Raw genomic sequence first — 54,951 nt, forward strand, 5'->3', positions numbered from 1 at the left:
GACCAAGGCGCAACCAAAGGAAAATCAGAAAGCGCAGGCAATGACCAAAGAAGGAGTCCGATCAGGCAGCATGTCCAGCTTCGTGATCCGCCCAGCGGACCGCAGATCACCCTCGATCAGAGCCAGCTGATCGAGCAGAGCAGCAGGCCCGAGAGCCTCGGCGAGCGGAACCTCCGTGCGCATCGACACCTTGCGGTCGCTCTTGGCCCGCCGGATCTGCCGCAGCGCGTCCCCCGCCAGGTCCAGCAGGGACGCGTCGCCGCCGGGGGAGACGCGCTGGAGTTCGTACACCGTGGGCCACGGGGCGCGGTGGACGGAGCCGTACCGCCACCACGACCACACCTCCTCCGTCACGTACGGCAGGAACGGCGCGAACAGGCGCAGCTGCACGGACAGCGCGGTGGCGAGGGCGGCGCGGGCGGACTCGGCGGCGGGGCCGGTGGCGTACGCGCGTTCCTTGGCGAGTTCGATGTAGTCGTCGCAGAACGTCCAGAAGAACGCCTCGGCGGCCTGGAGCGCTCCGGTGTGGTCGTACGCGTCGAAGGCCTCGGTGGCGCGGGCCACGACCGGGGTGAGCGCGGCGAGCATGGCGGTGTCGAGCGGCGCTGAGACGGGCTGGCGCAGGGCGTCGGCGGCGCCGAGGCCGAGGGCGAACTTGGAGGCGTTGAGCAGCTTGGTGGCCAGGCGGCGACCGACCTTGATCTGGGCGGGGTCGTACGCCAGGTCGGTGCCGGGGCGGCCGTTGGCCGCCCAGTAGCGGACGGCGTCGGCGCCGTGTTCGCGCAGCAGGCCCATGGGGGTGACGACGTTGCCCTTGGTCTTCGACATCTTCTTGCGGTCGGGGTCGAGGATCCAGCCGGACAGGACGGTCTGCTTCCAGGGCAGCACGCCCTGCTCCTGGTGGGCGCGCACGACGGACGCGAACAGCCAGGTGCGGATGATGTCGTGGCCCTGCGGGCGCAGGTCCATGGGGAAGACGCGGCGGAACAGGTCGGGGTCGCGTTCCCAGCCGCTGACGATCTGCGGGGTGAGCGACGACGTGGCCCAGGTGTCCATGATGTCGGGGTCGGCCGCGAAGCCGCCGGGGACGCCGCGCCGTGACTCGTCGTAGCCGGCGGGGCACGCCGACGTCGGGTCGATCGGCAGCAGCGACTCGTCCGGTGTGAGAGGATTCGCGTAGTCCGGCTCGCCAGCGTCGTCGAGCCGGTACCACACCGGGATGGGCACGCCGAAGAACCGCTGGCGGCTGATCAGCCAGTCCCCGGTGAGCCCGCCGACCCAGTGCTCGTACCGGTGCCGCATGTGCTCCGGGTGCCAGGTCAGCTCGCGGCCGCGGGCCAGCAGCTCCTCGCGCAGGGCGGCGTCGCGCCCGCCGTTGCGGATGTACCACTGCCGGCTGGTGACGATCTCCAGCGGCTGGTCGCCCTTCTCGTAGAACTTCACCGGGTGGGTGATGGGCCGGGGCTCGCCGATCAGGTCGGCGGACTCGCCGAGCAGCCGCACGACCTCCCGCCGGGCCGCGTTGACGGTCAGGCCGGCCAGGCCCCGGTACGCGGCGACGGGCACGCCGGAAGGGGCGTCCGGCAGGAACCGGCCGTCGCGGCCGACGACGACGCGCGTGTCCAGCTGCAGCTCCCGCCACCAGGTGACGTCGGTCAGGTCGCCGAACGTGCACACCATCGCGATGCCGGTGCCCTTGTCGGGGGTGGCGAGCGGGTGGGCGTACACGGGGACCTCGACGTCGAACAGCGGGGTGCGCACGCTGGTCAGGCCCGCGAACCGGGTGTCCGACGGGTGATGGACCAGCGCGACGCAGGCCGGCAGCAGCTCGGGCCGGGTGGTCTCGACGAACACCGGGCCGGCCGGGCCGTGGAAGCGCAGCCGGTGGTAGGCGCCGGGGCGTTCCCGGTCCTCCAGCTCGGCCTGCGCGACGGCGGTGCGGAAGCCGACGTCCCACAGCGACGGCGCCTCCGCCGTGTACGCCTCGCCGCGGGCCAGGTTGCGCAGGAACGCCCGCTGCGACGCGGCCCGCGCCGCCTCGCCGATCGTCGTGTACGTCATCGACCAGTCGACGCTGAGCCCGAGGAACCGCCACAGCTCCTCGAACGCCTGCTCGTCGGTCGCGGTGAGCTGCGCGCACAGCTCGACGAAGTTGCGCCGCGAGATCGGCAGCGGCGGCGACGGCGGGGCCGCGGGCGGGGTGAACGCCGGGTCGTACGGCAGCGACGGGTCGCAGACGACGCCGTACACGTTCTGCACCCGGCGCTCGGTCGGCAGCCCGTTGTCGTCCCAGCCCATCGGATAGAACACGGTGCGCCCGCGCATGCGCTGGAACCGGGCGACGGTGTCGGTGTGGGTGTAGCTGAAGACGTGCCCCATGTGCAGGGAGCCGGATACGGTCGGCGGAGGTGTGTCGATCGCGTACACGTCCTGCCGCTCCTTCGAGCGGTCGAACGCGTACGTGCCCTCCTCCTGCCAGCGGCGCGCCCAGGTGTCCTCGAGGCCGTCCAGCGACGGCCGCTCGGGCAGCGCGCTCCTTCCCGTATCAGTCATGCTGCGATGCTACGGGCGCGCTTCGTGCGCGAGCAGCCAGGTTTTGACGTCGAGACCCCACCGGTACCCGCCGAGCGTGCCGTCGGTGCGCAGCACCCGGTGGCACGGCACGAACAGGGCGGCCGCGTTGCGCGCGCACGCCGCCGCCGCGGCCCGCACGGCCAGGGGCCGCCCGGCCAGCGCCGCGAACCCGGTGTAGGTGACCGGCTCGCCGGCCTTGATGTCGCGCATGACCGCCCACGCGTGCCCCATGAAGGGCCCGCCGGTGCGCTGCTCGACCGGCACGGCGTCGATCGCGGCGAGGTCGCCGCCGAGATAGTCGCGCACCGCGGTGGTCACGGCGCCGAGGTCGCGCACGGCCCGCGGTTCGGCCCGCAACCCCGGGTGTACGAGCGGCAGGAGCATCCCGACATCAGCCGTGAACCCGGCTGCCCGCACCGCCCCGTCGCCACTGACGACGATCGTGAGCGGTCCGGCGGGCGTGGTCATCGTCGCGTGGTTCATGAGGCCCTCCAGAGCCGGATCAGTGCGTAGGAACGCCAGGGGCGCCAGCGTTCGGCGTGGGCGCCGAGGTCGCCGGTGACGCCGAGGACGGCGGCGCCGCGGCGCAAGGCGAGGTCGGTGGGCAGGAACGCGTCGGGGTCGCCGAGCGCCCGCATGACGACGTAGCCGGCGGTCCAGGCGCCCACGCCGGGCAACGCGGTGAGCTGCTCGCGGGCGGCGGCCGGGTCGGCGCCGGGCTCGAGGTCGACGACCCCGTCGGCGACGGCCCGGGCGAGCGATCGCAGCGACTCCCGCCGCGCGGCGGGCATCCCGAACGCGCGGTCGGGCAGCGCGAGCAGCTCACCGGGGGAGAGGAAGGCGCGCAGCGGTTCGGCGGGCTGTGCCGGGGGTGCGGTGGCCGCCGTCAGCAGGCGGTGCAGCGTCGTGCGGGCCGCGGCGACGCTGACCTGCTGGCCGACGATGGCCCGGACCGCCGTCTCGAAGCCGTCGACGGCGCGCGGCACCCGTACCCCCGGCTCGGCGGCGACCGCCGCGGACAGTGCGGGGTCCGCGGCCAGCACGCCGTCGACGGCGACGGGGTCGGCGTCGAGGTCGAGGAGCCGGCGGCAGCGCGCGACCGCCGGCGCCAGGTCGCGCACGTCGGCCAGGTCGAGGGTGGCGGCGACCCACCGGTCGCCGGGGGTCAGCGCGACGGTCGCGGCGCCGTGCGGCAGCCGCAGCCCGCGCCGGTACGTGCGGCCGTCGCACTCCTCGACGCCCGGGACGGCCCGCAGCGCCAGGAACTCCAGCAGCGCGGCGGCGTGCAGCGGCGGCCGGTACGCGAGCCGCAGCGCGATCGACCCGGCCTGGGCGGGCCGGGCGGCGGGGCGGCGTTCGCGAAGCTGGGAGGGCGTGCACCCGTACACCTCGCGCAGCGTGTCGTTGAACTGCCGCACGCTGCCGAACCCGGCGGCGAACGCGATCTCGGCCAGCCCCAGCTCCGTCGACTCGACGAGCGTGCGGGCGGTCTGGGCGCGCTGCGCCCGGGCGAGCGCGAGCGGCCCGGCGCCCAGCTCCGCGGTGAGCAGCCGGTTCAGGTGCCGCTCGGTGTAGCCGAGCCGGTGGGCGAGCCCGGGCACGCCGTCACGGTCGACGACCCCGTCCCCGATGAGCCGCATGGCCCGCCCGACGACGTCCGCGCGCACGTCCCACTCGGGCGAACCGGGGGCCGCGTCGGGGCGGCACCGGCGGCAGGCGCGGAATCCGGCGCGCTGCGCCGCGGCCGCGCTGGGGTAGAACGCGACGTTGCGGCGGCGCGGCGTGACGGCCGGGCACGACGGCTTGCAGTAGATGCCGGTGGAGCTGACGGCCGTGTAGAACCAGCCGTCGAACCGCTGGTCACGGCTGTCGACCGCCCGGTAGCACCGCTCGAACTCCAGCTCCATGCCCCCGATCCTGCCCCGTGTCGGTGCCTCTTGGCTCGCGGGAATCGGACGTGACCGTCGGGGCGGCCGCCGGGCCGGCGGCGGGGTCTGTAGCCGCCGGAGCGGGTCGCTGGTGCGGTGCGGACCGCGGGTGGGGTGCCGGACCGGGCAGCAGGCGGCCGAGCAGCAGGGGCAGCCCGATCACCGGCAGGATCCACAGCGGCGCCGTCAGCCGCTGCTCCTGGCTGAGGAACGGGTGCGCGGCCAGCGTCACCACCCCGGTGAGCGCCACGAACGTGACCGGCCACGCGATCAGCGGCCGCCGCCGGAACAGCCCGATCGCGGCCGCCACCATGATCGCCAGCAGCCACGGTGCTCGGGCCTGCGTCTGCAGCCACTGTGTCCAGTAGTTCAGGTTCAGCTCCGCCAGCCGCCGCCACGGGTCGGCGACGTCGGGCCGGTAGAAGTGCCGGGTGAACGTGTCCTGCAACGACTCCGCCGCCCCCGGCCAGCCCAGCGCCTGGTTGGCGACGACGAGGGCGGCGAGCATGCCCGCGCTGACGCCCAGCAGCACCGTCACGCCGCGGTGCCGGGCCGCCCGGTGCCGCCACAGCAGCACGACCGCCGCCGCGGCCAGCGCGGCCGCCCCGAGCAGCGCGCTGGAGGACTTCACCAGGAAGCCGGCCACCAGGGACCCCGCCAGCAGCGTGGCCCCCGCCGCGACCCGGCGCTGGATGAGCCACACCGCGCCCAGCAGCGACGCCATCGTCAGCGCGAACGCCGGGCCCTCGCCGAGCGGGTAGCTGCCCCACAGGCCGAGCGGTGTCACGTAGAACAGGATCTGGCCGAGCGCCGCGAACCGGGGCGCCAGGCCGACGGAGCGCAGCAGCACGTACGCAAGCCAGCCGCCGGCCGCCGTGCACAGCAGCGACGCGATCCACAGCCCCGACGACACCCCGAACGCCGCCACGAACGGCGCCGCCAGCAGCGGGTAGCCCGGCCGGGCGTCGAAGATCGCCTCGTAGCGGGGGCCGACCGGCCCGAGCCCACCGCGCCAGGTGTGCAGGCAGCGGGCGAGCTCGTCGCGGGGCGCCCGGTGCCGGAACCGCAGGGCGCTGCGCTCACGTTCGCGCTGTTTCTCCGCGGACTGGTCGACGCACCACGCCCGCACCGCCCGCTCGGTGGCCTCCTCGCGGGTGTGGCCGAGGACCTGCAACGCGCTGCGGCCGTACCGGTAGCTGTCGTTGGTCATCAGGGCGGCGGGCGCGGCGAGCGCCTGCAGCACGAGGAAACCCAGCACGAGGAGCAGGGGCAGCGGAACCCTCCGGCGCGGCGCCACGGGCCGAACGTACCCGCCCGCCGCGACAGCGCGGCCTCACCGCGCCGGGCCGGTCAGGGCGTCCAGGCGGGGTCGCGGCCGCTGAGGCCGATGACCCGGTCGAGCGGCGACGCGTCGGGGGGCACCGGGACCCGCGGCCCGTACATGCCCGGGGTGCCGCCGGCCTCGTCGTCGGGGAACATGCTCTCGCTGACGGCCAGCGCCGCCGGGTCCGCCGAGTACGGCGCGCCGACCGCCCGGGCCAGGTCCCAGCCGTGGATGAGCAACTCGTTGAGGGCGACGGCACCCATCACCTGGGCCGGCAGGGTCACCCCGCCCGCCTGCGTCTCGCCCTCCCACGCGGCCGGGTCGCGCCACGCCGCCACCAGCTCGTCGAGGTGCCGGGGCAGCACCTCGCGCCACGCCGGGTCGAGGTGCTCGGCGGACGGCTCCGGCGCCTGGGCGGTGACCCCGCCGGTCTCCTTGCGCGCCGACAGCCGGAACGCGTACGCCAGCCCGACGAGGTGGTCGAGGAGCTGCGCCACGGGCATGCCCGCGCAGGGGGTGGGTCCGGTGAGCTGCTCGTCGCGCACCCGGGCGGCGACGGCCTTGACCGCCTCGGCGGTCGGGCCGAGGTCGGGCCGTGCGGTGGTGTCCGTCATGGGCCGGGACGTTACCCAGCCCCACCGACCTTTTCGGTCTCCCGCCCGGCCGGGTCCGCGGCCGGCTCCGCCGTGGTGCGGGTGGCGAGCCGGTGGACGAGGATCGGCACGCCCAGCACCACGGTGAACCACAGCGGCGCCATCAGGCGGAGGTCCTGGTTGAGGATGGGGTGGGCGAGGATCGTCGCCGGCCCGGTCGCGGCCACGCCGGTCACCATCCAGCCCAGCGTGCGGTCGTGCCGGAACAGCGCCCACAGGCCGGCGGCGGCCAGCACCAGCAGGTACGGCGCGCGCGCCTGCTCCTGCGCCCACACGGTCCAGTAGTTGACGTTCAGGTCGACCAGCGGCGCCCACACGTCGGTGACGTCCGGCTCGACGAAGTGCGCCGTCCACTTGTCCTGCAACGACTCGTTCATGCCCGGCAGTCGCAGCGCGACCGACACGGCGACGGCGGCGGCCGCGCACGCGGCGTTCACCGCGATCATCAGGTACGTGCCGCGGTGCCGCGCGTCGCGGCGCAGCAGCGCGATGACGCCCGCGGCGGCCAGCGCGCCCGCGGTCAGCAGGAAGCTCGAGTACCGCGTGGCGAAGCCCAGCGCCATCGACGCCACCAGCACCGTCGCGCCCAGCGCCAGGCGGCGCCGCACCATCCACCACGAACCCAGCAGCGTGCCCATCACCAGCGCGAACGTCGGTCCCTCGCTGAGCGGGTAATTGCCGACCAGCCCGAACGGCGTCACGTAGTAGGCGACCTGCCCCAGCAGCGCGTACCGCCACGGCAGCCCGGCGGCGCGCAGCAGCAGGAACGCGAGGAGCCCGCCGAGCAGCGTGCACAGCGCCGAGGTCAGATAGAGCCCCTGCGCCACCCCGAACAGGGCGGTCAGCGGCGCGGCCAGCAGCGGGTACCCGGGTCGCATGTCGAAGATCGCCTCGTACCGGGGCGACGTGGGTGGCAGGTTGCCCTCCGCCTTCGCCTCGTCGAGGCACTTCTGCGCGGTGTCCGGCGGCACCGTCTCGTCGAACTGTCGCAGGTCGACGCTCCAGACCCGCTCCTCCAGCCCGGCCCGGCCCGCGCAGAACGCCTGCAGCGACTTCTCCTGCGCCTCGGCCCGGCTGTCGCCGAGGATCTGCAGCGTGATCCGGCCGTAGCGGTAGCTGTCGTTGGTCATGAACGTGCCGGTGCCCGCCACCAGCTGCAGCAGGAAGAACGCCAGCGCCACCAGTGCCGGCCACATCATCCACCGCCGCGCCGGCTCCCGCGTGTCCGCCATGTCCCCGCCAGCCCCCTCGTGACGCTTTGTCGGCCCGGCGCCAGCATCCTCGGCGGCGGCCCGGGGCGCAAATGTCTCCGGCGGCGCGGGGTGGCGGAACGGGGCCGCGTAAACTGGCGCGCCGTGAGCCTCACCATCGGGATCGTCGGACTGCCCAACGTCGGCAAGAGCACCCTGTTCAACGCGCTGACGAAGAACGACGTCCTCGCCGCGAACTACCCCTTCGCCACGATCGAGCCCAACGTCGGCGTCGTCGGCCTGCCCGACGAGCGCCTCGACAAGCTGGCCGCGATGTTCGGCTCCGAGAAGATCGTCCCCGCCCCGGTGTCGTTCGTCGACATCGCCGGCCTGGTCCGCGGCGCCTCGAAGGGCCAGGGCCGCGGCAACGCGTTCCTCGCCAACATCCGCGACGCCACCGCCATCTGCCAGGTCGTCCGCGCCTTCAGCGACCCGAACGTCCTGCACGTCGACGGCAAGATCAGCCCCTCCGACGACATCGAGACGATCAACACCGAACTGCTCCTCGCCGACCTGCAGACGGTCGAGAAGGCGCTGCCGCGCCTGCAGAAGGAAGCCAAACTGAAGAAGGAGCGCGCCGCGGTCGTCGCCGCCGCCGAGGCCGCCCTCGCCCTGCTCAACGAGGGCACCACCCTCTACGCGGGCGCCGCCAAGGCCGGCATCGACGTCGCCCTGCTGGCCGAGCTGCACCTGCTCACCACCAAGCCTTTCCTGTACGTCTTCAACGTCGACGAGGCCGAACTCGGCAACGCCGACTTCCTCGACGAACTCCGCGCCCTCGTCGCCCCCGCCGAGGCGATCTTCATGGACGCGAAAATCGAGAGCGAGCTCATCGAGCTGCCGGAGGACGAGGCCCGCGAACTGCTGGAATCGACCGGCCAGACCGAGCCGGGCCTCCAGCAGCTCATCCGCGTCGGCTTCAACACCCTCGGCCTCCAGACGTACCTCACGGCCGGCCCGAAGGAATCCCGCGCCTGGACCGTCCCGGTCGGCGCGACCGCCCCGGAAGCCGCGGGCGTCATCCACTCCGACTTCCAGCGCGGCTTCATCAAGGCCGAGATCGTCGGCTTCGACGACCTGATGGCGGCGGGCTCGATGGCGGCGGCGAAGGCGGCGGGCAAGGTCCGCATGGAGGGCAAGGACTACATCATGAAGGACGGCGACGTGGTGGAGTTCCGCTTCAACGTCTGAAACGGCGGCCGGGTGGCTCGCACACGGCAACGGACAGGGCGACCTTTCCGGACGTGCAGCGCGTGCCAGGATTCCCGGTGTGGAGCTCACCAACTTCCCGGTCGTGCGCGGGCCTGAGGGAGGGCCGTACGCGTGTCCGGTGTGTGGTTTCCTGACGCTCGGCGAGCGAGGCGGCTTCGAGATCTGCGACGTCTGTTTCTGGGAGGACGACGGGCAGGACGACCCGGATGCGGACGTCGTGCTTGCCGGCCCGAACCGTGGCCTGAGCCTGACCCAGGCCAGGCGCAACCATCTCGAGTACGGGGCCTGCGACGAGCGGAGCCGCGCGTTCGTCCGGCCACCGACCGACGATGAGATCCCCAAGCGCTGACCTCGCTACGGCGCCGGAATCCCTGACGGGGGCGACGCCGGACGGGGCGGCGGGGCGCCGAATCCGGGGAGCGGGCGTCCCCACCGGACGGGCATACTCCCAGCGCATGAAGGAGCCGTTCGCCCTGGGGCGTGCTGACGCCGCCCGATGGACCGTCCACCCGCCTCAGGATCCGTACGGCGACGGCTACGTGTACACGGTGGCCACAGAGTTGCACACCCCTGGCATGACGGCTGTGACGGTCGCCGAGGTCGACGGGTTGGTCGCCGGTTCCGGGTCGACGCTGGCCGGCTTCGTGGAGAGCCTTGCGGCTGACTGGACCGGCTGGGACGGCGTCCGCACGTGGCAGTCGATGGAGCGGCACCTCGTCGTCGATGCCCGGCACCGACGGCGCGGGTACGTGTCGCTCGGCGTGACGCTGCGGGAACCTGGCCAGGACGCGGATGACACCGCCTGGTCGGCGCGCGCGGTGTTCGTTGTTGAGGCCGGGGAGGAGATGACCCGGCTTGCCGCGGAGCTGAGCCACCTGCTCCGACCGTGACCTGCCGTGGCCGCGTGGCCCTCGACCGACGACGCTGTCCGCGGCGTCGTGGGTGACGGGCAGGCTGAGCAGGGCGGGACGCCACGCCGTCGCCGCGGCGGCGGGCCGGCGTCTGACCGGCCGCCGCGTGTCCCCCGGGCGGGCGCGGCCGTTGGGGACGCGTGACGACATCTGTGGAGAGCCGCCCGGCGGCGCGGCCCGTGACGGCGGCGCTGGCCGGGACGTTCATCGCCGGGTGCGCCGCGGTCGCGCTCGTCGCCGCGCTCGCGCCGGGGCTCATGAAGAGCGTGCGCGCCGGCTCGGCGTACACGTCGTACTGGCCGGGTTATGCCTCCTACTACCTGTGGGCGCTGCTGCCGTTCCTCGGCGGCCTCGCCCTCGCGGGCCTGGTCCTGGCGGTCCGGCCGCGGCTCGGCCGGCCGGCGGCCGCCGTGTCGGCGGTGCTGGCCGCGCAGGCCGCGGGCTTCGGCGCGGTGGCGGTGCGGGACTGGTTCAACATGGCCGGCGCCGGGCCCGGCCTGCGGCAGAGCAGCCTGGCGCTGGTGGTGGGCTTCGCCGCGGTGGTGGCGATCGCCGCCGCCGTGGCCGGCTGCGCCGCCGTCGCCGTGCTGTGGCGGGAACCGGCGGCGGGCTGGCGCGGCGCAGGGCCGCGCCGGCCGGCGTGGGTCGTCGCGGGCGTCGCGGTGGCCATGGCGCTGCCGCCGGTGCTGACCGCGGCCGTCGGCCAGTCGGACGTCACCACGCTCGGCCAGCTCGCCCTCACCTACGGCCTGCCGTGGGGCGGCGGGCTGGCGCTGGCGGGCTGGCTCGGCCGGCGCGGCCGGATCGCGGTGCTGGTCACGATCGGGCTGTCGGTCGCCCTGGTGGCGAGCCGGTTCGCCGTCGCGTACCTGCGGTACGTCTCCGGCGACTAGGTAGGTTCGCCCCATGGCAACGCACTGGACCCTCGGCTGCGACGCCGCCGACCCGCACCGGCTCGCAAACTTCTGGGCGGACGCCCTCGGCTACGTCCCCGAACCCGGCTACGACGACCCCGACGGCGCCTCCATCGTCGACCCGGACGGCCGCGGCCCGGCGATCAGCTTCCTGCGCGTGCCGGAGGGCAAGACCGCCAAGAACCGCATGCACATCGACGTCCGCGTCGGCGGCGACGGGCCCGACCGGGAAGACCGCATCCGCGCGCGGGCGGCGGGCCTGGTCGCCGCCGGGGCCACCGTCGTGCGGGACGAGTGGTACGGCGGCCAGTTCGGCCACGTCGTCATGCTCGACCCGGAGGGCAACGAGTTCTGCGTGGCGTGACGCCGACTACGTCATTCGTCAGCGGCAGCCGGGGCACCGTTGCGGCTTGCGCCCGCGGGTGACCTGGCGGTCGAAGCTGGCACCGCAGGCGGCGCAGGTGAGTGCCTCGACCACGGTCCGGCTGGGCGCCGCCCGCGGCGGGCGTGCGGGCCGCGGTGCGCCGGCACTCTCGTTCGTGAGCTTGGCCCGGTAGGCGGCGGCTCGTCTGTTCAGGTCGTCGACGGCTTCCGGCCGCGCGCAATCCGAGCCGTACAGGCTCAGTCCTCGTTCGGTCCACCAGAGGGCCTTCGCCCATTCCTTCGCCTTCTGCTGGCGAATGGCCATCTGCCGGTACGTGTCGAGGATCGGTACCTTGCCGAACTTGGTGAGCAGCGCGTCCCGGATGCCGTCCATCTCGGCATCGTGCTGGATGCACGTGTCGTCGTAATCCTGCAGTGCCGACGAGAAAGCGTCCCTGGAACGGTAGAGACGATCTTCCAGCTCGCAGAACATGAAGTGACGGTCGATCGGGTTGGGATCGTCCTTCAGGAGCCGCCGCAACGAGCCGATCGCCGGGACCGGGTCCGCCGGCAGTCGCTGCAGCCACGACAGGTCGTAGGAGTCGTCCTGCGCGTCGGTGAGGAGGGCTTCGGTGAGCCCCGTGCGCATGGCGCCGCGCATCGACGCGACGGGAGGCGGCACGACCGGGGCGAGGCCGAAGTCGGCCGGATCGTGTGACATCCAGACGCCGAGGAAGCCGGGGCCGTCGTTCCGGACGCCTCCGCCGACGATGACGCCACGGAGGGCGATGGACCGGCCCTCGCGGGCCTGCAGCGCGAGCAGGCCCGTGCGGTAGGCGGCCGCGTCCTCGCGCGACAGGTGCCCGACCTGCATTCCGTCGATCCAGACCGAGATCGCGTTGTCGTCGTGCGGGTTGTCCGTCTCGGCGACGAGAACCGCCTGGATGTCGTGGCGGACGCGTTCGGTCCGCCGCCCGCCCACCGCCCGCCAGAGCGCTTCCTGGTAATAGCTCTCGCCGACGACCTCGAGATCGTGACTGCCGTCGTAGAGAACGACGTCGAGAGTTGTGTTCGGGCTCCGCGGTTCCTGATCGGCCGGCGCCGGAGAAGCATCGGTTCGTCGGCGATTCAGCAGCCGTTGCAGAAATCCCATTCGGGCATGGTGGCAAGCACGGCATCGGCCGTGCCATGGGGCGGATGGACGGATCCGGCGGCGAACAGGCCGACCTGTGCGGCGGCCCGTTCAGGTCCGATCGGAACCCTCGTCGGGTACGGCGTTCGTCATATTCGCTGGACCTCGAGTCGGGATGAGGTTCTAGCGTTGCCGAGGTGACCACCACGACGACCCCCGCCGCCCCGCCCGCCGGTCTGTTCTCCCGCCCCTACGTCCTGGCCACCCTCGGCTCGTCGGGGCTGGTGTTCCTGGCCGCGTTCGAGGCGCTGGCGGTCACCACCATCATGCCGGTCATCACGGCGGAGCTGGACGGGCGGGCGCTGTACTCGCTGGCGTTCTCCGCGACCATGGCCGCCGGCGTGGTGGGGATGGTGGCGGCCGGGGCGTGGTCGGATCGGCGGGGGCCGGACCGGCCGTTGCTGGTGGCGGTGGCGGTGTTCGCGCTGGGGCTGGTGGCGGCCGGGGTGGCGCCGTCGATGGGGGTGTTCGTGGGGGCCCGGTTCCTGCAGGGGCTGGGCGGGGGTGGCATCACCGTCGCGCTGTACGTGGTGGTGGGGCGGGCGTACCCGGGTGTGCTGCACCCGCGGATCTTCGGGTTGTTCGCGGCGGCGTGGGTGGTGCCGTCGATGGTGGGGCCGTTCGCGGCGGGGGTGGTCGCGGACTCGGTGGGCTGGCGGTGGGTGTTCCTGGGGGTGCTCGTGCTGGTCGCCGGCGCGACCGCCCTCATTCTGCCCGTACTGGGCGGGGGCGGCGGGTCGGCCGAGCCGCGGGCGGGGGACGGGCGGCGGATCGTCGCGGCCGTGGTGGTGGCGGGGGCGGCGGTCGCGCTGAGCGTGTGGGGTGGGCGGTGGCCGTGGCTGGTGCCGCCGGTGGCGGTGGCGGTGATCGTGGTGGCGGTGCGGCCGTTGCTGCCGGTCGGGACCTTCCGGGCGCGGCGGGGGCTGCCCGCGGTGGTGCTGCTGTGCGCGGTCGCCGGGGCGACGTTCTTCAGCACCGAGGTGTACCTGCCGCTGCTGCTGCACGACGTGCACGGCCTGCCGACGTGGCTGTCCGGGGTGACGCTGACGGCGGGCGCGGTGTCGTGGGCGGCCGCGTCGCACGTGCAGGGGCGGCTGAGGGAGACCGGGCACGCGGCGGTGATCCGCACGGGTGCGGTGCTGCTGGCGGCGGGGGTGGCGGCGGAGCTGGCGGTGGCGGCGTTCACCCTGCACCCGGCGCTGGCGGCGGTGGGGTGGCTGTTCGCGGGCGGCGGCATGGGGCTGATGTACCCGCGGGTCAGCACGCTGGTGCTGGCGGTGTCGGCGCCGGGCGAGGAGGGTTTCAACGCGGCGGCGCGCAGCATCTCCGACGCGGTCGGGGCGAGCGTGGCGCTGGCGCTGGCCGGGTTGCTGTTCACCCGGCTGGGGACGGTGAGCACGTGGGCGTCGTTCACGGGCACGCTGACGTTCTGCACGGTGGTGGCGCTGAGCGTGATCGCCGTGGCGGGCCGGGTCGGGGACGAGAAAAGGTGAGCGGGGCTGTCGATCCGGTGGCCGGTCGTTCGTGTAGACGGTGACAAGAGCCCACCACGACGGGAGCCGATCATGAACCAGTACCTGCTCAGCGTGTACCAGCCCGACGGGGAGATCCCGGAGCAGGCCGTGCTCGACCGGGCGATGGCCGACCTGGGCCGCATCGCCCAGGAGGCGCAGGCCGCGGGGGCGTGGGTGTTCACCCACGGGCTGCACCCCGCCGACACCGCCACCGTCGTCACCGTGCGCGGCGGCGACGAGCTGATCACCGACGGCCCGTACCTGGAGGGCAAGGAGCACGTCGGCGGCTTCTGGGTGATCCGGGCCGAGGACCTCGACGGCGCGCTGGTGTGGGCGCGGAAGATCGGGGCGGCGCTGTCGCCGCTGCCCATCGAGATCCGGCCGATCGCGGGCTGACGTCGGTCCCGATGAACCTGGAGGACGTCTACCGCGCCGAGTACGGCCGAGCCGTGGCCGTGCTCAACCGGGCGCTGGGTGACCTGGACCTGGCCGAGGAGGCCGTCCAGGAGGCGTTCGCGGCGGCGGTCACCGCGTGGGAGCGCGCGGGGCCGCCGCCCAGCCCGGCGGGCTGGATCATCACGACCGCCCGGAACCGGGCCATCGACCGGCTGCGCCGCGAGGCGACCCGGGAGGCCCGGCACGCCGAGGCGGCGCTGCTGCACGCCCGCGACGCACCACCCGAGGAGGGCGCCGTGCCCGACGACCGGCTCCGGCTCATCTTCACCTGCTGCCACCCGGCGCTCGCCGTGCCCGCCCAGGTGGCGCTCACCCTGCGGCTGCTGGGCGGGCTGACCACACCCGAGATCGCCCGGGCGTTCCTCACCGGCGAGGCCACGATGGCGCAGCGGATCGTGCGGGCCAAGGCGAAGATCCGCCTCGCCGGCATCCCGTACCGGGTGCCGCACGAGGCCGACCTGCCCGCCCGGGTCCGCGCGGTGCTCACGGTCGTCTACCTGATCTTCAACGAGGGGTACGTGGCCGGCAGCGGCCCCGACCTGACCCGCGAGGACCTGTGCGCGGAGGCGATCCGGCTGGGCCGGCTGCTGGTCGAGCTGATGCCCGACGAGCCGGAGGCGCTGGGACTGCTGGCGCTCATGCTGCTGACGGCGTCGCGGCGGCCCGCGCGCACCGGCCCGGGCGGCGAGCTGGTGCCGCTGGCGGAGCAGGACCGCTCGCGGTGGGACGCCGCGCTGATCGCCGAGGGCCAGGACCTGGTGCGGCGCTGCCTGCGGCGGGGCCGGCCGGGCCCGTACCAGATCCAGGCCGCGATGGCCGCCGTGCACAGCGACGCGCCCGCGGCCGCGGCCACCGACTGGATCCAGGTGGTGCGGCTGTACGACCAGCTGATGACCGTCGCGCCGAGCCCGGTGGTGGAGCTGAACCGGGCGGTGGCGGTGGCCGAGGTGGCGGGGCCCGCGGCGGGGCTGGCGCTCGTCGACGCCCTCGACCTGGCCGACCGGCACCTCTTTCACGCGATCCGCGCGGACCTGCTGCGCCGCCTCGGACGCGCGGCGGAGGCGGCCGCGGCGTACGACGAGGCGATCGCGTGGGCCGGCAACGACGCGGAGCGCGCGTTCCTGGCGCGGCGGCGGGCCGGGCTAGCCGCCGAGTAGGGCGGCCAGCACCTTCTCGACGCGGCGCTGCCGGGTGGCGTCGGTCTTCGCGCCGGTGACGGACTCGGCGTGGGCCCGCTGCCGGCTGTACGACAGCCGCTCGAAGGCGGCCTTGGCGTCCGGGTGGTCGGCGAGCGCGGCGGCCAGGTCGGGCGGCACCTCGACGACGCGTTCGGCGGTGTCGAGTTCGAGCGTCACGTCGACCTCGTCGCCCGCGGCGAGGCCGGCGGCGGCCCGGTTGGCGGCGCTGACGCCCAGCCAGAACTCGCCGTCGTAGACCGCGACGGTGTTCCGGTAGGTGTGCCCGCCGACGGTGACGGTGACCGGCGGCTTGCGGCCGTGGCCCAGCGCCTCGACGACGGCGGGCGGCACGCGGAAGCCGGTGGTGGTGCCGCCGGTCGCCTCCAGGACAGCGCGGAACTGCATCCGTGCAGCCTAGGGGCGGGCGTCCGCCATGTCGCCCCCGACGTCGCCGGGGTCGTCGAGCTGGTGGCCGGTGTCGTCGACCACGCCGGGCGCCATGCTGCCGCCGTGCGCGTCCTGCGGGTCGAGGCCCGCCTCGTGCGGGTCCGCCGGTGCGGCCTCCTGGGCCTGGCGGGCGGTCTCGGGATCGGGGTCCAGGTGATCGGTCATGCCGGTCGGATTACCCCGGGGCCGCGGCGTTGATGCCGCCGGCGGTGGATGGTCCGACCCGCCGCCTTCACGGGGGAGAGAGGCGACGGGCCGGATCCTGCCCTGGACATCGGGCCGTCGCGGGCGGACCTGAAGGCGGGACCTCAACCGCACCCGGAGGGGACCCTCACCGCTCCGGGCGCAGCACGAACACGGCCCAGCCGAGGCGGCCGCGCTCGTGCGCCAGGTAGCGGCGGCGGCTCTCGTCGAGCAGCACCCGGGCGTCCGGGGCGCGCTTGTCGCCCGCGTGGGCGTCGAGCCAGGTGCGCAGCGTCCACCACTGCCCGGCGACGTAGCGGTCCCAGCTGTCGGCGTCGGCCGCGACCATCTCGACCAGGTCGGCGCCGGCCAGGTCGAACGCGTCGAGCAGGCCGTCCAGGCTCTGGTACGGGGAGTCCTCCGGCCGATCGCCGGTCCAGAACGGCTCGCCGATGAGCAGCACCCCGGTGCTGCGGACGGCGGGCCGCAGCAGCTCGATGGCGCCGGTGACGCCCCCGGCGACGGCGGTCGTGGCGAGGCACGCGGCGACGTGGTAGCCGCCCGGCTCGGGGTGGTAGCCGGCCGGTTCGCCGTGCCCGATGCGCACCCGGTCGGCGACGCCCAGCTCGGCGGCGCGGCTGCGGGCGGCGGCCACGAACAGCTCACTGTGCTCGACGCCGACCCCGCGCGCCCCGTACGCCTGCGCCCACCGGCACAGCACCTCGCCCTTGCCGCAGGCCAGCTCGAGGACGCAGGAGTCGCGGCCCACGCCGACGATGGCGCCCAGGTCCAGCAGCTTGGCGTCGGACAGCGGGTGCAGGAGGCGGTGGCCCTCCGCGGCGAGCTCGAGCAGGGAACGGGACATCAGGCTATTTTCCGGTCATCTCGACGCCGCCGGTCAAGGCAACGCCGACCAGCTTGAGCTGATCCGGGGCGACGGACGAGAAGTACGCGTTGTCGTGACAACCTTGCGTGAAACGGACAACCGACGAGTCGGGCAGCCGGTCCCGCAGGTCCCGCACCGCCGGCGCGAACGGGTCCGACTCCCCGCAGTCGATGCGCACCCGCACCCGGCTCAGCGCGTGCGCCTGGGCCAGCACGTCGTAGCGGGCCCACTCCTGCGCCGAGGCGAACGCGCCCGCGTTGACCGCCCGCGCCTCGTCGTACGAGCGCCAGATCGCCGGGGCGCTCGCCGCCACCGCCACGAACCGCTGCGGGTCGGTCAGCGCGCACAGCATCGCCCCGTACCCGCCCATCGACCAGCCGATCGCGGCCAGCCGGTCCGTGCGCAGGCCGCGCCCGGCGAGCATCGGGACGAACTCCCGCAGCAGGGCGCCCAGCGGGTCGTCCCCGTCGTGCGGGTGCCAGTAGCCGTCGCCGCCGTCCATCGCGGCCAGCACGAACGGGTCGCCGCCGCCCGCCACGTGGGTGGCCAGGTGCCGGTCGTACGCCGCCGCGCCGATCGCGGTCGCCGCCGTCGCCCCGTAGCCGTGCAGCACCAGGCAGACCGGCAGCTTCGCGCCCGGCTGCGCGCCCGGCGGGTACGCCACCACCCAGCTCACCCGCTGCCGGCGCAGCGCCGAGTCGAACGTGCCGGTCTGCTGCAGGCCGGGCGCCACGGTCGCCGGCGGCACCTCGACGTCACACCGGCCCACGGCCCGGTCGAGGACGCTGCGGCCCGGCACCACCCGGGCCTCGACCAGCCCGAGGCCGCCCGCGCCCACGGCGACCGCCCCCGCGGCCCCGCCCAGCAGCAGGCGTCGCCGGCTGATCCCCATGCGTCGCACGCTAGCGGGTCGGCGGGTAGAAAGAGGTCGTGACAGCCGACTCGCCCACGATCGTCGCCTCCAGCATCGGGTTCCGCAGCATCGGCCGCGGGCCGCTGGACTGGCGTCCCGGACCCGTCTTCCGGTACGCCGCCGACCTGGCCGGCGCCGGCGCCCGCCCGCGCATCTGCTTCCTCAACCAGGCCACCGGCGACCCCGCCGACCTGCTGGCCGCCATGTACCCGGCGTTCACCCGCGCCGGCTTCGAACCGTCCCACCTCGCCCTGTTCCCGATGCCGAACGTCGAGGACGTCCGCGCCCACCTGCTCGCCCAGGACGTCATCTGGGTCGGCGGCGGCAGCGTCGCCAACCTGGTCGCCGTGTGGCGCGCCCACGGCCTCGACGACATCCTCCGCGAATGCTGGCAGGCCGGCGTGGTGCTGGGCGGCGTCTCGGCGGGCTCACTGTGCTGGCACGTCGGCGGCACCACCGACAGCTTCGGCCCGGCGCTGCGCCCGTTCACCGCCGGCCTCGGCTTCCTGCCGTACTCCAACGGCGTGCACTACGACGGCGAGGAACAGCGGCGCCCGCTCATGCAGCGGCTTGTCGGGGCGGGCACGCTGCCGGACGGCTACGCCACCGACAACTGGGCCGCGCTGGTCTACCGCGGCGAGACCCTGGCCGAGGTGGTGGCCGAGCGCCCCGGCGCCTACGGCTGGGAACTGCGCCGTTCCGACGACGGCACCGTCGTGGAGGAGCGCCTGGAGACCCGGCTGCTGCCCGAGGCGGCTCAGGAGATGTAGTGCAGCACCACGTTGTGCACGTGGTGGGCCTTCTGGTCGCCCCGGAACTCCACCTCGTAGGTGTGCGTGCCGACGTGGATGGCGATGGCACTGGACGAGAAGAACGACCCGCCCCACGACCGGTCGCTGACCACACTGATGCTGGTGATCCGCGCGTACGGAATGCTGGTCAGCGCGACCTTCTTGCCGACGAACGACTTGTCCTGCACGATCACCCGCCGGTCGGTCAGCCCGATGAACCCGGTGCCGACACCGACGGCGTCGTAGACCGCGATGATCTGCTCGCCCTCGAGCAGGCCGCTGCGGATCTGCTTGAGCTGGTCCTTGTGGTCGTAGATGACGTCGGCAGCCATGATCCCGAGGCTACGGGGGCGGCGCCACCCGTCACTGGCGGCCGGTGACCGTGCGGTACGCGTCCTCGATGCGGGCGGCCAGGGCGACCTCGCCGGCGGTGATCGCGCCGCCGTCCGTGGCGCCGAGGGAGATCTGGGTGCGGCCGTCGAGGCGGCGGATCTCGGGGCGCAGGCGCAGGGCGTCGGCCGCAACCTTGACACGTTCGGTCAGGGCGGCATGCTGGAAGTCGTCGATGGGCAGGACGCGCTTGATCTGCACACCGTCGCGGGTCCACCCGCTCAGCAGCGTCAGGGCGTCGGACAGGTAGTCGGGCCTCGGGCGGCTCTTCCACCGGGCTCGCATCGCCACACCCTCCTGGCGTCGTTGCCGGCTTGTGGCCAAACTGTCGCCGTGTCGTCATGGTCGGTGCCCTCAATACTTGTGCTCTCCGGCCTGCCTGTCCACGCTCACATTTGTAGTGTTCTTGCGACAGACGGGACGGCTCGGGCAGCCCATTCGGACCATATTTCGTGGCACGCTGGTGCCTCGTGGGGAACAAACGTCAGGTCAGCGGCTCGCCGTCACCACGGGTGATCGTGGGCGCCGCCATCATCGATGACCGCCGGGTGCTGGCCTGTGAGCGCACGTCGCCGCCCGAGGTGGCGGGGCGCTGGGAGTTCCCGGGCGGCAAGGTCGAGCCGGGCGAGTCCGACGTGGAGGCGCTGGCGCGCGAGTGCGTCGAGGAGCTGGGCGTCCGGGTCGAGATCGGGGCGCAGGTGGGCCCGTCGGTGTCGCTGGCGCACGGGCGCGCGGTGCTACGGGTGTACGCGGCGCGGCTGGTCGACGGCGACGAGCCGAAGGCGCTGGAGCACTCCGACATGCGCTGGCTGGGCGCGGACGAGCTGGCCGACGTCGTGTGGCTGCCGGCGGACGCGCCGATCGTCGCGGCGCTGCCGCCGTTCCTGGCGTAGGACCCGGGGAACGGCGGCAGCAAGGCGGGACGTCAGGCGGGCGGGGCGGGGCGTCAGGCGCGGCGGCGCCGGCCGACGGCGAGGAAGAGGGCGCCGGCGAGGAGCAGGGCCAGGCCGGCGAGGACGGCCGCGCCGGCGCTCGCGCCGGTCAGCGGCAGGTCCGCGCCGCCGCCACCGCCGGTGCCCTCCTCGGGCCGGTCCGCGGCGGCCACGGGCGTGGTGTCGGGCGCGGCGGGAACGGCGACGGGGGCCGCCTCCGGCGCACCGCCGGGCGACCCGGGCGCGGCGGGCGACCCGGGCGCGGCGGGCGCGGCGGCGGGGGCCGGCGCCGGGGGAGCGGCCGGGGCATCGGTCGGGGCGCCCGGGGCCCCCGGAGCACCCGGGGCACGGCCGCCCGGGACCGGCGCGACCGCGGCGGCCTCCAGCATGCCGACGCCCAGGTCGAGCAGGACGCTGCCGCCGCCGTTGCCGGCGCCCGCGCTGACCAGCTCGATGCGCAGCGACGCGGCCTTCGCGGCGACGGCGTTGCCGCGGACGATCTGCTGCAGGTCGCCGACGGACACGCGCAGCAGCGAGCCGCCGCGCGGCGGGGTGGCCGACTCGCCGGACTGCGGGGTGCCGTCGGGCAGCAGCGGGACGGCGGCCCGCTCGTCGAGGCCGGGCAGGGTGGGGGCGGTGGCGCGGCCGGCGGACGTGACCGGGGCGAGGGCGGTGCCGAGCAGGCCGCGGACGGGGTCGGCGCGGCCGGGCAGCGGGACGTCGACGGACTCGCCGCCGCCGTCGATGCGGCGGCTGACGCCGGCGCCGGTGACCTGGAGGACGGGGGCGGCGTACCGGACCCGCGCCGACGACGGCGTGCCGGCGGTGCTGACGGTCAGCGACGGCTCGCTGAGGACCTTGACGGTGACGGCGCCGTCGAGCAGGTGCAGTTCGGCGAGCGCGATGCCGGCGGCGGCGACGGAGCGGGCGGCGTAGCCGTCGTGCTCGACGCCGGTGCTGCTCCAGCCGCGCAGGCTGGCCGGGACGCCGGCCACCGCGGTGCCGCGCCGGCCGGGCAGCACGGCGGCGTCGAGCAGGCGGGCCTCGGCGCGGGATGCGGCGCAGGTGCGGGCGTGCGCGGTGGTGCGGGCGGCGCCGAGGGTGAGCGGCCCGGCCTTGGTGGCGACGAGGTCGGAGGTGGCGGGCCGCGGGTTGTCCGGCGGGGCCTGCTGCCCGACCTCGCGGGTGAGCTGGGGCGGCAGGCCGACGCCGAGCAGCTTCGCGTCGAGCGCCCGGGCGACGGCGGACGAGGTGCCGGCGGCGTGCCCGGCGCGGGTGGAGGCGACGCGCAGGTCGGCGAGCGGGCCGACGGGCAGCCCGAGGGGGCGTAGGTTCAGTGCCTGCACGCGCAGCAGGTCGGCGCCGGCCGTCGCGCCGTGGCCGCGCAGCCGGTCGCAGCCGCCGGTGGCGGCGCGGGCGGGCGCGGCCGGGACGGCGACGGCGCCGGCGATGCCGGCCGCGGCGAGGGTGGCGGCGAGGCGGCGGAACCTGGTCATCGGACCTCCGGGGCTGAGCGTCGTTCCTACGGCCCTGGACAACGACGGCCGATCACGGCCGTCGCCGATGTCCTGATCGGTTACGCCGATCGAGGTGTACAAATGCGGACAAACATGGTCAGGGGTAGAGGCGGCTCACCGTCTCGGCCACGCACACCGGCTTCTCGCCGCGGTCGCTGTGCACGGTCACCCGCATGACGAGCTGCACGGCGCCGCCGGCCGGCTCCAGCGACACCACCTCGGCGGTGGCGCGCACCGACGCGCCGGACGGCAGCGGGGCGGGGAAGCGGACCCTGTTCAGCCCGTAGTTGAGCGCCATCGTCAGGCCCTCGAACGTGTAGAGGTCGCGGGCGAGCAGCGGCAGCAGCGACAGCGTCAGGTACCCGTGGGCCACCGTGCCGCCGAACGGGCCGGCCGCCGCCCGCGCCGGGTCGACGTGGATCCACTGGTCGTCGCCGGTGGCGCCGGCGAACGCGTCGATCCGCGACTGCTCGACCGCCAGCCACGGTCCCGGTCCGAACGTGTCGCCCACGTGCACGTCCTCGATCCTCATGCCAGGTGCCCTCCGAGCTTCGTGTACCCGCGCAGCAGGTCGCGGGAGATGATCAGGCGCTGCATCTCGTCGGTGCCCTCGTAGATGCGCAGCAACCGCACCTGCCGGTACCAGCGTTCGATGGGCAGCTCGCGGGTGTAGCCCATGCCGCCGTGGATCTGCAGGACCCGGTCGACGACCCGGTTGACCATGCCCGCCCCGTACAGCTTCGCCATCGACGACGCGTGCCGCGGGTCGGTGCCCTGGTCGACCGTCCAGGCGGCGCGCAGGACCAGCCAGCGGGCGGCCTCCAGCTCGGTCTCCGAGTCGGCGATCATCCACTGGATCGCCTGGTTCGCGCCGATCGGCCGGCCGAACGTCTCCCGGGTGTTGGCGTACTCGATCGCCATGCCCAGGGCGCGCTCCGCGGTGCCCAACGCGTGCGACGGGATCAGGTAGCGGCCCTTGCCGATCCAGCGCATGCCCAGCTCGAAGCCGCGCCCCAGCTCGCCGAGGATGTTGCGGGACGGCACCCGCACGTCGGAGAACACCAGCGACGCCGGCCCGCCCTCGCCCATGGTCTGGATGAACTCCGAGCGCCAGCCCATCGCCCGGTCGACGAGGAAGGCTGTGGTGCCGCCGCCGCGCACCCCCTTCTCCGGGTCGGTGACCGCGACGACGATCGCGAAGTCGGCGTCGTTGCCGTTGGTGATGAACGTCTTCTCGCCGTTGAGGACCCAGTCGTCGCCGTCGCGCCGGGCGGCCAGCCGGATGTTCGCGGCGTCGGAGCCCGCGCCCGGCTCGGTGATCGCGAAGCAGGAGATCCGCTCGCCCTCGATGGTGGGGATCAGGTACTCGGCGCGCTGCGCGTCGTTCGCCTCGAACAGGATGTTGTCGGCCTCGCCGCCGAACCGGAACGGCACGTAGGTGCGGCCGATCTCGGTCCAGATCAGCGACTGGACGACCGCCGGGAGCGCCATGCCGCCGTACTCCTCCGGGGTGTCCATGCCCCAGAAGCCGAACGTGCGGGCCTTCAGCTGGAGCTCGCGCAGCTCGTCGCGGGTGATGCCGGGCTCGTGCCGGCGCTCGCGGCGCAGCAGCTCGGCCTCCAGCGGCATCACCTCGCGGGTCACGAACGCGCGGGCGGTGTCGCGGATGGCGCGCTGCTCGTCGTCCAGGGAGAAGTCGATCATCGGGCGCCTCCGTTGACGTACAGGGTCTGGCCGCTGACGTACGACGCGTCGTCGCCGCTGAGGAACGCGATGACGGCGGCGACCTCCTCGGGCCGGCCGACCCGGCGCAGCGGGGTCTGCGCGGCGACCAGCTCCTGGTGCTGCTCGGGGGTGGCGCCGACGCGTTCGGCGGTGGCGGCGGTCATCGCGGTGGCGATGTAGCCGGGCGCGACCGCGTTGACGGTGATGCCGAACGGGCCCAGCTCGATGGCGAGGGTGGCGGTGAGGCCCTGCACACCGGCCTTGGCGGCGGCGTAGTTGACCTGGCCGCGGTTGCCGAGCGCGGAGCGGCTGCTCAGGTTGACGATCCGGCCGTACCGCGCCGCCACCATGTGTTTCTGCGCCGCCTGGCAGCACAGGAACATGCTGGTCAGGTTCGTGTTGAGCACGGCGTTCCACTCCTGCGCGCTCATCTTGAACAGCAGGTTGTCGCGGGTGATGCCGGCGTTGTTGACCAGCACGTCCAGCCCGCCGTGCGTCTCGGCGATCTCGTCGACGGTGGCGGCGACGGCGACCTCGTCGGTGACGTCGCACCCGTACGCGGCGGCGGACCCGCCCGCCGCGGTGATCTCCTCGACGACCGCCCGGCCGCGCTCGGCGGTCAGGTCGACGACGGCGACGGTGTCGCCGCGCGCGGCGAGCCGGCGGGCGGTGGCCGCCCCGATGCCCTGGGCGCCGCCGGTGACGACCGCGACGCGCTGTGTCGGCTGTGTCATGCACCTAAACTAGCGGTGTAAGTTTTATGGCGTCCAGAGCCGATCGGAGACCGCGATGCCGAGACCGCGCCGGGCGCTGCTCAGCCGGCAGCGCATCGTCGACGCCGCCGCCGCGCTGGTCGACGCCGAGGGCCTCGACGCGGTGTCGATCCGGCGGCTCGCCGCCGAGCTGGGCGTGCAGGGGCCGTCGCTGTACAACCACTTCGCCACGAAGGACGACATCCTCGACGCCGTCGCCGACGCGGTCGTCGCCACCGTCGACGTGTCCGCGTTCGAGACCTGCGACTGGCGCGAGGCGCTGCGCCGGTGGGGCCACTCGTACCGGGCCGCGCTCGCCGCGCACCCGAACATCGTCCCGTATCTGGCCCGCGGCCCCGGGCGGCGGCCGGGCGCGCTCGCCATGGCCGACGCCGTCTACGGCGGGCTCGTCCGCGCGGGCTGGCCGCCCGCCCGCGCCACCCACATCGGCGCGCTCATGCGCTACCTCGTCACCGGCTCCGCCCTCGGCTCGTTCGCCGCCGGCTTCGCCGAGGACCCGGCCGTGTACGCCGAGCAGTACCCGCACCTCAGCCAGGCGCACCTGCTGGCCGGGCACCGGCACAGCGTCGACTCCGGCGCGTTCGACCTGGGCCTCGACCTGCTCATCGACGGGCTCGACCGATCGAAGGGGAACTGACCGTGCAGCTCTACATCGACGGCGCGTGGACGCCGGGCCGGGACACGATCGCCGTGGAGAACCCGGCCACCGGCGAGACAGTCGGGCACTGCGCGGCGGGCACCGCGGCCGACGTCGACGCCGCCGTCGCGGCCGCCCGCGCCGCGTTCGACGGCTGGGCCGCGACGCCGTTCGCCGAGCGCCGGGCCGCCCTCGACCGCCTGCACGGCGCGCTCGCCGCGCGCGCCGGCGAGCTGGCCGACACGATCGCGCGCGAGCTGGGCACCCCGCTCAAGGTCGCGACGCGGGTCCAGGTCGGTCTGCCGCTGACGGTCCTGCGCGGGTACGCCGACAGCGCGCCGCAGCCCGACGAGGAGATCGGCCACTCGCTGGTCGTCCGCGAACCCGTCGGCGTCGTCGGCGCCATCACGCCGTGGAACTACCCGCTGCACCAGGTCGTCGCGAAGCTCGCCCCCGCCGTGCTGGCCGGCTGCACCGTGGTGCTCAAGCCCAGCGAGCTGACCCCGCTGGTCGCCGGGCTGCTGTTCGAGGCCGTGCACGCCGCCGGCTTCCCGCCCGGCGTGCTCAACCTGGTCACCGGCACCGGGCCGGTCGTGGGCCAGGCGATCGCCGCGCACCCCGGCGTCGACATGGTGTCGTTCACCGGCTCCACCGCCGTCGGCCGGGGCGTCGCGCACGCCGCCGCCGACCGCATCGCCCGGGTCGCGCTGGAGCTGGGCGGCAAGTCCGCCAACATCGTGCTCGCCGACGCCGACGTGGCCCGCGCCGTCAAGGTGGGCGTCGGCAACGCGTTCCTCAACTCCGGCCAGACGTGCACCGCGTGGACCCGGATGCTCGTGCACCGCGACGCGTACGACCGGGCGGTGGCGCTCGCCGCCGAGGCCGCCGCCGGGTACACCGCCGGCGACCCGTTCGACCCCGCCACCCGCCTCGGGCCGCTCGTGTCCGCCGCCCAGCGCGACCGGGTGCGCGGACACATCGCCCGCGCCGAGGCCGACGGCGCCCGCCTGGTCAGCGGCGGGCTCGACGCCCCGGTGCCCGGCCGCGGGCACTACGTCGCCGGCACCGTCTTCGCCGACGTCGACCCCGGCAGCGCGCTCGCCCAGGAGGAGGTCTTCGGGCCGGTCCTGGCGATCATGCCGTTCGACACCGACGACGAGGCCGTCGCCATCGCCAACCACTCCCGGTACGGGCTGGCCGGCGGCGTCTGGTCCGCCGACCCGGACCGGGCGCTCGCCGTGGCCCGGCGCCTGCGCACCGGAGCCGTCGACGTCAACGGCGCCGCGTTCAACCCGCTGGCGCCGTTCGGCGGCTACAAGCAGTCCGGCCTCGGCCGCGAACTCGGCCCGCACGGCCTCGCCGAGTTCCAGCAGCTCAAGGCGATCCAGCGATGACCCGCGCCGTCGTCGCCACCGGCCGGGGCGCCGTGTCGGTGACCGAGGTGGACCTGCCGCCCGTCGGGGACGGCCAGGTGCGGGTGCGGGTGCGCGCCGCCGGCGTGTGCCACTCCGACCTGTCCATGCTGGACGGCACCGTGCGGGTCCCGTACCCCCTGGTGCTGGGCCACGAGGCCGCCGGCGAGGTGGTCGAGGCCGGCCCCGGCGTGCCCGCGGCCCGCGTCGGCGAGCACGTCGTGCTGAACTGGGCGCCCGCCTGCCGGGCGTGCTGGTTCTGCACCCACGGCGAACCGTGGCTGTGCGCGGCGACCGCCGCCCCCGCGGTGCCCCGCGGCGACGGCCCGCCCGTCGCCCTCGGCCTGGGCGCGCTCGCCGAGGAGGTCGTCGTGCCGGCCGCGGCGGCCGTCGCCGTCCCGCCGGAGCTGCCGTGGGAGCAGGCCGCCCTGCTCGGCTGCGCCGTGCTCACCGGCACCGGCGCCGTGCGGACCACCGCCGCCGTCGCCCCCGGCCAGTCCGTGCTCGTCATCGGCCTCGGCGGCGTCGGCCTGGCCGCCGTCGCGGCGGCCCGCGCGGCGGGCGCCGGACCCGTGATCGCCGCGGACGTCGCGCCCGGCAAGCGCGACCTGGCGCTCGCCGCGGGCGCCACCGAGTTCGTCGTCTCCGACGACACCCTCAGCCGCACCGTCCGCGCCCTCACCGAGGGCCGCGGCGCCGACCACGCGTTCGAGTGCGTCGGCCGGTCCGCGACCATCCGGGCGGCCTGGCGCGCCACCCGCCGCGGCGGCACGGTGACGGTCGTGGGCATGGGCGCCAAGGACGACATGGTCGAACTCGGCGCCCTGGAGATCTTCCACTCGGCCCGCACGCTGCGCTCCTCGGTCTACGGCTCCTCCGACCCGGACCGCGACGTGCCGCTGCTCGCCGCCGAGGTGCTGTCGGGCGCGCTGGACCTGCGCTTCCTCGTCACCGGCCGGATCGGCCTCGACGGCGTCCCGGCCGCGTTCGAGCGGATGTCCCGGGGTGAGGGCGCGCGCTCCGTCGTGCTGTTCTGAGGGCGCGTCAGCCGGCCGCGAGCCGGACGGCGTCGTGCACGCCGGCCGCGTAGCGCTCCGGCTGCTCCCACGCCGCGAAGTGGCCGCCCCGGGACTCCTCGCGCCAGACGCGCACGTCGAAGAACCGCTCGGCGAACTCGCGGGGGGCGTTCACCAGGTCGCGCGGGAAGATCGTGAAGACCGCGGGCGGCGTGACGCCGGCGGGCGCGGCGCCGGCCGTGGCGTACGGCGTGAAGGACGTGCCGATGGCGCCGGTGACCCAGTACGCCGTCACCCAGGTCAGCAGCTCGTCGCGGGTGAAGACGGACTCCACGTCGCCGTCGCAGTCGGTCCAGCCGCGCAGCTTCTCGACGAGCCAGGCGGCCAGCCCGGCGGGGGAGTCGCCGAGGGCGGCGGCGAGCGTGTGCGGCTTGGTGGACTGCTCGTGCATGTAGCCGCCCTCGCGGGCCTGCCAGTCGCGGCCGTGCCGGACGTACGCGCGCTCGGTCTCCGACAGGTCGTCGGGCAGGCCGGTGAGGAAGTGGTGCTGGGAGACGTCGGTGAGGTGCAGCGCCGCGACCCGCTCGGGGTGGCGGGCGGCCAGCTCCTCCGCGACGTCGCAGCCCACGTCGCCGGCCGACACCACGTACCGGTCGTGGCCGAGGGCGGCCATCGTCTCGGCGACCGCGCCGGCCATCTCGGCGGCGGACATGCCGGCGCCGGGCACGGGCGCGGCGAACGGGAAGCCGGGCAGGCACGGCACGACGACGTGGTGGTCGGTGAGCAGGGGCAGCACGCGCTCGAAGCGCAGCACCGAGTCGGGCCAGCCGTGCAGCAGCAGCACCGGCGTGGCGTCGGCGCGCGCCGAGCGCTGGTGGATCGCCCGGGTGGCCGTCAGCGTCCACGGCAGGCGGCGCAGGCGGTCCTCGTGGACGCGCCAGTCGTAGGCGTGCGCCCAGTGGCCGACCAGGTCGGCGAGGTAGTCCGGGTCGACGCCGCGCCGCCAGCCGAGGCCGCCGGGCAGGGGCACCGGCCGGAAGGCGCGCAGCCGGGCGCGGAGGTCGTCGAGGACGTGCGGGGCGGTCGCCTGGGGCGCCGCGGGGTCGTGGGTCATGGTGTCCCTCCCTCGGTTGCCGACACCGGTTAACGCTAATACCGGTGTCGCCGTCGAGTCAACACCGGACAACCGTTACAGTGGTGTCGTGGCCACCCTCGACGTGATCGTGGACTTCCTGAACACGGTCGACCGCAGGACGTTCAGCCGGCACGGGGAGACGCACGTCGCCGCCGAGCACCTCACCTCCCCGCGGGCGCTGGCGGACTGGCTGGCGGCGCACGGCCTGCCCGGCGCGGACGGCCCGCTCCGGCCGGCCGACCTCAATGCCACCGTCGCGCTGCGCACGGCGCTGCGCCGCGTCCTCGCCGGTGAGCCGGACGGCACCGCGGCACTCACGGACTGCCCGCTGCGCCTCGTCCCGGAGCCGTCGGGCGGCCTGCGGATCGCCGCCCGGTCCGGCCGGGCGTGGCTGGACGAGATCGTCGAGACCGTGGCGCAGGGCGCGGCCCGGGGCGACTGGCGGCGGGTGCGGCTGTGCGCGGCGCCGGACTGCCGCTGGGCGTTCCACGACACGTCCCGCAGCGGCCGGGGCCGCTGGTGCGCCATGGAGATCTGCGGCAACCGGCAGAAGACGCGCACCTACCGCGAGCGCCACCAGGGCGCCCGGTGACGGCGGCGCGGGTCAGCGGGTCAGCAGGGCGGTGACCGTGCGGGTCATGGCCTCGCGGGCCGCGTCCGGGTCGAGGCCGAGGACGTCGCGGTGGACCGACCACGCCGACCAGGTCGCCGCCGCCGTCAGGGCGTGCACGGTGGCGTCGCGGTCCGGGCCGAGCCGGTCGAGTTCCGCGCCGAACAGGTCCTCCAGCTGGGAGCGGACCAGGTCGAGGTGGCGGCGGCGGGTGTGGCGCAGCTGGGCCGAGAACGGTTCCTTGACGGCGGCGGCGCGCGCCGACGGGGCGACGTGTTCGAGCAGGCGGGCGCGTTGCCGGCAGAACTCGTCGATGCGCCGGGGCAGCGGCAGCGCCGGCGGGATGGGTTCGGTGGCGGCGATCTGCAGCTGCAGGACGCGCTCCCCGGCGGCGCCGATGAGCGTCTCCATGTCCTTGAACTTCGTCCACAGGCCGCGCAGCGAGATGCCGGCGCGCTCGGCGATGCGCTCCGCCGTGGGGCGCAGGTCGCCTTCGCGGATCAGCGCCAGGGTCGCCTCGACGATGGCCGCACGGGTGCGTTCGGTGCGCGCGGTGCGGCCGTCCACGCGTCCGGTCGCCTGATTCGTCTCCATCGCGCCTCGCAGCCTAACGCCGGTGGCGGTCCAGTTCACGCCGGGCGAGGGAGCGCTTGTGGACCTCGTCGGGCCCGTCGGCCAGGCGCAGCACGCGGGCCTGGCTCCACAGCCGGGCGAGCGGGGTGTCCTGGCCGACGCCGGCGGCGCCGTGGGTCTGCACGGCCTTGTCGACGATCCACTCGACCGCGGCCGGAACGATGATCTTGATGGCCTGGATCTCCGTGTGGGCGCCGCGGTTGCCGACGGTGTCCATCAGCCACGCGGCCTTGAGCACCAGCAGCCGGGCCTGCTCGATGCGCACCCGCGACTCGGCGATCCACTCGCGCACGACGCCCTGCTCGGCCAGCGGCCGGCCGAACGGGCTGCGGGTCAGTGCCCGGACGCACATCAGCTCCAGCGCCCGCTCGGCCATGCCGACCAGCCGCATGCAGTGGTGGATGCGGCCGGGCCCGAGCCGGGCCTGGGCGATCGCGAAGCCGGCGCCCTCCGCGCCGATCAGGTTCGACACGGGCACCCGGACGCGGTCGAAGCTGATCTCGGCGTGCCCGCCGTGGTCGCCGTCGTCGTACCCGAAGACGGTCATGCCCCGCTCGACCGTGACGCCGGGGGTGTCGCGGGGGACGAGCACCATGCTCTGCTGGCGGTGCCGGTCGGCGCCGGGGTCGGTCTTGCCCATCACGATGAACACCGCGCAGGCCGGGTTCATCGCGCCGGAGATGTAGAACTTGCGGCCGGTGATCACGTACTCGTCGCCGTCGCGCTCGATGCGGGTGCCGATGGTGGTGGCGTCCGACGAGGCGACCTGCGGCTCGGTCATGGCGAACGCGGAGCGGATCTCGCCGTCGAGCAGCGGCCGCAGCCACCGCCGCTGCTGCTCGGCGCTGCCGAACTCGGCGAGCAGCTCCATGTTGCCGGTGTCGGGGGCGGCGCAGTTCAGGGCGGCCGGGGCGATGGCCGGGCTGCGGCCGGTGATCTCGGCGAGCGGCGCGTACTGCAGGTTGGTCAGCCCGGCCCCGTGCTCGCCGGGCAGGAACAGGTTCCACAGGCCCGCCTCCCGCGCGGCGGACTGCAGCGCCCGCAGCCCGGGCGGCGGGGACCAGCCGGCGGACTCCCACGACGCCTCGGCGGGGTACACGTGCGCGTCCATGAAGGACGTCAACCGTGCGCGGTAGTCCTCGGTGACCGCGTCGTACGCGAAGTCCATCAGCCCTCCAGCGCCTCGTGTCCCTGGGCGACCAGCGGCGCCACGAGCGCCCCGACCGTCTCGAACCCCTCGCCGACGGTCTTGCCGCCCACGTAGCGGTAGTGCACGCCCTCGAGGATCACCGCCAGCTTGAACGCGGCGAACGCCACGTACCAGTGCAGGTCGGAGGCGTCGCGGCCGGTGCGCCGCGCGTAGTGCCCGCCCAGCTCGGCGGTCGCCGGGTGGCCGGGCACCGCCAGCGGGACGCGGCCGCCGGCGAGCAGCGGCTGGCCCGCGTACACCAGCGTGAGGGCGAGGTCGCCGAGCGGGTCGCCGAGCGTGCTCATCTCCCAGTCGAGCACCGCGCGGATCTCGCCGGCCGGGCCGAGCAGCACGTTGTCGAGGCGGAAGTCGCCGTGCACGACGGTGCCGGGCCCGCCGGCGGGCACCGCCGCGGCGAGCCGGGCGTGCAGCTCGGCCAGGCCGGGCACGTCGCGGCTGCGGGACGCGTCGAGCTGCTGCTTCCACCGCCGCACCTGCCGGGCGTTGAAGCCCTCGGGGCGGCCGAAGTCGCCGAGGCCGATCGCGGCCGGGTCGAGGGCGTGCAGGTCGGCGAGGGTGTCCACCAGGGACAGCGTGGTCTGCCGGGCGCCCAGGGCGGCGAGCCGGTCGGCGGACCGGACGATCTCGCCGTCCACGTGCTCCATCAGGTAGAACGGGGCCCCGACGACGTCCGGGTCGGCGCAGAGCCGGATCGGCCGGGGCGCCGGGAACCCGGCCGCCGACAGCGCGCCGATGACCCGGTGCTCGCGGGCCATGTCGTGGGCGGTGGGCAGCACGTGCCCCAGCGGCGGGCGGCGCAGCACCCACCGCTGCGTGCCGTCGGTGACGGCGTACGTCAGGTTGGACCGGCCGCCGCCGAACAGCTCCGCGGTGAGCGGCCCGGTGCCCAGGTACGCGGCCAGCCGGTCGAGGTCGAGGCCGGGCGGGCCGGTCACCGGGCCTCCAGCCCCTGCTGGAGCCGGTTCATGCCGGCGAGCCAGCGGTCCGGGTCGGCCGCCCGGTTGCGGTACCACTCGCCCACCTCGGGGTGCGGCAGGATCAGGAACTCGTCGCCGTCGAGCGCCCGGGCCACCGCCTCGGCGGCCTCGTCGGCGCTGATCGCGGTGGCGCCCATCAGCGCCTGGCCGACGTCGCCGGCGCTGTCCAGCATGGGCGTGCGCACGCCCTGCGGGCACAGCGCCTGCACGACGACGCCGCGGTGCGCGTACGTGGCCCGCAGCCACTCGGCGAAGGCGAGCGCCGCGTGCTTGCTGACCGCGTACGGGGCGCTGCCCAGCATCGTCAGCAGCCCGGCCGCCGACACGGTGACGACCAGCCGTCCGCCGCCCGCGCCGAGCCAGCGGGGGAGCAGGGCGCGCGCCGCGTACACGTGGGACAGGACGTTGACCTGCCAGGCCAGCGCCCAGTCGGCGTCGGTGGCGTCCGCGCCGCCGTGCGGGGCGACGCCCGCGTTGGCGCAGAACAGGTCGCAGCCGCCGGCCAGGTCGTAGGCGGCGGCGACCAGCTCCGCCGTGAACGCCTCGGAGCCCACGTCGCCGGGCACCGCGTGGCCGCCGATCCGCTCCGCCACCGCCGCGGCGGCCGCCGCGTCCCGGTCGTTGACGACCACCCGGGCGCCGCCGGCCGCGAACCGCCGGGCCAGGGCGGCCCCGATGCCGGAGCCGGCGCCTGTGACGACGACCGCCGCGCCCGGCCTCACCCGGCCTGCCCGGTGAGCGTCACGCCGCCGTCGACGACCAGCGTCTGCCCGGTGATCCACGCCGCGTCAAGCGAGCACAGGAACGCCACCGCGCCGGCCACGTCCTCGGGCACCCCGAGCCGGCGCAGCGGGTACGCCGCCGCCACCTTCTCCTCGCGCCCCTCGTACAGGGCGGTGGCGAACCGGGTCTTCACCACGGCCGGGGCGACCGCGTTGACCCGCACGTGCGGCCCCAGCTCCACGGCCAGCTCTGCGGTCAGGTGGATGAGCGCCGCCTTGGTGAGCCCGTAGAAACCGATGCCGGGCGACGGCTGCAGCCCCGCCACCGACGACACGTTGACGATCACCCCGCCCGGGTCGGCCAGCCCCGCGCCGAGCGCCGCCTGCACCCAGCCGAGTGTGCCGAGCACGTTCACCTCGAACATCTTGCGGGCGGCGCCGAGGTCGAGGTCGCGCAGCGGCCCGAACGCGGGGTTGATGCCGATGTTGTTGACCAGCGCGGTGACCGGCCCGAACGCCTCGCCGGCCCGGGCGACGACCTCGGCCCGGTGGTCGGGGTCGTCGCCGCGGCCGCGGACGCCGAGCGCGTGCTCCGGCCCGCCGAGCGTCTCGACCGCCGCGGCCAGCGCGTCCGGGTCGCGGCCGGTCACGCACACCCGCGCCCCGTCCGCCACCAGCCGCCGGGCCACCGCCAGGCCGATGCCCCGGCTGGCCCCCGTCACGATCGCCACTGCACCCATCCGGCCTCCCGAGGAGTTGTGCGACCCAACCTAACCCGGACCGACGACGCAGGGGCGCCCCCGTGTGGGAACGCCCCTGCGTCGTGCTCTCGTGCCGTCAGTGCGCCTGCGTGCCCTCGTCCTCCGGCGACGTCTCGCGCTGCCGGTCCGGGTGCACGTAGCTGGTGCCGCGCATCGGGAACGACACGTCCTCACCGAACGGCGACGGCGCCGCCGGCCGGTCGAACGTGATCTCCGTCAGCGCCAGCTTGCCGTCCTCCTGCAGGTCCGGCGGCTCGGGCAGGCGGGCGCTCGTCGGCCCCACGCCCTTGGCGTGCCCGGTGACCCCCGCCGGCTTGCCGCTCGGGGCGTCCAGGCCCTGGCCCTGGCCGTTCAGCTGGTCGCGGCGCAGGATCTTGCGGCCCAGCCACACCAGCGGGTCGAACTTGCGGTCGATCACGCGTTCCTTCATCGGGATGATGGCGTTGTCCGTGATCTTGATGTGCTCGGGGCACACCTCGGTGCAGCACTTCGTGATGTTGCAGTAGCCCATGCCCATGCTGGCCTGGGCGTACTCCTTGCGGTCGGTCTTGGCGTCGAGCGGGTGCATGTCCAGCTCGGCGGCCCGGATGAAGTACCGCGGACCCGAGAACTCCGGCTTGTTCTCCTCGTGGTCGCGCACCACGTGGCAGGTGTTCTGGCAGAGGAAGCACTCGATGCACTTGCGGAACTCCTGCGAGCGCTCCACATCGACCTGCTGCATCCGGTAGTCGCCCGGCGCCACGCCCGCGGGCGGCGCGAACGCCGGCGTCTCGCGGGCCTTCTCGTAGTTGTAGCTCACGTCCGTGACCAGGTCGCGGATCACCGGGAACGTGCGCAGCGGCGTGATCGTGACCGTCTCGTCCTCGGTGAACGTGGACATCCGCGTCATGCACCCCAGCTTGGGCATGCCGTTGATCTCCATCGAGCACGAGCCGCACTTGCCGGCCTTGCAGTTCCACCGGCACGCCAGGTCGGGCGTCTGGGTGGCCTGCAGCCGGTGGATGACGTCGAGGACGACCTCGCCCTCGTTGACCTCCACCTGGAAGTCCTGCAGGTCGCCGCCGTTCTCGTCGCCGCGCCAGACGCGGAACTTGCGCGTGCTGCCCATTACTTCGCCTCCCCGCTGAGCGCGTCGAACTCGGCCAGCTCGTCGTCGGTCAGGTACTTGCTCAGCTCGGTGCGCTTGAACAGCGTGATCAGCTCGCTGCGCATCTTCGGCACGGGCTTGCGCTCCAGCACCACGTCGTCGCCGTCGAGCGCGCACACCAGGTTGACCTGGCGCCACTCCGGGCTCATCTTCGGGAAGTCCTCGCGGGTGTGCCCGCCGCGCGACTCCTCCCGCTCCAGCGCCGCCATCGCCGTGCACTCGCTGACGACCAGCATGTTGCGCAGGTCGAGGGCCAGGTGCCAGCCCGGGTTGTACTTGCGGCCGCCGACCGCGCTGACGTTCGCCACCCGCCGCTTCAGCTCCTGGAGCCGCTTCAGCGCGTCGGTCAGCTCGGCCTCGCGCCGGATGATGCCGACCAGGTCGCCCATCACCGCCTGCAGGTCCTGCTGCAACGTGTACGGGTTCTCGCCGTTCTCCCGGCTCAGCGGCGCCAGCGCGGCGGAGACCGCGGCCTCCACGTCGGCCGCCGCCGGCTTCGGCCGCTTCGGCAGCGAGTCGGTGTACGCGGCCGCGTGCTCGCCCGCCCGCTTGCCGAACACCAGCAGGTCGGACAGCGAGTTGCCGCCGAGGCGGTTGGAGCCGTGCATGCCGCCGGACACCTCGCCCGCGGCGAACAGACCCTCGACCCGCCCGTGCGCGGCCGTCGTGTCCGGGTCGACCTCGACGCCGCCCATCACGTAGTGGCAGGTCGGCCCGACCTCCATCGGCACCTTGGTGATGTCGACGTCCGCCAGCTCCTTGAACTGGTGGTACATCGACGGCAGCTTGCGCTGGATCTCCGCGGGCGTCAGGCGGCTCGCGATGTCGAGGAACACGCCGCCGGCCGGGGTGCCCCGGCCCGCCTTGACCTCGCTGTTGATCGCGCGGGCCACCTCGTCCCGGGGCAGCAGCTCCGGCGGGCGCCGGTTGTTGTCCGGGTCGGTGTACCAGCGGTCCGCCTCCTCCTCGGTGTCCGCGTACTGGTGGCGGAACACGTCGGGGACGTAGTCGAACATGAAGCGCTTGCCGTCGGAGTTCTTCAGCACGCCGCCGTCGCCGCGCACGCTCTCGGTGACCAGGATGCCCTTCACCGACGGCGGCCAGACCATGCCGGTCGGGTGGAATTGCAGGAACTCCATGTTGATCAGCGTCGCGCCGGCGCGCAGGGCCAGGGCGTGGCCGTCGCCGGTGTACTCCCACGAGTTCGACGTGACCTTGTACGACTTGCCCACGCCGCCCGTCGCCAGCACCACGGCCGGCGTCTCGAACAGCAGGAACTCGCCCGACTCGCGGACGTAGCCGAACGCCCCGGCGACGCGGTCGCCGTCGAGCAGCAGCTCGGTGATCGTGGTCTCCGAGAAGACCTTGATCTTCGCCTCGTAGTCGCCGTGCTTGCGCTTGTCCTCCTGCTGCAGCGACACGATCTTCTGCTGCAGCGTGCGGATCAGCTCCAGGCCGGTGCGGTCGCCCACGTGCGCGAGCCGCGGGTACTCGTGGCCGCCGAAGTTGCGCTGGGAGATCTTGCCGTCCTTCGTACGGTCGAACAGCGCCCCGTACGTCTCCAGCTCCCAGATGCGCTCCGGCGCCTCCTTGGCGTGCAGCTCCGCCATGCGGAAGTTGTTCAGGAACTTGCCGCCGCGCATGGTGTCACCGAAGTGCACCTTCCAGTTGTCGCGGCTGTTCACGTTGCCCATCGCCGCCGCGGCGCCGCCCTCGGCCATGACCGTGTGCGCCTTGCCGAACAGCGACTTGCTGATGATCGCGGTGCGCTTGCCCGCCAGCCGCGCCTCGATCGCCGCGCGCAGGCCGGCGCCGCCGGCCCCGATCACGACGACGTCGTAGTGGTGTCGTTCGATCCGTGTCGTCATCTGTAGTCAGGCCCTCAGTTGATGAACCGCAGGTCGGAGAACCAGCCGGCCGAGACCGCCATGATGTAGGCGTCGGTCAGGATGACGGTGAACAGCGACGTCATCGCGTACGTGCCGTGCTTGGCGTTCAGCTTGGACACGAAGGTCCAGAACTTGTACCGCAGCGGGTGCTTGGAGAAGTGCTTGAGCCGGCCGCCGGTGATGTGCCGGCACACGTGGCAGGACAGCGTGTAGCCGGCCAGGGCCAGGACGTTGACCCAGATGATCACGGTGCCGAGGCCGATGCCGAAGCCGCCGTCGGTGCCCTTGAAGCCGAGCGCGGCGTCGTAGAAGTTGATCAGCAGCACGGCGAACGCGAGGTACCAGAAGTAGCGGTGCGCGTTCATGAAGATCAGCGGGAACCGGGTCTCGCCGGTGTACTTCGTGTGCGGCTCCTTGACGGCGCAGGCCTGCGGCGACGCCCACAGCGAGCGGTAGCCGCTCTTGCGGTAGTAGTAGCAGGTCACGCGGAAGCCGGCGACGATCGGGAACGCGATGATGCCCAGCGGGATGAAGAACGGCAGCGCCGGCAGCCACGTGCCGAAGTGCGACGACCCGGGCACGCAGTTCTCCGCCACGCAGGGCGAGTACAGCGGCGTCAGGTAGTTGTGCTCCGGGACGAAGTACCACTTCGCCATGAAGATCCGGACGGTGGCGTAGGCGATGAAGAACAGCAGGATCGCCGCGATGCCCAGCGGCGGCACCCACCAGCGATCGGTGCGCAACGTCCTGGCCGCGATGGCGGCACGCGGCTTCGCACCCGGCCTCGATGCCGTAGTCGTCATGTTGTCTCCCTGACGGCGCCCGGGAAGGAGCCGGGCCGTATGTGATCGCCCACACGTTACGCCGCGATGACGTCACCGAGCAGGTAAGGGAAACCTTCCCTTCCCGGCGTTGTGGACAAGGTCACTCCTGGACGTCCGGCCGGTCAGCCGGACGCGTTTCCGGTGACGTTCCACGAGCGCAGGTGCACGGCCGGGGCCTCGTACCACGACCCCGCCCACCGCTCCGGCTGCACCGACGTGCCCGTGCCGTACCCGAGCACCTGGCCCGGTCCCAGCGCCTGCGTGTACGACTGCGTGAACCGCAGGTTGCCCACCGCGGCCGTGACCTCGCCGTCCTCGACGAGCCACACGCCGTTGCGGGTGAGCCCGGTGATGGACATGTTCTTGGTGTCCAGCACCCGGGTGTACCAGAAGTCGCTGACCAGCAGCCCCCGCTCGACCCGGCCCAGCAGCGGCGCCGCCGACGGGTCGACCACCGGCCCGGCGTCCACCGGCGGCGAACCCGGGCCGGGCGCCAGCCGCAGGTGCGTGGCGATCGGCCCGAACGAGCGCGCTCCCGGCGTGGCGTGGCCCGTGGGGGCGTGGCCGGCCTCGGCGGCGGTGCGCCGGTCGTGGGTCAGGCCGCGGGTCACGCCGTCCTCGACCAGCGTCAGCGGCCCCCGCGGGGTGCCCTCCGCGTCGAACGGCAGCCCCAGCTCGCCCGGCGGCTCCTCGGTGATCGTCACCGACAGGTCGAACTGCTGCGCGCCCGGCTCCGCGAACGACTGCCGCTCCGTGTAGACCTTGCCGTTGAAGCCGACGTAGGCGAGCTGCTGCAGCACGTCGGCCACCGCGGCCGGCTCCAGCACCACCTCGTAGCGGCCCGGCGGCAGCTCCACCGGCGCGCCGCCCGCCCGCGCCTTCGCGGCCGCCCGCTCGCCCAGGGCCGCGCCGTCCACGTCCGCGATGCGCCCGCCGGCGGTGCGGGCGACGCCGTCCGCCCCGTCGAGCCGGGCGATGCCGTCCATCGCCGCCTCCGCCGCGCGGCCCTCGACCGCGTGCCCGGCGCTGTTCGCGAACGCCGCCGACCGGTACGTCGTGCGGCAGTACCCGGCCGTCTCCAGCCCGCCCGCCGCCCGCACGAAGTCCCGCACCCGCACCGCCCGCTCGGCCGGGCTGGCCTGCGCCGTCGCCGTGTCGTACCCGCAGCCCAGCGTGATCCCGTCCGGCCCGGCCGGCAGCGCCGTCGGCGGCGTCAGCCCCGCCCAGCCCGGGTCGCGCGGCGTCAGCCGGGCCGCGGCCACCGTGCGGTCCACCATGGCGCGCAGCCCGTCCGGGGTGGTCACGGTCGTCGAGCCGGTGCTCGTGCGCCCGTCGAGGTGCAGCCGCAGCCGCACCGTCGTGCTCGCGTCGGCGACGTTCTGGTGGATCGCCGAGTTCGCGAACCGGGTCAGCGCCTGCGCCGTGTGCAGCACCCACACCTCGGCCTCCGCGCCCGGCAGCTGCCGCACCGCCGCCACCACCCGCGTCGCCAGATCCAGCTCCGCACTCACGCGCGCACCCCCACCCGGACGTTGGTGAACCGGGCCGGGGCGGCCGGGTGTCCCGTGTGGCCGATCTGGCCCGGCTGGCCCTTGCCGCAGTTCGGGGTGCCCCACGCCACTGTCTCCGACGACAGCATGTCCATCGACCGCCAGAACACCGGCCCGATCCCCGTGTACGTGGGGTTCTTCAGCATCCGGCCGATCTTGCCGTTCTTCACCTCGTAGCCGATCTCGCAGCCGAACTGGAAGTTCAGCCGCTTGTCGTCGATCGACCAGGACCGGTTGATGTCCATCAGCACCCCGTCGTCGGTCGCGGCGACGATCTCGTCCAGGGTGTGCGGCCCCGGCTCCAGGCCCACGTTCGTCATCCGCACCATCGGCATCCGCGCCCAGCCGTCCGCGCGCATGCTGCCCGCGTAGTCCAGCCCCGCCACCGCCGCCGAGTCCCGCCCCGCCAGCACGCCCACCCAGCGGCCGTCGCGCACCGCGTCCCGCTTCACCGCGGGCGTGCCCTCGTCGTCGAAGCCGAAGCTGCCCAGGGCCCCCGGGAACGTCGGGTCGATGGTGATGTTCATCAGCTCCGAGCCGTACCGCAGCGACCCCAGCCGGTCGAGGTCCAGCCAGGACGTGCCCGCGAACGCCGCCTCCCAGCCGAGGATGCGGTCCAGCTCGATCGCGTGCCCCACCGACTCGTGGATCTGCAACGCCAGCTGCTCGCCGCCCAGGATCAGCGTCGTCTCGCCCGCCGGGCACGCCGGCGCCGTCAGCAGCGCCCGCGCCTCCTCGGCCATCCGCCCGGCGTTGCCCGCCAGGTCGATCTCGTCGACCAGCTCCCAGCCGCGCGTGCCGTACTGCCCGCGGTGGCTCGGCCACGACCGCCGCTGCACCTCGCCGTCGCCGATCACCGACGCCGTCAGGCCCGCCCCGCACTTGCGCACGTGCTGGTCGATGCGGTGCCCCTCGCTGGACACGAACCACGTCCGGGTGTCCCACACCTGGTACAGCCCCTCGGCCAGGTCCGCGCCCGCCCGCTTCGCCGTGCCGGTGGCGTGCACCAGCAGGTCGCCCTTGTCGGCGAGCGACACCCCGAGCGGGTCGACGACGCACTCGCTCGCCCAGGTGCCCTCGCCCGCCCCCGCCGGCACCAGGTCGACCGGCGGCCCCGGCACCGTCGCGCTCGCCTTCGCGATCCGCGCCGCCCGCGCCCCGGCCGCCCGCGCCGCCGCGTCCGACAGGTCGGGCACCGCGTAGAACCCCCAGCTCGACCCCACGAGTGCCCGCACGCCGATCCCGGCGCTCTCGTCGGCGTTCAGCTCGTCGACGTCGCCGTCGCGCGCCGACATGCCCTCGTACCGCCGGTGCACGACCCGCGCGTCGGCGTACCGGGCGCCCGCGTCGATGGCGGCCTGCACGGCCGTACACGCCTCGTCGAAGTGGCTCATGAGATCCGACCCTAGGCGACCCCGCCGACAACCACCGGGAACGCGCGGCACGTCCTCAGGCGGGCGGCACGTGGGCGGTGAGGAAGGCGCGTTCCTGGGGGAGCAGCAGGGCGTCGTAGCCGTCCGTGAGGGCGCCCGCGCCCCGCACCGGCAGGACCGCGTGCGGGTGGCCCGCCGCGAGCAGCGACGCCGACAGGTCCAGGGTGTGCGCCGGCACGATCGTCTCGTCGGCCAGGCCGTGGACGAGCAGGACCGGGGACGGGGACGCGGGCAGGCCGAGCAGGCAGTGCCGGTCGTACACCTCGCCCGGGCCCGGGGACTCCTCGGGCAGGCCGAGGTAGCGCTCGGCCAGGTCGTTCGGGGCGAGGGTCCAGTCGGTGACCGGGGTGCGCGCGACCGCGCAGCGGACCAGGTCGGGGCGGGTCAGGGCGGCGAGCAGGGCGAGCCAGCCGCCGAGGCCGGTGCCGCGGGCGGCGACCCGGGTCAGGTCGAGGTCGGGGTGCTTGCCGGCCAGGGCGTGGAGGGCGTCGGCCTGGTCGGCGAGCAGGACGTCGGCGAGGCGGCGGTGGACGACCTTCTCGAAGGACGGTGCGACGCCTGGGGTGCCGCGGCCGTCGACGCTGACGACGGCGTACCCGGCGTCGGCGAACCACTGGCGTTCCAGCCAGGCGGCCCGGTCGGCGAGGACGGACTGGTGGCCGGGGCCCGCGCCCACGTCCAGCAGGACGGGCAGGCGGCGGCCGGTGACGTGGCGGGCCGGGTAGAGCACGCCGGCCGGCAGGGCGCGGTCGGTGACCCGGTCGAGGACGGGGGCGGGGGCCAGGCCGGGGGCGGTGGCGTGCGAGGTGAGGGCGCCGACGCGGGACTCGCCGCGGTACAGCGTCCAGGTGGTGCCGTCGGCCGACGGGGACGCCGACCCGATGGCGAGCAGGTCGCCGCCGACCGCGGCGACGTGCCGGCCGGGGGCGGACGTGAGGCGCACCGCGTCGGCGCCGCCGCGGATGCGCAGGACGTGCTGCTCGGCGGGGTCGCCGTCGGTGGCCTCGACGATGAGGTCGGGGGTGCCGGCGGGGGAGCCGAGCCGGGGCAGCACCCCGACGACGCGGCGCACGTACAGGCCGGGCGGGGTGAGCAGGCTGCCGTCGGCGAACAGGCAGCGGGCGTCGTACCCGTCGTGGGCCAGTTCCCCGCCGACCAGGACGCGGCCGTCGGGCAGGTGCCGCGGCGTGCCGGCGACGGGCTCGACCCAGCGGGCGTCGGCGAGTTCGGCGTGCACCTGGGTCTCGCCGGTGCGCGGGTCGACGGACAGCACCAGGCCGTGCTGCTGGAGGCGGCGCAGCACGGTGATCAGCGGCCCGCCGTCGGCCCAGCGGGCGGCGGCCACGTACGGGTAGGTCTCGCGGTCCCAGTGCACGTCGACCCAGCCGCCGTCGAGGTCGAGCAGGTGCAGGGTGGCGCGCGGCAGGGGCCCGCCGGGCCGGGCCAGGGTGAACGTGTGGTCGGCGTCGACCGCGCGCAGCCGCGGCAGCCGGCCGGCGTCGGTGCGCCGGGCCAGGATCGTGCGGCCGTCGGGCGACCAGCGGTAGTCGCCCCACGCGACGCCCGGCTCGCCGGCGAGCAGCTCGTCGGTGCCGTCCGGGCCGACGACGCGCAGCGCGGTGCCGCCCGCCAGGTAGGCGATGCGGGTGCCGGTCGGGTCGGGCGCGGGCGCGGTGACGGGCGCCTCGGTGACCACCTCGACGACCTCGCCGGTGGCCAGGTCGGCCCGGAACAGCCGCTCGGCGTACGCGAACGCGGCGATCCGCCCGGCGGTGTCGGTGGCGTACGCGCGGATGCCGCCGGGCAGCGGCTCCGGCTCGCCCTCGATCAGCCTGCCCGGGTCGGCGACGAGCCGCTCCGCGCCCGAGGCGACGGTGTACGTCCACAGCCCCGCCGCCGACGACGTGGCCCCGGGGGTGCGCAGGAACGACACCCGCGCCCCGTCCCCGCCGACGGCGACGGCGTGCGGCGCGCCGTGCCGCAGGCGGTCGGTGCGGTCGGCCAGTTCGGGGTAGTCCACGCCGTCCAGCATCGCCGATCGGGGCGGGCCGGTCGGGGCGGACGAAGGAAAACGCGCCCGCGCGTAAAGTGGCGCGGGTGACGATCGCGGACACACCACAGCGGCTGCTGCTCGTGCACGCCCACCCCGACGACGAGGTCATCGGCACCGGCGCGACGATGGCCCACTACGCGGCCGCCGGCGCCCACGTCACGCTGGTCACCTGCACGCTCGGCGAGGAGGGCGAGATCCACCTGCCCGAGCTGGCGCAGCTGGAGGCCCGCCAGGCCGACCAGCTCGGCGGGTACCGCCTGACGGAGCTGGCGCGCTCGTGCGCCGCCCTCGGCGTCACCGACCAGCGCTGGCTGGGCGGCGCGGGCCGGTACCGCGACTCCGGGATGATGGGCCTGGAAACCAACAACCACCCCCGGGCGTTCTGGCAGGCCGACCTCGACGAGGCCGCCGGGCACCTGGTGGAGATCATGCGGGAGGTACGCCCGCAGGTGCTCATCACGTACGACGACAACGGCTTCTACGGCCACCCCGACCACATCCAGGCGCACCGGGTGGCGATGCGCGCCGCCGGGCTGGCCGCCGCCGAGGGCTTCGGCCCCGACAAGATCTACTGGACGGCCATGCCGCGCAGCGTCATGGAGGCCGGCATGGAGGCGTTCGCCGGCTCGGCCGACAACCCGTTCGCCGACCTGGAGAAGGTCGACGACCTGCCGTTCGGCACGCCGGACGAGGACATCGCCGCCAAGATCGACGCGACGGAGCAGCACGACCGCAAGATCGCCGCGCTGCGCGCCCACGCCAGCCAGGTGCCGGACGACTCGTGGCTGTACTCCATCGCCGGCAACTTCGGCGGCGAGTTCATGGGCGTCGAGTACTACCGGCTGGCGCACGGCGCCAAGGGCCCCGGCTCGGGCCCGCACGGCTGGGAGTCCGACCTGTTCGCCGGCATCACCGCGCCCGCCCCGGTCCCGTGACCGCCGAGCCGCACGCCGTCCCCGCCGCGCCGCCCGCGGACGTCCCCGACGGCCCGGACCCGTCCACGGCCGCCCCGCCGGCCGGCCCTTCAACGGTCGCCCGCGCGGCCGACCGGGCCCTGCGGGTGCTCGGCGGCGTCCTGGGGGTGGCGATGGCGCTGCTCAGCGGCCTGCTCGAGCTGTACCTGGCGCCCCTGCGCGTGGCCGGCGTGCTGATCGGGGTGGCCGCGCTGGTCGCGATCCCGGCGAACGTGTTCCTGGCCTGGTGGGCGCAGCGCGCCGTCGGCGCCCGGTTCGCGTTCGCGCTGCCGTGGGGGGCGTGGACGCTGCTGATGTTCGTGGCGGCCGGCGTGCGCACCGACGAGGGCGACCAGCTGCTCGCCCCCGACAACTGGGTCGGGATGGTGCTGATCCTGGCGGGCAGCATCGCGTTCGCCGCCTACGCGTACCGCTCGATTCTGGGCACCGTGCCCCGCGGCTGAACCGTTACCGTCCCGACAGCGTTGTCACAGGTGGCGCGGCATGTGCGCCGCACCCGGCGGCCGGTAGTCTGACGCCTCCGAATTCGCACAGAGGTGAGTGCCGTGACGCCCGTGAACCCGAACCAGGCCGACGAGGCCGCGACCGTGCAGTTCCGCGCGGTCGGCCCCGCCCCGGTCGGGCCCCCGCCACGGCAGGGCGCCGCCCCGCAGGCCGGTCCGGGCGCGCAGAGCGCGCCGCCACGCCCGCAGGGCGGGCCGGTCGCGCAGGGCAAGCCGGTCCCCCCGCCGCAGGGTCCGCAGGGTGGCCGGGCGCAGGTCCCGCCGCCCGCCGCGAGCGCCGCTGCCGTGCCCGCCGGAAACCCCGCCGGATCCGCAACCGGATCTGCCGCCGGGTTCGCGTCCGGCTCCGCCGCCGGGGCCGCCGCTGTGCCCGTACCCCCGGCCGGGGGGCCGCCCCGCCTCACCCGCAGGCGGACCGCGATCCTCGCCGCGGTCGTGGCCGGCGTGCTGCTCGCCGCCGGTGGCGGCGTGCTGGCGTGGGCGACGGCGGGTGACGTCCCGCGCGGCACCGAGGTGCTGGGCATCGACCTGGGCGCGCAGACCCGGAGCGAGGCGGAGGCCACCCTGACCCGCGCGCTGGGCGACCGGCTGACCGCCCCCGCCCGCGTCACGCTCGCGGGCAAGCAGGTGGAGCTGAAGGCGGCCGACATCGGCCTGGCGCTCGACACGGCCGCCACGGTCGACGCGGCGGCCGGCGGCGGCCCCCGGCTGTGGGGCACCCGCACGGTCGAGCCCGTGGTGACCGTCGACCAGGGCAAGCTCGAGGCGGCGCTGCGCAAGAACCTCGACCCCGACCAGGTCACGATGAAGAAGCCGGGCATCACGTTCGCCGGCACGACGCCGAAGCCGAGGTACCCGGAGCCGGGCCGCGACATCGACCCGGCGCAGGCCGCGCAGCTGGTGCGCGCCGGGTGGCTGGGCGGCGGGCCGGTCGAGGTGCCGCTGGTCGAGCGGCCGCCCGCCACGACGCGCGAGCAGGTCGACCAGCTCGTCGCGGACGTGGCCGCGCCGGCCGTCGCCGCGCCCGTCGCGATCCGCACCGAGGGCGGCGTGGCCACGCTGACGCCGGCCGCCATCGCGAAGGGCCTGGTGTTCCGGGCCGACGACGCGGGCAAGCTGACCCCGGCGATCGACGCGAAGAAGCTGCGCGCGGCCGCCGCGAAGGAGCTGGCGAAGGTCGAGGTGGAGCCGGAGTCGGCGAACATCGCGCTCAGCGGCGGCAAGCCGCGGATCGTCGCCAGCACCCCCGGCAAGCAGATCGACCTGGCGAAGCTCGACCTGCTGGCGGTGCTGCCGAACGCGGCGCCGCGCGAGCTGACCGCCGCCCTGGAGACCACCGAGGCGGCGACTACCGACGCCGACATGGTCCAGCTGGGCATCAAGGAGAAGGTGTCGACGTTCACGACGAAGTTCGACCCGGGCCAGGCGTCGCGCAGCTCCAACATCAAGACCATCGCCCGCGAGGTCGACGGCGCGATCGTCAAGCCCGGCGAGACGTTCTCACTCAACGGCCACACCGGCGAGCGCAGCTACGCGCAGGGCTACAAGGACGCCCCGGTGATCGTCGGCGGCAAGCTGGAGCCGGGCGTCGGCGGCGGCGCGTCGCAGTTCACCACGACGCTGTTCAACGCGGCCTACTACGCGGGCCTGCAGGACGTCGAGCACAAGCCGCACTCGTTCTACTTCAGCCGCTACCCGTCGGTCATCGAGTCGACGATCTTCTACCCGACGCTGGACCTGAAGTTCAAGAACACCACGGAGTACGGGGTGCTCATCGACACCTCGTACACCTCGAACTCGATCACCGTCGCGATGTGGAGCACGAAGGTCTACGACAGCGTCAAGACGGTGTACGGGCCGCGCCGCAACCACACGTCGCCGCCGACGGTGCACCGCGAGGACGGTCCGAAGTGCATCGCGACGAGCGGCCTGCCGGGCTTCACCCAGGACGCGTGGCGGGTCATCCGCAAGGACGGCCAGGAGCTGCCGCGAGAGAAGTTCACGTGGAAGTACGATCCGGAACCACGGTTCATCTGTGGTGGCACGGAGGACGAGGACTAGAGAGGGCACGATGAGAGCACGCTGGCTGCCGGTCGGAATCCTGGCCCTGGTGTTGTTCGCGGTCAACGTCGCGTCGCGGCTGGTGGTCCGGCTGGCGTTCGACGGTGGGGCGGTGGCGGAGAACCGCGCGTCCCTGGTGATGTTCGCGGTGATCGCCACCGTGCTCGGCGTGCTGGCGTTCGTGCGCGCCCGCCGCGAGCCGGTCGCCCGCTGGCTCGGCGACCTGTCCGTCGCCGCGGGCGTCGCGCTGGTGCTGACCCTGTTCGTCGGCCCGTTCGTCAGCGGCGGCACGCCGTTCGGCAGCGGCGCGGGCGACTTCTTCAACCAGATCTGGCTGTACGCGGGGTTCGCCGGCGCGGGGATGCTGATCGGCTACCTGCTGGTGACGGCGCTGGGGCTGGACTACCGCTCGCAGGGCCTGAAGCGGTACGCGGAGGCCCGGATGACGCGGCCGCGCCGGATCGTCCGGCGCTGACCGCGGTTCACTCGGCGGCGCGCGGCGCCAGGCCCGGCAGGGTTATCGGCAGCACGGGCAGCTGCTCGGCGGAGATGCGGGCGGCGGGCGCGACCGACGGCACGGTCGCGGGGACGGCGGCGGGCGCGCCGCTGATCGTGGCGGCGGGCAGCGCGTGGCGGGGTGCGCCGACGGCGGCGGTGCCGCGGATGGCGGCCGAGGGCCGGGGCGACAGGGTCGCGGCGCGGCTCGTCATGGGCAGCGCCGGCGAGACGGGCGCCGGGGCGAGGGCGGCCGGGGCGGCCGGGGCGAGCGTGGCCGGGTTCTCCGCGGCGGCGGCGAGGTCGCGGCGGGCGCGGGTGGCGAGCTGGAACAGTGAGCGGGTCGCGGAGTCGTAGCCCCCGCGCCAGGCCTCGTCGCGCTCGTAGGCCTGCTTGTACCACTGGTGCAGGCGGCCGGCGGCGTAGGCGGTGCACAGGGCGAAGGCCAGCACGGACAGCGCCTGCAGGACGGCGGTTTCGGGGGGATTCATACCTTTACGGTAAAGGGCGTCCCCCGGATTCTCGTCCGCTGAACAGGCGGACAACACGAGCCGTCGCCCGGAACACCAAATGTCCGAAACGCCCGTGTGCGATGGTTGCGCTCCGAACATTTGTCGTGCAGCAAGTGAGCGGGTGCCCGCCCGGGCCGGGCCCGGGCGGGCGGCGCGCTCAGCGCCCGAGCGACCAGCCGAACCGCGCCCCGGCCGCCGACCCGCCCAGCGCACCGGGGGTCAGCGTGACGGCCTTCTTCGCCGCCACCCCCCACGCCCGGCCCGGCAGGACGGTGACGAAGCCGTCGCCGTAGTACGGGTACGCCGTGGACGCGTTGCCGCCGGTGGCGGCGACGGCCAGGTCGCCGCGGCCGTCGCCGTTCACGTCGCGCACGGTGGTCAGCCAGCCGAACTGGTCGTTCGCCGCGGGCGTGCCGGGCAGGTTGCGCTCGCCGCGGGCCAGCCACTGCGACCGGCCGGACAGGCCGGTGGCGGAGCCGAGCAGGATCGACACCGATCCGGCCGCCGTGACGGCGTTGTCGGCGCCGAGGCCCTCGCGCTGGGCGCCCACGATCAGCTCCGGGTGCCCGTCGCCGGTGAGGTCGCCCACCGACACCGACGAGCCGAACCAGTCGTACGGCTCCTTGGTGTCCGGCACGCCCGCGGAGTCCTGGTCGAGCACGAGGTCGGGCTCCTCGGGCAGCACCCCGTCGGCGGTGCCGTGGAAGACGTTGACCAGGCCCTCCGACTCGGTCCAGCGGTCGACCGGGCGGCCCACGACGATGTCGGCCCGGCCATCGGCCGTGAGGTCGCCGACGGCGAGGTCGGCGCCGCCGTTGTAGACGTCGACGTGCGCGGGCGACGGGCTCAGCCCGGCGGCGGTGCCGAGGTGCACGGCGATCGACTTCGAGCCGCCGACCTGGGTGAACAGCGCCACGACGTCCTCGCGGCCGTCGCCGTTGACGTCACCGGACGCCAGCGCGGACGACCCGTACAGGGCCTCGTCGGCGGTGCGCTCGGCGGCGAACGCGCCCGCCGCCACGGTGAAGCGCACCAGGCGGCCGAAGTTGCTCGGCGGCTCGGCGGCGACGATCTCCGGGCGGCCGTCGCCGTCCAGGTCGGCCGCCGTCGCCGCGGTGCCCAGCGAGCCGCGGCCCAGGATGCGCTGCGCGCGCCCGAGCCCGTCGGCGCTGCCGAAGAAGACGGTCAGCGAGCCCGGCGTGACCAGCACGTCGGGGGTGTCGGTGTCGCGCGGGGTGCCGACCACCAGGTCGGCGAAGCCGTCGGCGTTGAGGTCGCCGGTGGCCAGGGTGTGGCCGAACGAGCGGTACTCGCCCGGCTCGCCCGGCACCGCGTCGCCCGCCTGGCTGAGGACGGTGGCCCGCGCCGGGTCGGCGCCCCGCTTCGAGCCGGGCACGATCGTCACGTAGCCGGCGCCCGCCACCCCGTCGACGGCGCCGCCGGGCGCGCCGATCGCCAGGTCGTCGTACCCGTCGCCGTCGAAGTCGCTGCCCCGGGTCCAGGTGACCGGCGCCGCGGCGGCCGGGCCGCCCACGGCCACCAGCCCGGTGGCGCCGGCGGTGCCGGCGGCCAGGCCCAGCGCCAGGATGCGCGCAAGATTCATCGAAGCTCCCCGTGTCGTAGGAGCGCAGGATACGACCGTCCGAACTGGACGCGCTGCCCCGTGTCAGGCGGCCGCCGGGCCCACCCGGGTCAGGTACGTGTGGTGGGTGCCGAACCCCAGCCGGGCGTACAGGCCGACCGCCGCCGCGTTCGCCTCCTCGACCTGGAGGAACGCCCGGGTGGCGCCCTCGGCGCGCGCCCAGCGCGCCAGCTCGCGGCACACGTGGGTGCCCAGGCCGCGGCGGCGGGCGCGGGCGGCCGTCTGCACCACCGACAGCCCGAGCCAGCCGTCGCCGGTGATCGTGCCGCGCCCGACGGCGAGCAGGCCGGCGTCGTCGCGCACCTGCGCGTACCGGGCGACCGGGGCGCCGGTCAGCACCCGCACGGCTGCGGGCGGCAGGGTGCCCTTGTGCTCGGCGACCATCGCCAGCCACTCGTCGCCGGGGCGGGTGAGCAGCTCGGCGGGCGGCAGCCCCGCGGCCGGGCCCGCGGCCAGTGCCGGCACCGCGGCCGTCTGCACCAGCACGAGCGGCAGCGTGGCCCAGCCGCGCTCGTCGAGCAGGGCGTTCACCGGGGCCGCCAGCGGCATCGGGGCGTTGATCATCGGCGGGCGGCCGCGCTCGGCGTACCAGGCGGTGACCGCGTCGACCGCGGCCTCGAGCGGCCGGTCCGGGTCGCCCACGGCGAGCGCCGAGTTGGCCCGGCCCGTCCAGCCGTCCGCGCAGCGCAGCCACCACCCGCCGAGGCGGGCCGTGACCGGCGCCGGCCAGGCGTCGTTCGCGGCCAGTTCGAGGGCGGCGACGTCCGCGGCGCGCGGCCGGCGGGCCGCCGGCACCCGCTTCGCGCGGTGCACGTCCCGCAGGGGTACGCGCAGCGGCCCGGCGGCGGTGGCGATGGTGAGTTCCGTCTCGGTGAGCTCGACGAGTTCTCCGAGGGCGTCGGAGAAGAGCGGGCGATCTTCCTGCCTGCCTACAATTCGCCGGACGACCACCCGGTGTCCCACATCCTGCCGTCGGAGCACGCGCCACCTCCTCCCCGGCGAGATACTAGGCTCTAACCGCCGCGGAGGGTTCGCGGCAGCGAAACGCCCCGAGAGGAAGATCCGTGACCTACATCATCGCCGAGCCGTGCGTCGATGTACTCGACAAGGCATGCATCGAGGAGTGCCCCGTCGACTGCATCTACGAGGGCAACCGGATGCTCTACATCCACCCCGATGAGTGTGTGGACTGCGGGGCGTGTGAGCCGGTGTGCCCGGTCGAGGCGATCTTCTACGAGGACGACGTCCCGGAGCAGTGGAAGGACTACACCTCGGCGAACTACGAGTTCTTCGAGGACCTTGGCTCGCCGGGCGGCGCCTCGAAGGTCGGCAAGATCGACAAGGACACGCCGTTCGTGACGGCGCAGCCGCCGCGCGGGGACGCGCACTGAGCGGTCTCGCCGCGGCGCTGCCGGACTTCCCCTGGGACCAGCTGGAGCCGGCCAAGGCCGCCGCGGCCGCCCACCCGGACGGCCTCGTCGACCTGTCCATCGGCACGCCCGTCGACCCGGTGCCCGAGTCCGTGCGGGCCGCGCTGGCCGGCGCGGCCGACTCGCCGGGCTACCCGCTGACCGCCGGCACGCCCGCCCTGCGCGCCGCCATGACGGACTGGTTCGTCGCGGCGTGCGGGGCGTCCGCCGACGGTCTCGGCGTGCTGCCCACGATCGGCTCCAAGGAGCTGGTGGCGTGGCTGCCGACGCTGCTCGGCGTCGGCCCCGGCGACACGGTGGTCATCCCGTCGGTCTGCTACCCCACCTACGAGGTCGGGGTGCGGCTGGCGGGCGCCACCGTGGTGCGGGCCGACTCGCTGACGGCGGTCGGCCCGGACCCGCGCGTCAAGCTGATCTGGATCAACTCGCCGTCGAACCCGACCGGCCGCGTGCTGCCCGCCACCCACCTGCGCAAGGTGGTCGACTGGGCGCGCGAGCGGGGCGTCGTCGTCGCCAGCGACGAGTGCTACCTCTCGCTCGGCTGGGAGGAGCGGCCCGTCTCGGTGCTCGACCCGGCCGTCACCGGCGGCGACCCGACGGGCGTGCTCGCGGTGCACTCCCTGTCGAAGCGCTCGAACCTGGCCGGTTATCGGGCCGGCCTGGTCGGCGGAGACCCGGTGCTGATCGCCGCGCTGCTCGCCGTCCGCAAGCACGCCGGCATGATCATGCCCGCGCCGGTGCAGGCGGCCATGGTCGCGGCGCTCGGCGACGAGACCCACGTCGAGGACCAGCGCGCCCGCTACGAGGCGCGCCGCACCGCCCTGCGCGCGGCATTGCTCGACGCCGGCTTCACCATCGAGCACTCCGAGGCCGGCCTGTACCTGTGGGCCACCCGCGGCGAGGACTGCTGGGACACGGTCGGCTGGCTCGCCGAGCGCGGCATCCTGGCCGCCCCCGGTTCGTTCTACGGCCCGGCCGGCGCCCGGCACGTGCGCGTCGCGCTGACCGCCACCGACGAGCGGGTCGCCGCTGCGGTCAAGCGCCTCGCCTGACAGGGTGGGCACCATGGAACCAGCTGTCGTCCGGGTCCGCGGCGAGGCCCAGCTCGAGGTGCCGCCCGAGCTGGCCCGCTTCGCGGTGTCCGTCAGCGCCCGCGGCAAGGACCGCCAGGGCGTGCTCACCCGGCTCGCCGAGCGCTCCGCCGCCGTCCGCGCCCTCGTCGACGAGTACCCCGACGCCGTCGACCGCCGCGAGACGGGCGCCTTCCACCTCAGCCCGGAGCTGAAGCGCACCGGCGAGCGAATCGCCGCGTACACCGGCAGCGTCACCACCACCGTGACCGTCACCGACTTCACCGTGCTCGGCGAGCTGATGGTCCGCCTGGCCGACCTGGAGCAGTCCGCCGTCGACGGCCCGTGGTGGGAGCTGCGCCCGGGCAACCCGGCCGCCGCCGAGGCCCGCCGCGCCGCCCTCGCCGACGCCCTCACCCGCGCCCGCGAGTACGCCGCCGCCGTCGGCGCCCGCGTCGACCGCCTCGTCGAGATCAGCGACGAGGGCGGCGGCGGCTTCGACCGCCCGATGTTCCGGGCGATGGCCGGTGCCGCCGAGTCGGCCGGGCTCCCGTCCTTCGACCTGGACCCGCAGGTCCAGGCGGTGCACGCGGCCGTGCAGCTGCGCCTGACCATCACGGAGCCGGAGCTCGGATAAATCCCCTTCCGCTGGCAGGAGAAGGGCCGCTATCATCGACAACGGAGTACCGCCTGCCCACGCTCTGTTACCGGCGGGCTCCGCTGCTAGCGCCAACGGGTTCCTCCCTGTGAGGAGCCCGTTTCCGCTTTACGGTGACCGGTGATGCGCACCGTCGAACTCCTCTGCGACCCCCACCTGGACGCCACCGTCCGCGAGGCGTGGCGCCGGCTCGCGGCCGCCGGCCTGCCCAGCCTCGCCACCCACCGCGGCCCCACCAACCGCCCGCACGTCACCCTCGGCGCCGCCGACACCCTGCCGGACCTGGGCTTCGTCGTCCGCGCGCTGCCCGTGCCGGTCTTCGCCGACGACCTGGTCTTCTTCGACGGCAAGTCCGGCGTGGCCGCCTGGCGGCTCGGCTCCACGACGCTGCGCGCCGTGCAGGCCGCGGTGTGGCGCGCCCTGGGCGGGGTCGGCAACCCGCTGCACGACCCGGCCGCCTGGACCCCGCACATCAGCCTCGCCCGCCGGGTCCGCCCCGACCAGCGCCGCGACGTGGAACAGGCCCTCGACGGCCTGGGGACCGTCGAGGGCCTGCTGATCGCGGCCCGCAGCTACGACACGGGTACGCGCACCGTCACCGAGCTGGGCGCTTGACGTCCTGCTTGCCGTTGCCGCCGGGCGTCCCCGCCTCGGTCGCGGGGGTCTCCGGCTTGGTGACCTCCGGCTCGGCCGGCTGCGCCGGCGGCGTGCCGGTCTGCGGTTCGGCGGTGCCGGGCTCGGCGGCGGCCGGCGTCGCCGCACCGGGATCGGCCGTCCCGGGCGGGGTGCCGGTGCCCGGGTCGCCGCCCGGGTCGGTGACCTCCTCGCCGGGACCGGCGCCGGGACCGGCGCCGGGGTCCGCGCCCGCCGGGTCCGCCGGGTCCGTCGCCGCGGGGGAGGTGGCCGGGCCGGGGCCCGCGAGCACCTGCGGGGTCACGGTGGCGTCGGCCGTCACCCGGGCCACCACGGCCGCGGACGGCGGGGCGAGCCACTTCGGCACGGTCACGGCGCCGCTGCGGCCGCTGTCCGCGCCGGCCCACTCCTCGAACGTGGCGTGCACCGAGTACGCCACCGGCTTGCCGACCGGCGCGAACAGGTCCACGCAGGTGGCCAGCAGCGCCGGCACGTCGCACACCCGCTCGGAGCCGCCGTCGGCGTGCCGGGTGACCACGTACCGCTGCACCGGCCGGTCCGCCGACATCCGCACCCGGTCCCACCGCACGACCGGCCGCCCGATCAGCGCGACGCGCGGCGCCGCCATCTCCGGCACCCTGCCCGCCGTGATCGTCAGGCTCGACGCGGCCGGCGCGGTCGACCAGCTCGCGAACGCGGCGATCGACCCGCCCACGGCCAGCAGCCCTGCCGTCGCGGACCCGATCAGCACGGGACGCCATCTGCGGCTCATCAGCGCTTCACCTTCGTCGCCTCGCCACGCAGCCGGATCGTGAACGTCACGCCCTGGCAGTCGTTGGCCACCGAGTTCGGCATGAACAGCGGCAGGTGCCCGCCGCCGGCCCGCCCGTCGGCCGGCACGGTCAGCGGCATCGTCCCGCTGTACGACTGGATGACCAGGTTCGCCGCCGACGGCCGGCAGGCCTTCTTCGACGTGGACACGACCTGGCCGGTCATCCCGGTGACCTGCAGCGGGAAGTCGTACGGGTTGCGGAACCCGACCTTGAGCTTCTTGACGGCGCCCGGGTACATCCCGGTGACCGAGGTAGCGTCGATCTGGAAGCCGTACCCGGTGGCGGTGCCCCGGGTCGCGGTCAGTTCCATCGTCTGCTCGTCCCCGCCGAACGCCCACACGAGACCGATCCCGGTCACGCCCAGCACAGCGGTTGCGGCGGCGGACGCGATGCGCCACGCACGCATGTTTCCTCCTGGAACGACGGTCACGGGGCACTCGCACCCGAGACCTGGAGCGGGATGGTGAAGGTCGCACCCTGACACGCCGAGTCGGACCGGTTCGTCATCGTCACGCCGCGCGGCAGGGTGAACGTCGCCGTCGAATCACCCTCGACCCGCCACGAGACGGCGTTGACCCGCCTGGCGACGGCCACACCGGTGACCCGGCAGCCGGCCTTACGGTGCGCCTCGTCGGCGACGGAACGCTCGGGACCGGGCGCGACGGTGTCGATGACGATGGGGAACGCGTTCGGGTTCTCGATCGTCACGCTCAGCGCCGTGGTGCCACCGGGGAAGAGCGGGGCGTCGGCCGCGGTCGTGCCCGTGACGGCCAGCTCGACGGCGCGGCCGGCCTTCACCGTGGTCGAGGTGGTGCCGTCCAGACGCCAGAACGCCCACACCACGCCCGCATTCAGGGCGACGGCGAGGATCGCGACGATACCGCCGATGAGAATGGTGCGGCGGTGGATGTCGCGCACGGGTGGCCCTTCGCTGGATCGGCTGGTCGAGGAGATGCCCGAACGGGGCGGGCCGGTGAGCCGGCCCGCCCCGTTCGCAACCTGTTAGGACAGGCCCGGCGTGGGGGCCTTGTCGGTGCTGGCGCCGACCAGGGTGAACCGGAGGTTGAACTCCTTGCCCTGGCACTCATTGGCGGAGGCGTTGGTCATCTTGACGACGTCCGAGATCGGGATGGTCTTCTCCGCCATGCCCTTGCCCAGGACGATCGGCTTCGGCAGCTTCTGGGTGACCACGATGCCCGACTCCGAGCTGTCGCAGTCGCCGCCGTCCTTCACGGTGATGACCGGGCCGGTGATGTCGGTGATCTCCACGTTGAACTGGTTGGTGTTGGAGATCTTGACCGTCACCGGCGCGGAGGCGCCCGGGACCAGTCCGCTCACGGGGCTGGCCGTGACGGTGACCTGCGCGGCCTGGCCGGCGGTGACCGTGACGTCCGCCGTGCTGTTGACGTTCCAGGCGGCGTAGGCGGCACCCGCTCCGCCGATCACCACGACGGCGGCGGCAACGGTGGCGACGGAACGCTTGGTGAACTTGCCCATGGGGGTCTTCCTCCTGCGGAAGCTTTGATCGCGCTGTGAACGTCGAGCGTCTGGTGTGACGTTTCGGCGGCGCGGCCCTCGATGAATTGGTGTGGCGCCGTCCCGGTGGAGGCGGTCCGGCGCCGCCACAAAAGATTCCGTATGGCCGGGCTTCCGGCGATAGGGCGACCGTTTGTCCTATTCGAAGCTTTGTGCGGGTCCGGAAATCCTTCCGGGCGAACCCGCAGGAGTGACGTCACGACCGGGCGTCCGGCCGCCGTCCGCCTGCAATGCCGCCCGTCGGACGCCCCGCGACGGCGCTGGCCAGCACCGCCGTCGGGAGGAAAGATCCACGCCGGGGAGCAAACGGGTGATTCGACGGACGTCGACTCGCGGCCGCTGCTCGGCCCGGCACGCGAATGGGCGTCGCATTCGCGTCGCATTCACATTTCCGGACCTCCGCCGGAACGGCGTCGGAACAGTTCTTCCGGGTCGCCGGTCAGCGGACGGAATTGCCCGCAACGGCGGCGCGGCCATCCTTGCCATGCTGCAATCGTGCGGTACGGAGAAGCTCATCCGGCGTCCGACGGGATCTCCGGGAGCGGCGTCTCGGCGGTGGTCGTGACCGG

Annotated in this window: 59 protein-coding genes (1 of these 59 only partly in view); 22 read left to right on the top strand and 37 right to left on the bottom strand. The window is 74.6% G+C overall.

The window, feature by feature from the left end:
- Positions 1-24 precede the first annotated feature (24 nt).
- From valS to Sya03_RS01380, 6 genes are read right to left on the bottom strand one after another with little or no spacing between them, the layout of a single operon-like run.
- Positions 25-2,553: a valine--tRNA ligase gene (valS, locus tag Sya03_RS01355; protein ID WP_203936263.1), complete on the bottom strand. Its 2,529-nt coding sequence runs from the start codon at positions 2,551-2,553 to the stop codon at positions 25-27.
- A gap of 9 nt (positions 2,554-2,562) precedes the next feature.
- Positions 2,563-3,057: a methylated-DNA--[protein]-cysteine S-methyltransferase gene (locus tag Sya03_RS01360; protein WP_203936264.1), complete on the bottom strand. Its 495-nt coding sequence runs from the start codon at positions 3,055-3,057 to the stop codon at positions 2,563-2,565.
- Positions 3,054-4,481 (bottom strand): AlkA N-terminal domain-containing protein, encoded by a 1,428-nt coding sequence (locus Sya03_RS01365; protein WP_203936265.1) that lies wholly within the window; start codon positions 4,479-4,481, stop codon positions 3,054-3,056. The genes Sya03_RS01360 and Sya03_RS01365 overlap by 4 nt, the downstream gene beginning before the upstream one ends.
- Positions 4,435-5,799, bottom strand: a complete 1,365-nt coding sequence (locus Sya03_RS01370) for a glycosyltransferase family protein (protein ID WP_203936266.1) — start codon at positions 5,797-5,799, stop codon at positions 4,435-4,437. The genes Sya03_RS01365 and Sya03_RS01370 overlap by 47 nt, the downstream gene beginning before the upstream one ends.
- A 53-nt stretch (positions 5,800-5,852) precedes the next feature.
- Positions 5,853-6,440, bottom strand: a complete 588-nt coding sequence (locus Sya03_RS01375) for a TIGR03086 family metal-binding protein (RefSeq protein WP_203936267.1) — start codon at positions 6,438-6,440, stop codon at positions 5,853-5,855.
- 11 nt (positions 6,441-6,451) lie between these two features.
- Positions 6,452-7,711: a hypothetical protein gene (locus Sya03_RS01380; RefSeq protein WP_203936268.1), complete on the bottom strand. Its 1,260-nt coding sequence runs from the start codon at positions 7,709-7,711 to the stop codon at positions 6,452-6,454.
- 123 nt (positions 7,712-7,834) lie between these two features.
- On the opposite strand from Sya03_RS01380, the gene ychF reads away from it, so the two are divergent.
- From ychF to Sya03_RS01405, 5 genes are all read left to right on the top strand, one after another.
- A complete protein-coding gene (gene ychF, locus Sya03_RS01385; RefSeq protein ID WP_203936269.1) occupies positions 7,835-8,920 on the top strand; it encodes a redox-regulated ATPase YchF in 1,086 nt (361 codons plus the stop codon).
- 79 nt (positions 8,921-8,999) lie between these two features.
- Complete coding sequence (locus Sya03_RS01390) at positions 9,000-9,290, top strand: CPCC family cysteine-rich protein (protein ID WP_239107046.1); 291 nt, start codon at positions 9,000-9,002, stop codon at positions 9,288-9,290.
- Between the two features lie 106 nt (positions 9,291-9,396).
- A complete protein-coding gene (locus Sya03_RS01395) occupies positions 9,397-9,831 on the top strand; it encodes a DUF6228 family protein (protein ID WP_203936270.1) in 435 nt (144 codons plus the stop codon).
- A gap of 161 nt (positions 9,832-9,992) precedes the next feature.
- Positions 9,993-10,745 (top strand): hypothetical protein, encoded by a 753-nt coding sequence (locus Sya03_RS01400; RefSeq protein WP_203936271.1) that lies wholly within the window; start codon positions 9,993-9,995, stop codon positions 10,743-10,745.
- A 13-nt stretch (positions 10,746-10,758) separates the two neighbouring features.
- Complete coding sequence (locus tag Sya03_RS01405; RefSeq protein WP_203936272.1) at positions 10,759-11,130, top strand: VOC family protein; 372 nt, start codon at positions 10,759-10,761, stop codon at positions 11,128-11,130.
- 18 nt (positions 11,131-11,148) lie between these two features.
- On the opposite strand, the gene Sya03_RS01410 is transcribed toward Sya03_RS01405, so the two are convergent.
- Positions 11,149-12,282, bottom strand: coding sequence for an HIRAN domain-containing protein (locus Sya03_RS01410; RefSeq protein WP_203936273.1), 1,134 nt, complete (start codon positions 12,280-12,282; stop codon positions 11,149-11,151).
- A gap of 176 nt (positions 12,283-12,458) precedes the next feature.
- On the opposite strand from Sya03_RS01410, the gene Sya03_RS01415 reads away from it, so the two are divergent.
- From Sya03_RS01415 to Sya03_RS01425, 3 genes are all read left to right on the top strand, one after another.
- A complete protein-coding gene (locus tag Sya03_RS01415; RefSeq protein ID WP_203936274.1) occupies positions 12,459-13,814 on the top strand; it encodes an MFS transporter in 1,356 nt (451 codons plus the stop codon).
- Between the two features lie 72 nt (positions 13,815-13,886).
- Positions 13,887-14,231, top strand: a complete 345-nt coding sequence (locus Sya03_RS01420) for a YciI family protein (protein ID WP_203936275.1) — start codon at positions 13,887-13,889, stop codon at positions 14,229-14,231.
- A gap of 11 nt (positions 14,232-14,242) precedes the next feature.
- Positions 14,243-15,448 carry an RNA polymerase sigma factor gene (locus Sya03_RS01425; protein ID WP_203936276.1) on the top strand — a complete coding sequence of 402 codons (1,206 nt, stop codon included), beginning with the start codon at positions 14,243-14,245 and terminating at the stop codon, positions 15,446-15,448.
- Here Sya03_RS01425 and Sya03_RS01430 read toward each other — a convergent pair.
- The 4 genes from Sya03_RS01430 to Sya03_RS01445 form a co-directional block, all read right to left on the bottom strand.
- Positions 15,434-15,874 (bottom strand): YdeI/OmpD-associated family protein, encoded by a 441-nt coding sequence (locus Sya03_RS01430; RefSeq protein ID WP_203936277.1) that lies wholly within the window; start codon positions 15,872-15,874, stop codon positions 15,434-15,436. The genes Sya03_RS01425 and Sya03_RS01430 overlap by 15 nt on opposite strands.
- Before the next feature lie 9 nt (positions 15,875-15,883).
- Positions 15,884-16,081 carry a hypothetical protein gene (locus Sya03_RS01435; RefSeq protein ID WP_203936278.1) on the bottom strand — a complete coding sequence of 66 codons (198 nt, stop codon included), beginning with the start codon at positions 16,079-16,081 and terminating at the stop codon, positions 15,884-15,886.
- A 166-nt stretch (positions 16,082-16,247) separates the two neighbouring features.
- Positions 16,248-16,964, bottom strand: coding sequence for an SAM-dependent methyltransferase (locus Sya03_RS01440; protein ID WP_203936279.1), 717 nt, complete (start codon positions 16,962-16,964; stop codon positions 16,248-16,250).
- 4 nt (positions 16,965-16,968) lie between these two features.
- Positions 16,969-17,877, bottom strand: coding sequence for an alpha/beta hydrolase (locus Sya03_RS01445; RefSeq protein WP_203936280.1), 909 nt, complete (start codon positions 17,875-17,877; stop codon positions 16,969-16,971).
- A gap of 38 nt (positions 17,878-17,915) precedes the next feature.
- On the opposite strand from Sya03_RS01445, the gene Sya03_RS01450 reads away from it, so the two are divergent.
- Positions 17,916-18,668, top strand: coding sequence for a Type 1 glutamine amidotransferase-like domain-containing protein (locus Sya03_RS01450; RefSeq protein ID WP_203936281.1), 753 nt, complete (start codon positions 17,916-17,918; stop codon positions 18,666-18,668).
- Here Sya03_RS01450 and Sya03_RS01455 read toward each other — a convergent pair.
- Both Sya03_RS01455 and Sya03_RS01460 read right to left on the bottom strand, forming a co-directional pair.
- Complete coding sequence (locus Sya03_RS01455) at positions 18,656-19,021, bottom strand: PH domain-containing protein (protein ID WP_203936282.1); 366 nt, start codon at positions 19,019-19,021, stop codon at positions 18,656-18,658. The two genes, Sya03_RS01450 and Sya03_RS01455, sit on opposite strands and share 13 nt — an antisense overlap.
- A gap of 31 nt (positions 19,022-19,052) precedes the next feature.
- Positions 19,053-19,364 (bottom strand): 4a-hydroxytetrahydrobiopterin dehydratase, encoded by a 312-nt coding sequence (locus Sya03_RS01460; protein ID WP_203936283.1) that lies wholly within the window; start codon positions 19,362-19,364, stop codon positions 19,053-19,055.
- A 185-nt stretch (positions 19,365-19,549) separates the two neighbouring features.
- On the opposite strand from Sya03_RS01460, the gene Sya03_RS01465 reads away from it, so the two are divergent.
- On the top strand, positions 19,550-19,972 hold the full coding sequence (locus Sya03_RS01465) for a (deoxy)nucleoside triphosphate pyrophosphohydrolase (protein WP_239107047.1): 423 nt from the start codon (positions 19,550-19,552) through the stop codon (positions 19,970-19,972).
- 53 nt (positions 19,973-20,025) lie between these two features.
- Here Sya03_RS01465 and Sya03_RS01470 read toward each other — a convergent pair whose 3' ends face one another.
- From Sya03_RS01470 to fabG, 4 genes are all read right to left on the bottom strand, one after another.
- A complete protein-coding gene (locus Sya03_RS01470) occupies positions 20,026-21,507 on the bottom strand; it encodes an LPXTG cell wall anchor domain-containing protein (RefSeq protein WP_203936284.1) in 1,482 nt (493 codons plus the stop codon).
- Positions 21,508-21,625: 118 nt separating this feature from the next.
- Positions 21,626-22,060, bottom strand: coding sequence for a MaoC family dehydratase (locus Sya03_RS01475; RefSeq protein WP_203936285.1), 435 nt, complete (start codon positions 22,058-22,060; stop codon positions 21,626-21,628).
- The gene (locus tag Sya03_RS01480; protein ID WP_203936402.1) at positions 22,057-23,229 is read right to left on the bottom strand and encodes an acyl-CoA dehydrogenase family protein; all 1,173 of its coding nucleotides are present in this window, start codon (positions 23,227-23,229) and stop codon (positions 22,057-22,059) included. The genes Sya03_RS01475 and Sya03_RS01480 overlap by 4 nt, the downstream gene beginning before the upstream one ends.
- Positions 23,229-23,987 carry a 3-oxoacyl-ACP reductase FabG gene (fabG, locus tag Sya03_RS01485; RefSeq protein ID WP_203936286.1) on the bottom strand — a complete coding sequence of 253 codons (759 nt, stop codon included), beginning with the start codon at positions 23,985-23,987 and terminating at the stop codon, positions 23,229-23,231. The genes Sya03_RS01480 and fabG overlap by 1 nt, the downstream gene beginning before the upstream one ends.
- Positions 23,988-24,042: 55 nt before the next feature.
- Here fabG and Sya03_RS01490 point away from each other — a divergent pair, with 55 nt between their 5' ends.
- Genes Sya03_RS01490 through Sya03_RS01500 form a run of 3 tightly spaced genes read left to right on the top strand, consistent with a single transcriptional unit; the run spans position 24,043 to position 27,112 of the window.
- A complete protein-coding gene (locus tag Sya03_RS01490; protein WP_203936287.1) occupies positions 24,043-24,663 on the top strand; it encodes a TetR/AcrR family transcriptional regulator in 621 nt (206 codons plus the stop codon).
- A gap of 2 nt (positions 24,664-24,665) precedes the next feature.
- Positions 24,666-26,057: an aldehyde dehydrogenase family protein gene (locus tag Sya03_RS01495; RefSeq protein WP_239107048.1), complete on the top strand. Its 1,392-nt coding sequence runs from the start codon at positions 24,666-24,668 to the stop codon at positions 26,055-26,057.
- Positions 26,054-27,112, top strand: coding sequence for an alcohol dehydrogenase catalytic domain-containing protein (locus Sya03_RS01500; RefSeq protein WP_203936288.1), 1,059 nt, complete (start codon positions 26,054-26,056; stop codon positions 27,110-27,112). The genes Sya03_RS01495 and Sya03_RS01500 overlap by 4 nt, the downstream gene beginning before the upstream one ends.
- A gap of 7 nt (positions 27,113-27,119) precedes the next feature.
- Here the strand turns inward: Sya03_RS01500 and Sya03_RS01505 are convergent, their stop codons facing one another.
- Positions 27,120-28,205: an epoxide hydrolase family protein gene (locus tag Sya03_RS01505; protein WP_203936289.1), complete on the bottom strand. Its 1,086-nt coding sequence runs from the start codon at positions 28,203-28,205 to the stop codon at positions 27,120-27,122.
- An 88-nt stretch (positions 28,206-28,293) separates the two neighbouring features.
- Here Sya03_RS01505 and Sya03_RS01510 point away from each other — a divergent pair, with 88 nt between their 5' ends.
- The gene (locus Sya03_RS01510) at positions 28,294-28,818 is read left to right on the top strand and encodes a CGNR zinc finger domain-containing protein (RefSeq protein ID WP_239107049.1); all 525 of its coding nucleotides are present in this window, start codon (positions 28,294-28,296) and stop codon (positions 28,816-28,818) included.
- A gap of 12 nt (positions 28,819-28,830) precedes the next feature.
- On the opposite strand, the gene Sya03_RS01515 is transcribed toward Sya03_RS01510, so the two are convergent.
- The 11 genes from Sya03_RS01515 to Sya03_RS01565 all read right to left on the bottom strand — a co-directional run bounded on the left by Sya03_RS01515 (position 28,831) and on the right by Sya03_RS01565 (position 42,002).
- Complete coding sequence (locus Sya03_RS01515) at positions 28,831-29,430, bottom strand: TetR/AcrR family transcriptional regulator (RefSeq protein ID WP_203936291.1); 600 nt, start codon at positions 29,428-29,430, stop codon at positions 28,831-28,833.
- A gap of 13 nt (positions 29,431-29,443) precedes the next feature.
- Positions 29,444-30,637: an acyl-CoA dehydrogenase family protein gene (locus Sya03_RS01520; RefSeq protein ID WP_203936292.1), complete on the bottom strand. Its 1,194-nt coding sequence runs from the start codon at positions 30,635-30,637 to the stop codon at positions 29,444-29,446.
- Positions 30,637-31,614, bottom strand: a complete 978-nt coding sequence (locus Sya03_RS01525; protein WP_203936293.1) for a phosphotransferase family protein — start codon at positions 31,612-31,614, stop codon at positions 30,637-30,639. The genes Sya03_RS01520 and Sya03_RS01525 overlap by 1 nt, the downstream gene beginning before the upstream one ends.
- Positions 31,611-32,378, bottom strand: a complete 768-nt coding sequence (locus Sya03_RS01530) for an SDR family oxidoreductase (protein WP_203936294.1) — start codon at positions 32,376-32,378, stop codon at positions 31,611-31,613. Before Sya03_RS01530 ends, Sya03_RS01525 begins: the two co-directional genes overlap by 4 nt.
- Complete coding sequence (locus Sya03_RS01535; protein WP_203936295.1) at positions 32,375-33,118, bottom strand: SDR family oxidoreductase; 744 nt, start codon at positions 33,116-33,118, stop codon at positions 32,375-32,377. Before Sya03_RS01535 ends, Sya03_RS01530 begins: the two co-directional genes overlap by 4 nt.
- Positions 33,119-33,215: 97 nt before the next feature.
- The gene (locus tag Sya03_RS01540) at positions 33,216-34,247 is read right to left on the bottom strand and encodes a succinate dehydrogenase/fumarate reductase iron-sulfur subunit (protein ID WP_203936296.1); all 1,032 of its coding nucleotides are present in this window, start codon (positions 34,245-34,247) and stop codon (positions 33,216-33,218) included.
- The gene (locus tag Sya03_RS01545) at positions 34,247-36,154 is read right to left on the bottom strand and encodes a fumarate reductase/succinate dehydrogenase flavoprotein subunit (RefSeq protein ID WP_203936297.1); all 1,908 of its coding nucleotides are present in this window, start codon (positions 36,152-36,154) and stop codon (positions 34,247-34,249) included. The genes Sya03_RS01540 and Sya03_RS01545 overlap by 1 nt, the downstream gene beginning before the upstream one ends.
- A 14-nt stretch (positions 36,155-36,168) precedes the next feature.
- Positions 36,169-36,978: a succinate dehydrogenase subunit SdhC gene (sdhC, locus tag Sya03_RS01550; protein WP_203936298.1), complete on the bottom strand. Its 810-nt coding sequence runs from the start codon at positions 36,976-36,978 to the stop codon at positions 36,169-36,171.
- A gap of 143 nt (positions 36,979-37,121) precedes the next feature.
- Entirely contained in the window at positions 37,122-38,510 is a 1,389-nt protein-coding gene (locus tag Sya03_RS01555; protein WP_203936299.1) for a TldD/PmbA family protein, read from the bottom strand.
- Positions 38,507-39,943: a TldD/PmbA family protein gene (locus tag Sya03_RS01560; RefSeq protein ID WP_203936300.1), complete on the bottom strand. Its 1,437-nt coding sequence runs from the start codon at positions 39,941-39,943 to the stop codon at positions 38,507-38,509. The genes Sya03_RS01555 and Sya03_RS01560 overlap by 4 nt, the downstream gene beginning before the upstream one ends.
- A gap of 55 nt (positions 39,944-39,998) precedes the next feature.
- Positions 39,999-42,002 carry a S9 family peptidase gene (locus Sya03_RS01565; RefSeq protein WP_203936301.1) on the bottom strand — a complete coding sequence of 668 codons (2,004 nt, stop codon included), beginning with the start codon at positions 42,000-42,002 and terminating at the stop codon, positions 39,999-40,001.
- 77 nt (positions 42,003-42,079) lie between these two features.
- Here Sya03_RS01565 and mshB point away from each other — a divergent pair, with 77 nt between their 5' ends.
- From mshB to Sya03_RS01585, 4 genes are all read left to right on the top strand, one after another.
- Complete coding sequence (mshB, locus tag Sya03_RS01570) at positions 42,080-42,970, top strand: N-acetyl-1-D-myo-inositol-2-amino-2-deoxy-alpha-D-glucopyranoside deacetylase (protein WP_203936302.1); 891 nt, start codon at positions 42,080-42,082, stop codon at positions 42,968-42,970.
- Positions 42,967-43,452, top strand: coding sequence for a hypothetical protein (locus Sya03_RS01575; RefSeq protein WP_203936303.1), 486 nt, complete (start codon positions 42,967-42,969; stop codon positions 43,450-43,452). Before mshB ends, Sya03_RS01575 begins: the two co-directional genes overlap by 4 nt.
- Positions 43,453-43,554: 102 nt before the next feature.
- A complete protein-coding gene (locus Sya03_RS01580; RefSeq protein WP_239107050.1) occupies positions 43,555-45,573 on the top strand; it encodes a VanW family protein in 2,019 nt (672 codons plus the stop codon).
- Positions 45,574-45,583: 10 nt separating this feature from the next.
- Positions 45,584-46,048: a hypothetical protein gene (locus tag Sya03_RS01585; protein WP_203936304.1), complete on the top strand. Its 465-nt coding sequence runs from the start codon at positions 45,584-45,586 to the stop codon at positions 46,046-46,048.
- Positions 46,049-46,055: 7 nt separating this feature from the next.
- Here Sya03_RS01585 and Sya03_RS01590 read toward each other — a convergent pair whose 3' ends face one another.
- From Sya03_RS01590 to Sya03_RS01600, 3 genes are all read right to left on the bottom strand, one after another.
- Positions 46,056-46,559 carry a hypothetical protein gene (locus Sya03_RS01590; RefSeq protein ID WP_203936305.1) on the bottom strand — a complete coding sequence of 168 codons (504 nt, stop codon included), beginning with the start codon at positions 46,557-46,559 and terminating at the stop codon, positions 46,056-46,058.
- Positions 46,560-46,737: 178 nt separating this feature from the next.
- Entirely contained in the window at positions 46,738-48,183 is a 1,446-nt protein-coding gene (locus Sya03_RS01595) for an FG-GAP-like repeat-containing protein (RefSeq protein ID WP_203936306.1), read from the bottom strand.
- A 63-nt stretch (positions 48,184-48,246) separates the two neighbouring features.
- Complete coding sequence (locus Sya03_RS01600) at positions 48,247-49,203, bottom strand: GNAT family N-acetyltransferase (RefSeq protein WP_203936307.1); 957 nt, start codon at positions 49,201-49,203, stop codon at positions 48,247-48,249.
- 83 nt (positions 49,204-49,286) lie between these two features.
- Between Sya03_RS01600 and fdxA the strand changes: the two genes are divergently transcribed.
- From fdxA to Sya03_RS01615, 4 genes are all read left to right on the top strand, one after another.
- Positions 49,287-49,613, top strand: coding sequence for a ferredoxin (fdxA, locus tag Sya03_RS30735; protein ID WP_239107051.1), 327 nt, complete (start codon positions 49,287-49,289; stop codon positions 49,611-49,613).
- Positions 49,610-50,704: a succinyldiaminopimelate transaminase gene (gene dapC / locus Sya03_RS01605; protein WP_239107064.1), complete on the top strand. Its 1,095-nt coding sequence runs from the start codon at positions 49,610-49,612 to the stop codon at positions 50,702-50,704. Before fdxA ends, dapC begins: the two co-directional genes overlap by 4 nt.
- A 13-nt stretch (positions 50,705-50,717) precedes the next feature.
- Positions 50,718-51,359 (top strand): SIMPL domain-containing protein, encoded by a 642-nt coding sequence (locus tag Sya03_RS01610; RefSeq protein ID WP_203936309.1) that lies wholly within the window; start codon positions 50,718-50,720, stop codon positions 51,357-51,359.
- Between the two features lie 144 nt (positions 51,360-51,503).
- Positions 51,504-51,995 carry a 2'-5' RNA ligase family protein gene (locus tag Sya03_RS01615; protein ID WP_203936310.1) on the top strand — a complete coding sequence of 164 codons (492 nt, stop codon included), beginning with the start codon at positions 51,504-51,506 and terminating at the stop codon, positions 51,993-51,995.
- Here Sya03_RS01615 and Sya03_RS01620 read toward each other — a convergent pair.
- The 5 genes from Sya03_RS01620 to Sya03_RS01640 all read right to left on the bottom strand — a co-directional run.
- Positions 51,976-52,785, bottom strand: coding sequence for a hypothetical protein (locus tag Sya03_RS01620; protein WP_203936311.1), 810 nt, complete (start codon positions 52,783-52,785; stop codon positions 51,976-51,978). The two genes, Sya03_RS01615 and Sya03_RS01620, sit on opposite strands and share 20 nt — an antisense overlap.
- Positions 52,785-53,252: a hypothetical protein gene (locus Sya03_RS01625; protein ID WP_203936312.1), complete on the bottom strand. Its 468-nt coding sequence runs from the start codon at positions 53,250-53,252 to the stop codon at positions 52,785-52,787. Before Sya03_RS01625 ends, Sya03_RS01620 begins: the two co-directional genes overlap by 1 nt.
- Positions 53,253-53,272: 20 nt before the next feature.
- Positions 53,273-53,764: a hypothetical protein gene (locus Sya03_RS01630; protein ID WP_203936313.1), complete on the bottom strand. Its 492-nt coding sequence runs from the start codon at positions 53,762-53,764 to the stop codon at positions 53,273-53,275.
- Between the two features lie 84 nt (positions 53,765-53,848).
- A complete protein-coding gene (locus tag Sya03_RS01635) occupies positions 53,849-54,343 on the bottom strand; it encodes a hypothetical protein (RefSeq protein WP_203936314.1) in 495 nt (164 codons plus the stop codon).
- Positions 54,344-54,894: 551 nt separating this feature from the next.
- Positions 54,895-54,951, bottom strand: the final stretch of a protein-coding gene (locus Sya03_RS01640; protein ID WP_203936315.1) for a hypothetical protein. The gene runs 561 nt beyond the window's last position; the window shows 57 of its 618 coding nt (coding positions 562-618); its start codon lies off the right edge, out of view — the gene reads right to left on this strand; the stop codon is at positions 54,895-54,897.

This window comes from Spirilliplanes yamanashiensis, from assembly GCF_016863475.1.
GTDB lineage: Bacteria > Actinomycetota > Actinomycetes > Mycobacteriales > Micromonosporaceae > Spirilliplanes > Spirilliplanes yamanashiensis.

Bases quoted from the DNA above. Each gene is read 5' to 3' on its own strand.
- Sya03_RS01545 (WP_203936297.1), bottom strand. From the start codon at position 36,154: ATGACGACACGGATCGAACGACACCACTACGACGTCGTCGTGATCGGG.
- Sya03_RS01365 (WP_203936265.1), bottom strand. From the start codon at position 4,481: ATGGAGCTGGAGTTCGAGCGGTGCTACCGGGCGGTCGACAGCCGTGAC.
- Sya03_RS01590 (WP_203936305.1), bottom strand. From the start codon at position 46,559: ATGAATCCCCCCGAAACCGCCGTCCTGCAGGCGCTGTCCGTGCTGGCC.
- Sya03_RS01395 (WP_203936270.1), top strand. From the start codon at position 9,397: ATGAAGGAGCCGTTCGCCCTGGGGCGTGCTGACGCCGCCCGATGGACC.
- sdhC (WP_203936298.1), bottom strand. From the start codon at position 36,978: ATGACGACTACGGCATCGAGGCCGGGTGCGAAGCCGCGTGCCGCCATC.
- Sya03_RS01470 (WP_203936284.1), bottom strand. From the start codon at position 21,507: ATGACCAGGTTCCGCCGCCTCGCCGCCACCCTCGCCGCGGCCGGCATC.
- Sya03_RS01625 (WP_203936312.1), bottom strand. From the start codon at position 53,252: ATGCGTGCGTGGCGCATCGCGTCCGCCGCCGCAACCGCTGTGCTGGGC.
- Sya03_RS01430 (WP_203936277.1), bottom strand. From the start codon at position 15,874: ATGCAGTTCCGCGCTGTCCTGGAGGCGACCGGCGGCACCACCACCGGC.
- Sya03_RS01615 (WP_203936310.1), top strand. From the start codon at position 51,504: ATGCGCACCGTCGAACTCCTCTGCGACCCCCACCTGGACGCCACCGTC.
- Sya03_RS01610 (WP_203936309.1), top strand. From the start codon at position 50,718: ATGGAACCAGCTGTCGTCCGGGTCCGCGGCGAGGCCCAGCTCGAGGTG.
- Sya03_RS01490 (WP_203936287.1), top strand. From the start codon at position 24,043: ATGCCGAGACCGCGCCGGGCGCTGCTCAGCCGGCAGCGCATCGTCGAC.
- Sya03_RS01435 (WP_203936278.1), bottom strand. From the start codon at position 16,081: ATGACCGATCACCTGGACCCCGATCCCGAGACCGCCCGCCAGGCCCAG.
- valS (WP_203936263.1), bottom strand. From the start codon at position 2,553: ATGACTGATACGGGAAGGAGCGCGCTGCCCGAGCGGCCGTCGCTGGAC.
- Sya03_RS01540 (WP_203936296.1), bottom strand. From the start codon at position 34,247: ATGGGCAGCACGCGCAAGTTCCGCGTCTGGCGCGGCGACGAGAACGGC.
- Sya03_RS01560 (WP_203936300.1), bottom strand. From the start codon at position 39,943: ATGAGCCACTTCGACGAGGCGTGTACGGCCGTGCAGGCCGCCATCGAC.
- Sya03_RS01505 (WP_203936289.1), bottom strand. From the start codon at position 28,205: ATGACCCACGACCCCGCGGCGCCCCAGGCGACCGCCCCGCACGTCCTC.
- Sya03_RS01635 (WP_203936314.1), bottom strand. From the start codon at position 54,343: ATGGGCAAGTTCACCAAGCGTTCCGTCGCCACCGTTGCCGCCGCCGTC.
- Sya03_RS01595 (WP_203936306.1), bottom strand. From the start codon at position 48,183: ATGAATCTTGCGCGCATCCTGGCGCTGGGCCTGGCCGCCGGCACCGCC.
- Sya03_RS01425 (WP_203936276.1), top strand. From the start codon at position 14,243: ATGAACCTGGAGGACGTCTACCGCGCCGAGTACGGCCGAGCCGTGGCC.
- Sya03_RS01585 (WP_203936304.1), top strand. From the start codon at position 45,584: ATGAGAGCACGCTGGCTGCCGGTCGGAATCCTGGCCCTGGTGTTGTTC.
- Sya03_RS01445 (WP_203936280.1), bottom strand. From the start codon at position 17,877: ATGGGGATCAGCCGGCGACGCCTGCTGCTGGGCGGGGCCGCGGGGGCG.
- Sya03_RS01440 (WP_203936279.1), bottom strand. From the start codon at position 16,964: ATGTCCCGTTCCCTGCTCGAGCTCGCCGCGGAGGGCCACCGCCTCCTG.
- Sya03_RS01515 (WP_203936291.1), bottom strand. From the start codon at position 29,430: ATGGAGACGAATCAGGCGACCGGACGCGTGGACGGCCGCACCGCGCGC.
- Sya03_RS01375 (WP_203936267.1), bottom strand. From the start codon at position 6,440: ATGACGGACACCACCGCACGGCCCGACCTCGGCCCGACCGCCGAGGCG.
- Sya03_RS01535 (WP_203936295.1), bottom strand. From the start codon at position 33,118: ATGGGTGCAGTGGCGATCGTGACGGGGGCCAGCCGGGGCATCGGCCTG.
- Sya03_RS01360 (WP_203936264.1), bottom strand. From the start codon at position 3,057: ATGAACCACGCGACGATGACCACGCCCGCCGGACCGCTCACGATCGTC.
- Sya03_RS01620 (WP_203936311.1), bottom strand. From the start codon at position 52,785: ATGAGCCGCAGATGGCGTCCCGTGCTGATCGGGTCCGCGACGGCAGGG.
- Sya03_RS01420 (WP_203936275.1), top strand. From the start codon at position 13,887: ATGAACCAGTACCTGCTCAGCGTGTACCAGCCCGACGGGGAGATCCCG.
- Sya03_RS01380 (WP_203936268.1), bottom strand. From the start codon at position 7,711: ATGGCGGACACGCGGGAGCCGGCGCGGCGGTGGATGATGTGGCCGGCA.
- Sya03_RS01405 (WP_203936272.1), top strand. From the start codon at position 10,759: ATGGCAACGCACTGGACCCTCGGCTGCGACGCCGCCGACCCGCACCGG.
- fabG (WP_203936286.1), bottom strand. From the start codon at position 23,987: ATGACACAGCCGACACAGCGCGTCGCGGTCGTCACCGGCGGCGCCCAG.
- Sya03_RS01410 (WP_203936273.1), bottom strand. From the start codon at position 12,282: ATGGGATTTCTGCAACGGCTGCTGAATCGCCGACGAACCGATGCTTCT.
- Sya03_RS01500 (WP_203936288.1), top strand. From the start codon at position 26,054: ATGACCCGCGCCGTCGTCGCCACCGGCCGGGGCGCCGTGTCGGTGACC.
- Sya03_RS01460 (WP_203936283.1), bottom strand. From the start codon at position 19,364: ATGCGAGCCCGGTGGAAGAGCCGCCCGAGGCCCGACTACCTGTCCGAC.
- Sya03_RS01520 (WP_203936292.1), bottom strand. From the start codon at position 30,637: ATGGACTTCGCGTACGACGCGGTCACCGAGGACTACCGCGCACGGTTG.
- Sya03_RS01455 (WP_203936282.1), bottom strand. From the start codon at position 19,021: ATGGCTGCCGACGTCATCTACGACCACAAGGACCAGCTCAAGCAGATC.
- Sya03_RS01475 (WP_203936285.1), bottom strand. From the start codon at position 22,060: ATGAGGATCGAGGACGTGCACGTGGGCGACACGTTCGGACCGGGACCG.